At 46.1% G+C, this 57,671-nt stretch carries 45 protein-coding genes, 1 other RNA gene, 2 pseudogenes and 1 riboswitch; of the genes and pseudogenes, 29 read left to right on the top strand and 19 right to left on the bottom strand.

From position 1 onward, the window contains the following. Positions 1-539 precede the first annotated feature (539 nt). From QZZ36_RS06990 to QZZ36_RS06960, 7 genes are all read left to right on the top strand, one after another. Complete coding sequence (locus QZZ36_RS06990) at positions 540-1,298, top strand: EAL domain-containing protein (RefSeq protein WP_295078949.1); 759 nt, start codon at positions 540-542, stop codon at positions 1,296-1,298. A 65-nt stretch (positions 1,299-1,363) separates the two neighbouring features. After that, positions 1,364-2,077 (top strand): hypothetical protein, encoded by a 714-nt coding sequence (locus QZZ36_RS06985; RefSeq protein WP_295078946.1) that lies wholly within the window; start codon positions 1,364-1,366, stop codon positions 2,075-2,077. A gap of 25 nt (positions 2,078-2,102) precedes the next feature. Beyond that, positions 2,103-3,008 carry a signal peptidase I gene (locus tag QZZ36_RS06980; RefSeq protein WP_295078943.1) on the top strand — a complete coding sequence of 302 codons (906 nt, stop codon included), beginning with the start codon at positions 2,103-2,105 and terminating at the stop codon, positions 3,006-3,008. A 44-nt stretch (positions 3,009-3,052) separates the two neighbouring features. Continuing rightward, entirely contained in the window at positions 3,053-4,624 is a 1,572-nt protein-coding gene (locus QZZ36_RS06975) for a hypothetical protein (RefSeq protein WP_295078940.1), read from the top strand. A 24-nt stretch (positions 4,625-4,648) separates the two neighbouring features. Beyond that, a complete protein-coding gene (locus tag QZZ36_RS06970; protein ID WP_295078937.1) occupies positions 4,649-7,606 on the top strand; it encodes a signal peptidase I in 2,958 nt (985 codons plus the stop codon). Next, positions 7,587-8,021, top strand: coding sequence for a hypothetical protein (locus tag QZZ36_RS06965; protein WP_295078934.1), 435 nt, complete (start codon positions 7,587-7,589; stop codon positions 8,019-8,021). Before QZZ36_RS06970 ends, QZZ36_RS06965 begins: the two co-directional genes overlap by 20 nt. 18 nt (positions 8,022-8,039) lie before the next feature. Next, positions 8,040-8,267 carry a hypothetical protein gene (locus QZZ36_RS06960; protein WP_173458339.1) on the top strand — a complete coding sequence of 76 codons (228 nt, stop codon included), beginning with the start codon at positions 8,040-8,042 and terminating at the stop codon, positions 8,265-8,267. Positions 8,268-8,462: 195 nt separating this feature from the next. On the opposite strand, the gene ssrA is transcribed toward QZZ36_RS06960, so the two are convergent. The 3 genes from ssrA to smpB form a co-directional block, all read right to left on the bottom strand. Continuing rightward, positions 8,463-8,832: a transfer-messenger RNA gene (gene ssrA / locus QZZ36_RS06955) on the bottom strand. A gap of 104 nt (positions 8,833-8,936) precedes the next feature. Beyond that, positions 8,937-10,058: a S66 peptidase family protein gene (locus QZZ36_RS06950; protein ID WP_295078931.1), complete on the bottom strand. Its 1,122-nt coding sequence runs from the start codon at positions 10,056-10,058 to the stop codon at positions 8,937-8,939. A 16-nt stretch (positions 10,059-10,074) separates the two neighbouring features. Then, a complete protein-coding gene (gene smpB / locus QZZ36_RS06945; protein ID WP_295078929.1) occupies positions 10,075-10,539 on the bottom strand; it encodes an SsrA-binding protein SmpB in 465 nt (154 codons plus the stop codon). 208 nt (positions 10,540-10,747) lie between these two features. Here smpB and QZZ36_RS06940 point away from each other — a divergent pair, with 208 nt between their 5' ends. The 5 genes from QZZ36_RS06940 (at position 10,748) to QZZ36_RS06920 (ending at position 17,996) form a co-directional block, all read left to right on the top strand. Then, the gene (locus QZZ36_RS06940) at positions 10,748-11,251 is read left to right on the top strand and encodes a hypothetical protein (RefSeq protein ID WP_295078926.1); all 504 of its coding nucleotides are present in this window, start codon (positions 10,748-10,750) and stop codon (positions 11,249-11,251) included. After that, positions 11,235-11,930: an ABC transporter ATP-binding protein gene (locus tag QZZ36_RS06935; RefSeq protein WP_295078923.1), complete on the top strand. Its 696-nt coding sequence runs from the start codon at positions 11,235-11,237 to the stop codon at positions 11,928-11,930. The genes QZZ36_RS06940 and QZZ36_RS06935 overlap by 17 nt, the downstream gene beginning before the upstream one ends. Next, positions 11,914-13,044, top strand: coding sequence for an ABC transporter permease (locus QZZ36_RS06930; RefSeq protein WP_295078920.1), 1,131 nt, complete (start codon positions 11,914-11,916; stop codon positions 13,042-13,044). Before QZZ36_RS06935 ends, QZZ36_RS06930 begins: the two co-directional genes overlap by 17 nt. Positions 13,045-13,061: 17 nt before the next feature. Further along, positions 13,062-14,408, top strand: a complete 1,347-nt coding sequence (locus QZZ36_RS06925) for an ABC transporter permease (RefSeq protein WP_295078917.1) — start codon at positions 13,062-13,064, stop codon at positions 14,406-14,408. Positions 14,409-14,750: 342 nt separating this feature from the next. After that, positions 14,751-17,996, top strand: coding sequence for a family 43 glycosylhydrolase (locus QZZ36_RS06920; protein ID WP_295078913.1), 3,246 nt, complete (start codon positions 14,751-14,753; stop codon positions 17,994-17,996). A gap of 78 nt (positions 17,997-18,074) precedes the next feature. Here QZZ36_RS06920 and QZZ36_RS06915 read toward each other — a convergent pair whose 3' ends face one another. Continuing rightward, positions 18,075-19,472, bottom strand: a complete 1,398-nt coding sequence (locus QZZ36_RS06915) for an MATE family efflux transporter (protein WP_295078910.1) — start codon at positions 19,470-19,472, stop codon at positions 18,075-18,077. 252 nt (positions 19,473-19,724) lie between these two features. Between QZZ36_RS06915 and QZZ36_RS06910 the strand changes: the two genes are divergently transcribed. Then, positions 19,725-22,580 carry a carbohydrate-binding protein gene (locus QZZ36_RS06910; protein ID WP_295078907.1) on the top strand — a complete coding sequence of 952 codons (2,856 nt, stop codon included), beginning with the start codon at positions 19,725-19,727 and terminating at the stop codon, positions 22,578-22,580. 55 nt (positions 22,581-22,635) lie between these two features. Here QZZ36_RS06910 and QZZ36_RS06905 read toward each other — a convergent pair whose 3' ends face one another. Then, positions 22,636-23,223 (bottom strand): nitroreductase family protein, encoded by a 588-nt coding sequence (locus QZZ36_RS06905; protein WP_295078904.1) that lies wholly within the window; start codon positions 23,221-23,223, stop codon positions 22,636-22,638. 148 nt (positions 23,224-23,371) lie between these two features. Here QZZ36_RS06905 and QZZ36_RS06900 point away from each other — a divergent pair, with 148 nt between their 5' ends. Beyond that, positions 23,372-24,484 (top strand): SLC13 family permease, encoded by a 1,113-nt coding sequence (locus QZZ36_RS06900; RefSeq protein WP_295078901.1) that lies wholly within the window; start codon positions 23,372-23,374, stop codon positions 24,482-24,484. A gap of 47 nt (positions 24,485-24,531) precedes the next feature. On the opposite strand, the gene QZZ36_RS06895 is transcribed toward QZZ36_RS06900, so the two are convergent. Beyond that, the gene (locus QZZ36_RS06895) at positions 24,532-25,083 is read right to left on the bottom strand and encodes a TetR/AcrR family transcriptional regulator (RefSeq protein WP_295078971.1); all 552 of its coding nucleotides are present in this window, start codon (positions 25,081-25,083) and stop codon (positions 24,532-24,534) included. Positions 25,084-25,214: 131 nt separating this feature from the next. Here QZZ36_RS06895 and QZZ36_RS06890 point away from each other — a divergent pair, with 131 nt between their 5' ends. Beyond that, complete coding sequence (locus QZZ36_RS06890) at positions 25,215-25,415, top strand: DUF1858 domain-containing protein (protein WP_109725356.1); 201 nt, start codon at positions 25,215-25,217, stop codon at positions 25,413-25,415. Positions 25,416-25,477: 62 nt separating this feature from the next. On the opposite strand, the gene QZZ36_RS06885 is transcribed toward QZZ36_RS06890, so the two are convergent. From QZZ36_RS06885 to thiD, 6 genes are all read right to left on the bottom strand, one after another. Then, entirely contained in the window at positions 25,478-27,430 is a 1,953-nt protein-coding gene (locus QZZ36_RS06885; RefSeq protein WP_295078896.1) for a hypothetical protein, read from the bottom strand. Between the two features lie 56 nt (positions 27,431-27,486). Next, positions 27,487-27,966, bottom strand: a complete 480-nt coding sequence (locus QZZ36_RS06880; RefSeq protein ID WP_295078893.1) for a GtrA family protein — start codon at positions 27,964-27,966, stop codon at positions 27,487-27,489. After that, positions 27,966-29,522, bottom strand: a complete 1,557-nt coding sequence (locus tag QZZ36_RS06875; RefSeq protein WP_295078890.1) for an NAD(P)/FAD-dependent oxidoreductase — start codon at positions 29,520-29,522, stop codon at positions 27,966-27,968. The genes QZZ36_RS06880 and QZZ36_RS06875 overlap by 1 nt, the downstream gene beginning before the upstream one ends. 418 nt (positions 29,523-29,940) lie before the next feature. Beyond that, positions 29,941-31,254, bottom strand: coding sequence for a phosphomethylpyrimidine synthase ThiC (thiC, locus tag QZZ36_RS06870; RefSeq protein WP_295078887.1), 1,314 nt, complete (start codon positions 31,252-31,254; stop codon positions 29,941-29,943). An 80-nt stretch (positions 31,255-31,334) separates the two neighbouring features. Then, positions 31,335-32,528, bottom strand: a complete 1,194-nt coding sequence (gene cytX, locus QZZ36_RS06865; protein WP_295078884.1) for a putative hydroxymethylpyrimidine transporter CytX — start codon at positions 32,526-32,528, stop codon at positions 31,335-31,337. Next, a complete protein-coding gene (thiD, locus tag QZZ36_RS06860; RefSeq protein WP_295078881.1) occupies positions 32,528-33,334 on the bottom strand; it encodes a bifunctional hydroxymethylpyrimidine kinase/phosphomethylpyrimidine kinase in 807 nt (268 codons plus the stop codon). The genes cytX and thiD overlap by 1 nt, the downstream gene beginning before the upstream one ends. A 252-nt stretch (positions 33,335-33,586) precedes the next feature. Continuing rightward, a riboswitch (TPP riboswitch) is annotated at positions 33,587-33,690 on the bottom strand. 145 nt (positions 33,691-33,835) lie between these two features. On the opposite strand from thiD, the pseudogene QZZ36_RS06855 reads away from it, so the two are divergent. The 3 genes and pseudogenes from QZZ36_RS06855 to QZZ36_RS06845 all read left to right on the top strand — a co-directional run. After that, positions 33,836-34,615, top strand: a pseudogene (locus QZZ36_RS06855) (flavin reductase); the annotation flags it as partial. 47 nt (positions 34,616-34,662) lie between these two features. Further along, positions 34,663-35,415, top strand: a complete 753-nt coding sequence (locus QZZ36_RS06850; RefSeq protein WP_295078875.1) for an EFR1 family ferrodoxin — start codon at positions 34,663-34,665, stop codon at positions 35,413-35,415. 19 nt (positions 35,416-35,434) lie between these two features. Beyond that, complete coding sequence (locus tag QZZ36_RS06845; protein WP_295078872.1) at positions 35,435-36,211, top strand: TraX family protein; 777 nt, start codon at positions 35,435-35,437, stop codon at positions 36,209-36,211. Positions 36,212-36,245: 34 nt separating this feature from the next. On the opposite strand, the gene QZZ36_RS06840 is transcribed toward QZZ36_RS06845, so the two are convergent. Then, positions 36,246-38,843, bottom strand: a complete 2,598-nt coding sequence (locus QZZ36_RS06840; protein ID WP_295078869.1) for a discoidin domain-containing protein — start codon at positions 38,841-38,843, stop codon at positions 36,246-36,248. A gap of 326 nt (positions 38,844-39,169) precedes the next feature. Between QZZ36_RS06840 and QZZ36_RS06835 the strand changes: the two genes are divergently transcribed. The 3 genes from QZZ36_RS06835 (at position 39,170) to QZZ36_RS06825 (ending at position 43,259) form a co-directional block, all read left to right on the top strand. Further along, positions 39,170-39,874 carry an ABC transporter ATP-binding protein gene (locus QZZ36_RS06835; protein WP_295078967.1) on the top strand — a complete coding sequence of 235 codons (705 nt, stop codon included), beginning with the start codon at positions 39,170-39,172 and terminating at the stop codon, positions 39,872-39,874. Between the two features lie 4 nt (positions 39,875-39,878). Further along, a complete protein-coding gene (locus QZZ36_RS06830; protein ID WP_295078866.1) occupies positions 39,879-42,608 on the top strand; it encodes an FtsX-like permease family protein in 2,730 nt (909 codons plus the stop codon). 192 nt (positions 42,609-42,800) lie between these two features. Further along, positions 42,801-43,259 (top strand): leucine-rich repeat domain-containing protein, encoded by a 459-nt coding sequence (locus tag QZZ36_RS06825; protein WP_295078863.1) that lies wholly within the window; start codon positions 42,801-42,803, stop codon positions 43,257-43,259. 151 nt (positions 43,260-43,410) lie between these two features. Here QZZ36_RS06825 and nadE read toward each other — a convergent pair whose 3' ends face one another. The 3 genes from nadE to QZZ36_RS06810 form a co-directional block, all read right to left on the bottom strand. After that, the gene (gene nadE / locus QZZ36_RS06820) at positions 43,411-44,160 is read right to left on the bottom strand and encodes an NAD(+) synthase (RefSeq protein ID WP_295078860.1); all 750 of its coding nucleotides are present in this window, start codon (positions 44,158-44,160) and stop codon (positions 43,411-43,413) included. Between the two features lie 53 nt (positions 44,161-44,213). Next, positions 44,214-44,819, bottom strand: coding sequence for a bifunctional phosphoserine phosphatase/homoserine phosphotransferase ThrH (thrH, locus tag QZZ36_RS06815; RefSeq protein WP_295078857.1), 606 nt, complete (start codon positions 44,817-44,819; stop codon positions 44,214-44,216). Between the two features lie 100 nt (positions 44,820-44,919). Next, positions 44,920-46,371, bottom strand: a complete 1,452-nt coding sequence (locus QZZ36_RS06810) for a penicillin-binding transpeptidase domain-containing protein (RefSeq protein ID WP_295078854.1) — start codon at positions 46,369-46,371, stop codon at positions 44,920-44,922. Between the two features lie 229 nt (positions 46,372-46,600). On the opposite strand from QZZ36_RS06810, the gene QZZ36_RS06805 reads away from it, so the two are divergent. After that, the gene (locus tag QZZ36_RS06805; protein WP_295078851.1) at positions 46,601-46,918 is read left to right on the top strand and encodes a TfoX/Sxy family protein; all 318 of its coding nucleotides are present in this window, start codon (positions 46,601-46,603) and stop codon (positions 46,916-46,918) included. A gap of 49 nt (positions 46,919-46,967) precedes the next feature. Here QZZ36_RS06805 and QZZ36_RS06800 read toward each other — a convergent pair whose 3' ends face one another. Then, a complete protein-coding gene (locus QZZ36_RS06800) occupies positions 46,968-48,413 on the bottom strand; it encodes a penicillin-binding transpeptidase domain-containing protein (RefSeq protein WP_295078848.1) in 1,446 nt (481 codons plus the stop codon). A 161-nt stretch (positions 48,414-48,574) separates the two neighbouring features. Between QZZ36_RS06800 and QZZ36_RS06795 the strand changes: the two genes are divergently transcribed. From QZZ36_RS06795 to QZZ36_RS06785, 3 genes are all read left to right on the top strand, one after another. Further along, positions 48,575-49,051 carry a small multi-drug export protein gene (locus tag QZZ36_RS06795; protein ID WP_295078845.1) on the top strand — a complete coding sequence of 159 codons (477 nt, stop codon included), beginning with the start codon at positions 48,575-48,577 and terminating at the stop codon, positions 49,049-49,051. Next, complete coding sequence (locus QZZ36_RS06790) at positions 49,048-50,049, top strand: hypothetical protein (protein WP_295078842.1); 1,002 nt, start codon at positions 49,048-49,050, stop codon at positions 50,047-50,049. Before QZZ36_RS06795 ends, QZZ36_RS06790 begins: the two co-directional genes overlap by 4 nt. A 164-nt stretch (positions 50,050-50,213) precedes the next feature. Then, on the top strand, positions 50,214-51,935 hold the full coding sequence (locus QZZ36_RS06785) for a DNA mismatch repair protein (RefSeq protein ID WP_295078839.1): 1,722 nt from the start codon (positions 50,214-50,216) through the stop codon (positions 51,933-51,935). Positions 51,936-52,130: 195 nt separating this feature from the next. Here the strand turns inward: QZZ36_RS06785 and QZZ36_RS06780 are convergent, their stop codons facing one another. Then, positions 52,131-53,567 (bottom strand): BspA family leucine-rich repeat surface protein, encoded by a 1,437-nt coding sequence (locus QZZ36_RS06780; protein WP_295078836.1) that lies wholly within the window; start codon positions 53,565-53,567, stop codon positions 52,131-52,133. A gap of 760 nt (positions 53,568-54,327) precedes the next feature. Between QZZ36_RS06780 and mgtE the strand changes: the two genes are divergently transcribed. The 3 genes from mgtE to QZZ36_RS06765 all read left to right on the top strand — a co-directional run bounded on the left by mgtE (position 54,328) and on the right by QZZ36_RS06765 (position 56,409). Next, on the top strand, positions 54,328-55,752 hold the full coding sequence (gene mgtE / locus QZZ36_RS06775) for a magnesium transporter (protein ID WP_365685870.1): 1,425 nt from the start codon (positions 54,328-54,330) through the stop codon (positions 55,750-55,752). A 157-nt stretch (positions 55,753-55,909) separates the two neighbouring features. Next, positions 55,910-56,164 carry a spore coat associated protein CotJA gene (locus QZZ36_RS06770; RefSeq protein WP_295078829.1) on the top strand — a complete coding sequence of 85 codons (255 nt, stop codon included), beginning with the start codon at positions 55,910-55,912 and terminating at the stop codon, positions 56,162-56,164. Further along, positions 56,161-56,409 carry a spore coat protein CotJB gene (locus QZZ36_RS06765; RefSeq protein WP_295078826.1) on the top strand — a complete coding sequence of 83 codons (249 nt, stop codon included), beginning with the start codon at positions 56,161-56,163 and terminating at the stop codon, positions 56,407-56,409. Before QZZ36_RS06770 ends, QZZ36_RS06765 begins: the two co-directional genes overlap by 4 nt. A gap of 77 nt (positions 56,410-56,486) precedes the next feature. On the opposite strand, the gene QZZ36_RS06760 is transcribed toward QZZ36_RS06765, so the two are convergent. Next, positions 56,487-56,747 carry a hypothetical protein gene (locus QZZ36_RS06760; protein WP_295078823.1) on the bottom strand — a complete coding sequence of 87 codons (261 nt, stop codon included), beginning with the start codon at positions 56,745-56,747 and terminating at the stop codon, positions 56,487-56,489. 743 nt (positions 56,748-57,490) lie between these two features. Between QZZ36_RS06760 and QZZ36_RS06755 the strand changes: the two are divergent. After that, a pseudogene (locus QZZ36_RS06755) lies at positions 57,491-57,671 on the top strand (aminotransferase DegT); the annotation flags it as partial.

Below are 57,671 nucleotides of genomic sequence, written 5' to 3'. Positions count from 1 at the left end.
AGAGAAAATATTGACAAATCAGTGTGGGCGAGGTATAATATAATTGTAAACAAAAGGTATAAGTCGATCCCCCAGATCACTTAAAAAATGCCCTCTATTTATTGATCCGAACGGATCAGGTTTATGAAAAGCCTTGTAAAAATGGTCTGTGAGCTCTAAGCAGTTATGGCAGAGAGTTCCATAATAAAAGATTCATCATAGGCACATAAAACCTTCAGTTTTATGCACCGTCAGTTTGGTGCTGACGGTGCAGCGAAACAAACTTTATTAATCGACAGCTTGCTCATATTCTATACCTCAACCCGTCGGGCGATAGTCCGGCGGGTTATTTTTAATGTTTTAGCGGCGGCATCATGAAGAAATTGTATATTTCTGTGCCGGAAACGGCATACGGAAAGTAGTTTGTTATATGATATTTACTTTTTGTAAAAAAATACTGTTTTTTTGTTAGAATTAATAGTTATTTCATTGACATTGCACTGTAAATATGGTATAATAAAACAAATAAAAGAAGAATTTTAAGGAAGAGGGGGGAGGATATGGCAGAAAAGAATTTAAAGGCAACGGTTGACGGTCTCCGCGCCGTTGAGCTCAATTATCGGAATATCAGGGAGATATCAAGCGGTCAGACCGCTTTCATCCAGACGAAGACTATGCTGAATTCGCCTAATTTAGGCGTACTTTCACCCGACACGTACCGTGATGTAGCTGAAATGACAAATCAGGCGGATCAGCTGTTCCGGTTGGAGCTTATACAGGCTCTTGAAGCAAATTCATCGTTTTATGAGCGTGATATTGGATTCAACTGGCTGTCAGTCTATCTTCCTGTACGTCTTTTGCGTGAAAAGAGGACCACAAAGTTTGCAGCCGACTATGCCGCACGCTATCAGGTCGCCACGAGCCGTATCTGTTTTGAGCTTTCCTCGAAGCTACTTACGGAAACTGACGAACAGGTACCTTCAACGATACAGACGATGCGTAACCTCGGATTTCACTTTATGCTTACGGATTTCGGCGGAAGCTCATGTCCTCTTATGCGCCTCTCGGATTATCCTGTCGACTTCGTAATGCTCAGCCCGGAGGTGGCAAATTATATCGGCAGGGGAGAGCGTTCTGACAACGCGGTAAGGTCGATCATTTCCTTTGTGAATGATATCGGATCAGAGCCCATAGCCGACGGCGTTTTCAACAGCCATCAGGCGGAAATGCTCTATTCGTTTGAATGTGCGTACTGTGCAGGAAACCTTTCCGGCAAGTACATGACGGAAAGATATGTACGAAAGAAATCCGAAAACTGAACATACGGAAAAACAGTTTCTGCGCTTTTACGCAGAACTAATATATAAGGATTGGAGAGTTCACTGTGGATGATAAATTGATTGATGTCCTTGAACTCAGAAGAACTGCAAAAGAGGTCAAGCGTCATGTCGTCCTTATGAGGATACTCGGCCTGCTGGTGATAATTCTTGTGCTTATTGTGGCTGTTGCGTATGCGATATCCTATTTCTATGATAAGTTCGGAAGTTTTACGGTAAAGGTCAACAAGTACGACATGGTGCATCAGGGACTTACACTGTCGGAAACTCCCGAATATGACAGGTCTATAGCAGTGCTCAATGCTAACATCGTTTACGATATGACGAACATAAGCGGCAGAGACCTTCCCGAAAATATTGACAAGATAAACGGAAGTCATAACGGCGATAATTACATAGCCTATACCTTCTATCTTATAAATTCGGGAGATGATACCATCAGCTATACAGGCGAAATGGTCATTGAAAATGTCACGAAGAAGGTCGATGAAGCCGTCAGAATTGCGGTATACAAGAACGGCGAGAAGACTGTTTACGGAAAGACCAAGTCCAACGGCGGAGGCATGGAAAGCGATTGCGACAGCGAGTTTCTGACATCAGGTATAGTCATGAGGACCTCATCTGAGGGATTTAAGGCAAATGAAAAAGACAAATTTACCGTTGTTATATGGCTGGAGGGAAATGATCCCGACTGTATTGATGATATAATCGGCGGTACACTGAAGCTCGGAATGAACTTCAAGATAACCGAATCAACTTAATTTCAATAAAAGGAGTATAATCAATATGAAAAAGGTACTTAGAGTCGGAGCAAATGTGATCGCATGGATAGTGCTTATATTTGCGCTTCTGATAACAATAATAGTATTCTCATCCGGCAGGAACAACGGTGTGGCAAATCTTTTCGGTTACATTCCGATGACGGTAGAATCAGATTCAATGAAACCTACCTTCAGTAAGAATGATCTTATAATCTGTAAGGAGATCGATGATCTCAACAGTCTTAAAGAGGGTGATGTCATTACCTTCTGGACTGTCATAGACGGGGTAAGAGTAAAGAACACCCATAGGATCGTAAGCGTCAATGCCGATGAGGGCGCAAGGAGCTTTGTTACACGAGGCGATAACAATCCTATCGACGATACAGCTCCTGCATACGCAAGCGACATCATCGGTAAATGGACAAATACAAAGATAGTGGGCTTGGGAAAGTTTATGGCTTTCCTGCGTACAAAGAAGGGCTTCTTTATTTGTATACTCATTCCGATGGCGATATTCTTCCTTTTCGAGCTTTACAAGTTCATCGTTGCACTTATTGAGGTAAGGCGTCCGGCTGCTGCGGAGCAGCTTGACGAGGAAGAGATCAAGCGCCGCGCTATTGAGGAATACCTTGCAAGCAAGGGAGAAAAAGCCGACAATATCGCCGGAAAGGCTGAAGCGGTAAAGGAAAAGGTTTCCGATACCGCAGAGAAGCTTGAAGAAAAAGCGGAAGCAATTAAGGAAAAGGCAGAGGAAGCAGCTTCCGGTGCCGCAGAAAAGCTTGAAGAAAAAGCGGAAGCAATTAAGGAAAAGGCAGAGGAGATAACTTCCGGCGCTGCCGAAAAGATAGAAGAAAAAGCAGAAGATCTAAAAGAAGAGGCAGCAGAGGAACTTTCAGAGATAGCGGAAAAAACTGATGACAATGCCGGATGATCCGGCAAAGATCTGCGGTGATACCCGGATCTGCGGAGATTATTATGAATGAATTTCTAAAATGGTTTTTTGCATTTATTTCTGAGATGCTGAAGGGTTATGCAGAGATAATACGCGGCTTCGGTCACGGTATCAAGCAGATCTTCAACATAAAGAACTACATAGATATCTTCAAGGAACATTCTCAGAATTACGGTGCCTTAGGCTGGGTACTGTCCATATTTGCGATAGTGGTCGTAATAGCAATATACGTTCTCCTGGCAATGCTCATATTCTTCGGTATACGAAAATATATACGCTTCAGACATTCCCTCGTCAGCAATGAGGATCTCCTTGAGGAGATATCCGAGCTGCAGAGAAAGGTCATGAAGATGGCAAAGGAAAAGGACGAGATCATGGCTATGAAGGTCGCCCAGATGGGGCTTCCCGCAGGCTCTGGTGCATTGTCGTTTGCTGACGGAAATGCGGCAGGTGCGGAAGGAGAAGGCGGAGAAGCTCAGCCGGCAGTTGTGGAGAGCGGCGTTGTCCAGACGACAGAGCACAGATTTTCAAAGCTCATCGAAGTGGATACCTTCTACAAGACATATACTCCGCCTGAGTATGACAACGATATCGACCTTGTAGGTATTTGTGAGAATTTCAGAAATTTTGCGTGTTCAAGAATGCATCTGTACTATGAGCCCAAGGTAGTACGCTTGTTCATGGCCGGTATGGCTTCGACCAAGCTGATAATCCTTCAGGGTATTTCCGGTACAGGTAAGACCTCTCTCCCGTACTCCTTCGGTAAGTTCCTGCAGGTGGATACGACCATAGCTTCCGTACAGCCTTCATGGCGTGACAGAACGGAGCTTTTCGGATACTTCAACGAATTTACCAAGAACTTCAACGAGACAGAGGTGCTCAAACGAATCTATTCGTCAGGCTATAACAACGATGTAAACCTTATCCTTCTCGATGAGATGAACATCGCCCGTGTCGAGTATTACTTCGCGGAAATGCTCTCCATCCTCGAAATGCCGAACGCAGACGAGTGGGAACTTGATATTGTTCCCAATGTATGGAGCACTGACCCTGAGAATCTTGACAAGGGCAAGATACGCATCCCGCAGAATATATGGTATATCGGAACAGCGAACAACGATGACTCCACATTCGCTATTTCCGATAAGGTTTACGACCGTGCTCAGCCTATCAATCTTGACTCAAAGGGCGTAGCGTTTGATGCGCCCGATACGCCGCCTATGAACCTTGGCTTCGATCACCTTGATCAGCTGTTCAGGGATGCGTTCGACAAATATCCCATATCACAGGAAAATCTCAAGAAGATACAACAGCTTGACCTCTGGGTAATAGAGAAGCTGAGAGTTGCCTTCGGTAACCGTATCCTGAAGCAGATGAACCTCTTTGTGCCGGTATATGTAGCCTGCGGCGGCGACGAGCTTGACGGTATCGACTACATACTCGCTACAAAGATATTCCGTAAATTTGAATCTCTCAATCTCGCCATGCTGAGAGAAGAGCTTCGTGAACTTTGTGCCTACATGACCAAGACATTCGGCAAGAATAAAATGAACGAATCCATAGCTTACCTTGAAAGACTCCAGAAGCTGTTCTGATTCGGAAAAAGCAGGTGAGGACAAGTGAACGACTTATACAGCAAGTGGTACAGTGAGTTTTCGATACTTACTGAGGTATTCGGCAGTGATGAGTTATACAATGCACTTGATTCCCTGCTGAATGCGAGCCGTAACACATTTGCCTTCAACCGTAAACTTATGGAGAAGGCGATAGATGTATCGTGGGTAGAGGCTATAGAGAACGGCATTATCCATGTTGATAATTTCCTGAGAAGTCCGAGACGTACTATAGAAGACGTGGAGGAGATAGTACCTATAGCGCTGTCAAGAAAGACCACCATAGAATCGGTCAAGCACCTTGCGCAGCATACAGACCTTATCCAGAGCGTTGACAGGAAGACGGGAAAGATAACTCCGTCGAAGATACTGAACGTACATAAGGAAGAAAGTCTGCTGACCTACGAGAACAAATTCATAAACACCCTTATCGACAGACTTTACATCTTCATAAATACCCGCTATGAGAAGCTTGCACAGGTATCAAAGGACGAAGAGGTCTATACTCTCGGCTACGATACGGTGATAGATGACGGTTCGGGCGGAAAGATGAAGATAGATCTGAAGATAGAGACAATAGACAATCTCGATTCCTATGACGCCAACGGATATACCGTATGGCAGCGTGTCGAAAAGCTGAAAACAGCTATTGAGGGCTACAAGGGCTCGGAGCTTTGCAAAGCTCTTGGAAATACATATATACGACCGCCTGTAATGCGTACCAACGCGATCATGAAAAACGTGGATCTGAAAGCCTGCCTGACGCTCTGGCAGTATATAGAGAGCTACGACAAGGTTGGCTATGAGATAAACGTAGAAAATACTGCGATGCAGCCGCAGGAGGACTATGTAAACGATTTCTACAAGCTTGTAGTGCTGAATCTGCTGCTTTTCCGTTCGTACATGAACGTGGATACAGCTGATAAGCTGACTCATCTGAAGACTCAGACGGGCAAGCCGATAGCGCCTAAGTTCCTGAAGAAATTCGACAAGACCCTTGCAGCGGATTACAGTGTTTCCTCCGAGACTACAGCAGGATATATCGCTGCGGACGGCGATTTCAAAATGGAGAAGCATCTTCCCGAAAATCTGACGGAGATGTTTCAGGAGCTATCTTTAGTTATAAAGCTGGAGACAGAGTATCTCGCAAAGCTCGAGACCGAGCGTGCGGAGGAAGAAAAGCGCCGTCAGGAGGAAGAGGCAAGGCTCGCCGAGATGCAGCGTATCGAGGAAGCAAGACAGGCAGAACTGGAGCGTATCCGCATAGCCAAGGAAGAAGAGGAGCGCCGCGTTCAGGAAATGCTGGAGCAGAAGCGCGCCGAGCAGGAAGCGGAGGAACGCGAACGCCAGCGGCTTGAAGCAGAACGCCTTGCAAGACTTGAGGAGATACGCAAGCGCGAGGAGGAAGCACGTCTCAGACGCGAGGAGGAAGAAAGACTTGCCGCAGAGCGTGAGGAGATACGCCATAATAAGGAGATCGCCAGAAACGAGCTCGGTGAAGCTGAGGGTCTGGACGAGGAAGCGCTAAACAGGGAGCCTGACGAGGCTGAGCTTGAAAAGCAGGCTTATGACGAAGTCACAGAAGAAGAGATCGAGGAAGCAAAGGCTGAACTTGAATCAAACGAGGAAGGCGAGAGCTTCGAGGATCCGAGAGCTGTTGCGGCAAGAAAAAAGCTGGAGCAGCAGCGGCGTGAAAAGGAACGCGCCGAAACAGAACGCGCTCAGCGCCTGAAGGCGGACAGACAGCGTTTTGAAAACAAACCTTTCAGGGAGATATACCGCGAATATTCGTGGAATCCATTATATGTGCTTATCAGACTGATAAGACATCTGCTTGCGGTGGTATTCGGAATCATACCAAAGGATACCGACAACCCGCGCTATAAACAGCTCCTTGCTGAAAAGCAGGCAAAGCAGGAGGCAAATGAGCACGAAAAGCAGGAAAGAAAGGATATGGAGGTCTACTACAGGAAGTACGGGCAGGCTGCCCGGTACAGGATAATGCGTTTTATCAGCGATATGAAGTTCAAACGCAAGAAGCGCATTGCTGACAAGAACAAGCCGAGACCTGCATATACCCCGCCTGTAAGAACTCCTGAGGAGCAGCTGGCAATAGATAAGGAAATGAAGCGCCTGTACAGGGAATACCATGTTAATGCCCTTGAGAAGCTTCGCCGTGCTGTTGAGACCCGCAGAAAAGAGAAGAGAGAGCTTGAGGAGAGCATACGTGCAAGTGCCGAAAGTATCGAAAATCTTGAAATCAGCTCCGTGGAGACTGATGAGGAGGACAACTCATCAAGGATATCAAATATCATAGTTGCAGTCATCACACTGCTCGCACTTGCCTTTGTTGTATATGTAATGGTGTGCTCAGCACACGGCAGGGCAGTTAATGTTTTCGGAAAGAGCATACTCAGGGTAGTCACCGGAAGCATGGAGCCTTCAATATACACAGGTGAGTATATCATAGTTGAAAAGACAGATGTGAACGCTCTTTCGGAAGGGGATATAATCTCATTCTACTCTGAGCAGAGCGATATCCGCGGACTTCTCGTTACTCACAGGATAGTCGGGAAGAACAGCGACGGAAGCTACATAACAAGAGGCGACGCCAATCCGGTCGATGACAGCGTTTCGGTAAAGCCTGAAAACATAGTCGGCAAATACACCGGCAAGGCAAGGTTCTTCATATGGCTCAGTTCATTTGTAAATATGAGGAAACTGCTTCTGCTGCTTGTGGTTATACCGATGACGGTTATTGCGGTTTATGAGGCAAGGACTGTTGTGAAGATCGGCAGGGAAACCGCTGAGAAGGAAGCTCTTACTCCTGAGGAAAAACATGAAGCTGCAATGCGTGCGGCTATCGAAAAGGAAAAGAAACGCCTTGAGGAGATAGGCTACAGCACCGAAAACGAGGTGAATACGATTGAATCAAGAGAAACTGATGAAGAGGAGAATGATTAGTGCGATCATTCTGTTCATTATAACATTCATTGCACTGCTCGTATTCATTGCCCTGTACATGGATGAAGTCAGACGGGTGCAGGAGACCTACAGGAATCAGTACCGTACAAGTCTCGGAGATGTTATTGAAGACATCGGCTCCTACAGGAACGGCGAAGGAGATATGGAACTGAGATACAGACGTATTCTCAGTGATATGAGCGGTGCGACCTCATTTGTGTTCCTGATAGATGACCTCGGGGATGAAAAAAAGGTTATCAACGAGGTAAATACCTGCATTATGAAGTACCCGGAGCAGATGAGAAGTAAGCTTGACGAGCTTGAAACAGCTCTTCAGGATATACTTGACGGTCTTGATAAAGGGTATGATGAGGCAAAAGCCCTTGTCGATTCCATAGACAAGCAGGGCTATTGATGCAGAGGAGGATTTATTATGGGCGAAAAAAGACGTCTTAAAAAGGAAATAAAGCTCTGCATGAGCACTATCAAGGAGATCGAGAGAAAGCGTTCCCGTTCCCAGTCAGCACTTGTACAGGCAATTCTTTTGCAGGAGCAGCCTGATGAAACGGACGTAGAGTGGTTCAATAAATATACAGGCGAAATAACCGCCTGCCGTAACCACATGATAGAGCTTCAGAAGAAGCTCAGGTCTCTCGGCTGATAAAAAAGAATAAGGACGTCTCCGGAAGAGACGTCCTTTCTGCATATATAGCGGCTTATCTTTTCGTGTGACACTGTCGCTGAAAAAGTGCTGCTCATCGTTTTGAAAGTGAAACATACATAATCAGATCCGATACTTGGAATAAATGAAAAAAGACGCTATAAACCGGGAAAAAACGATGCACAGCACCTTGCTTGGTGGAGGCGAGGAGAATTGAACTCCTGTCCGAAAGCCCATTCATGCAACTTTCTACGAGCGTATTTTACCTATTATGATTCCCTGCAATTACCGCCGATAAACGGGCTGTTATCACAGGTAGTCCGTATACAACTGACGGACACGGACACTTCCGACAGTCGTTCACCGCTCATTGATGCCCAAGCGGGAGCCGCGGTACTCTCCCGGTGGACAGAAGCTGACTTATGCAGCTACCAGTTCGCTATTTCTAGAAACTGTAATGTTATTTCTTGCGTTTATATTTAAACGTGGCACAGGTTATGGAGATCATGCCATTCTCCGCTCGCTTATCACACTTCAAGACCCCCGTCGAAACCTTTACGCCCCCATAGTCAATGAGGGTACAGGTAGTGGGAGCTGAAATGCTCCGAATAATATTATACAATATTTACAGCCGTTTGTCAACTGCAAACATTGTCGTTATATGTAATATCACAAAAGGGTTATTTCCTGTCTGTCAGCGTCAACACGGGCAGCAGCCCCATAGGGAAGTACAGCTCTCGGAGCGGAATGACCGAAGTTGACATTATAGAGTATGGGAAGCTTACTGTTATTGACGATATCGCGCCATACTGACTTGTATTCCTCGAAGTATTTTTCGTTCATGGGCTTGCCGATGATGATACCGTTTATATTATCGAAAACGCCCTTTTGTTTCAGAGTGCTGAGGTATTCCGCAAGCATTTCCGGAGCCGGCATGACCTCGCTCGTTTCGGCAAAGAGTATCTTTCCACGCCACTCTTCGGCGTTGGGGAAAATGTTATATCTGCGCGTTATTTCGCTCTGATTTGCAAAGTCATCTCTGAGCTGCGGACATTTCTCGAATTCGTCTGCAAGCAACTCGCCGTACCTGTCGATACTGCCTGAAATGAGCATTTCTCCCATACTGTCGATACAGCCGCCGAGAAGCTCTCCTTCAAAAAAGTGACTGCCCTGCAAAAGCTCATAGCCGTGCTCTTCCCTGTGAGAAACGGGCATAGTGCCGACAGCAGCTGCGGAGAAGTCTGTCCTTTCCTCATACCATACGTCGGAGGGAGTTATCTTTCTTCCGTGATACGGTGCAAAGCAGCTCCCGAAATGAGCCTTTGAGTAGGGAAGCATATCTCCTGAAAGCTCTGCAAGGTCGCACATGAAAGCCTGACCGTAGAAGGTCTGCAAGCCGAGCCTGTGAAACATCAGATGGTTACTGGTAGTGTCGGAAAAACCGAGGAAGAACTTAGGGTGCTGCTGAACCGCCTTTTTGAATTCTTCATCTTCCATGAGATAAGGAAAAGTGCGGAATGTATCTATACCGCCGATAGCGCAGATGATACCCTTTACGGAGTCATCAAGGAAGGCTTCCTTCAGATCGGCAGCCCGTGCCTCAGGGTGTTTCATTATATAATCTGTACCAATAAGAGCGTGTTTTGTGAAAACGGGTTCAAGACCGAATCCACGGAGCATTTTTATACCGAGCTCTTTTTCGTGAGAGCAGTACGGCTCGCCGAGTATACCGCTTGAAAGACATATTACAACGACCTTGTCGCCTTTTTTAAGAGGCTTGGGATATATCATAACGCAAGTCCTTTCGTTACTGGTTGCGTGCTTTTATATTGCGGTCAATTTCGCGGTTCGCGTCACGTTTAGCGATGTCGGCGCGTTTGTCGTAGAGCTTTTTGCCCTTGCAGAGACCGAGCTGCATTTTTACCCTTGAATCCTTGAAATAAAGACTCAGCGGTATCAGTGACAGTCCCTCCTGTTTTAGAGTGCCATAGAGTTTATTTATCTCGCGCTTATGCATGAGGAGCTTTCTTACTCTCAGCGGGTCGCGGTTGAAGATATTGCCTTTCTCATAAGGAGAGATGTGCATACCGCGGACGAAAAGCTCGCCCTTGTCGATAGAGCACCATGAGTCCTTGAGGTTCACGCCGCCCTGGCGAATGGATTTTACTTCTGTTCCCACGAGCTCAATGCCTGCCTCGTAGGATTCGAGTACGAAATAGTCATGTCTGGCTTTGCGGTTTTCTGCAATGGTTTTAGTACCTTTTGAGCGCATTTTATCATCTCCTGTCTGAAAAAAATTATACACTATTGCGGCTTAAATGTCAACCGCAGAAAAAACGGAAGGGATATGAAAAATGTCGTTTGGATAATTGTGCCGTGATATGCCGGTATACGGCGGCTTTGCGGATATATTGACATAAATTGATTTTTATGATATATTGATAATATTGTATTTAATTTTCAGAAACAGAGGCATTATCATGAATAAAAAAATAATTATTTCAGCCATATCCGCAATCGTTCTTGCTGCCGGAGGGATCACAGGCTATGTCTGGTACAAAAACAGTCTGCATCCGGCTTACGGGAAATATTCCGCATATGATTACAATGGCATGGAATCATATATAACACTCGATGAAAAGAATATCACGTTTACAAATGTTGATTTTTCATCATATGAAAAGTCAGCAGCTGTTTATAAGGCATATAATGAAATAAATAACAGCGGAGATACTGAGAGTGAAGATTTTGAGACAAAGCATAAGAGAATGAACGAAAGGGCAAAGGAAATTCAGAAGACTCTTGATTATGATTCTGCCTTCAATGGTTATACATTTGATGCGACTGATTATGAAAAAGGGGATATGGGCGAGTTGTACCTGATCGTGTATGATGAAAAGAATGACTATGAGATATGGCTTGATGTTTATAAAGATGAAAGGGTAATACGCTGCGGAAGTGTAAGTTTTGAATACGAGGGCTGATACGATGATAACCTGCAGGAATGTTACAAAGAGATTCAGAAACGGCAATACAGAGACCACAGTAATAAATGATGTTTCACTGCACATTGAAAAGGGAGAATTCGTCGCGCTGACAGGTAAATCCGGAAGCGGCAAATCGACTCTTTTGAACATGATCGGACTGATCGAGGTCCCTGACAGCGGGACTATTGACATTGCAGGCTCTGATACGGGCAGAATGACGGACATACAGCGTGCAGAAATAAGGAACCATAAGCTGGGATATATTTTTCAGTCGTTTTATCTTGAAGAGAGGTACAATGTTTTCAGGAACATAGAGATGCCGCTGCTTATTTCTGACGTTCCTAAGGCTGAAAGGAAAAAGCGCATATCAGAATGTATGGAATATGTTGATATAAGCGAAAAATCCGGACAGCCCGCGGAGACTCTTTCAGGCGGTGAGAAGCAGAGAGTATGCATAGCGAGGGCGCTTGCGAACGATCCTGATATAATACTTGCTGATGAACCCTGCGGAAACCTTGATTCGGTAAATACTGAAAGGGTAATGGAACTGCTCAGAAAGCTGAGCGATGCCGGAAAGACCATACTTATGGTAACTCACAGCATGGAGGACGCACAGTACGCTGACAGGATAATAACGCTCAGGGACGGGGTCATAACAGATGAAGACAGGAAGTAGTTTTTATGTTGCCGGTGAAGAGATAGGAAACGAAAAATACCTTTTTCTTATATTTGGCATCATTGTCACATTGCTTTTTTCTGTTTCCGTAGCGGTAATGGACGCGGCAGTATATCTGCCTGAGCATATTTCGGGTGTAGTACATGAAAATATGCTCGACCGATTTTTCGTAACGGGATATACTTATCCGGATGATATAAAGGCTGTCCTTGAAGAGAAGAATATCGGGTTCAGGGTGGAAAGCTGTGATGCTCCTTTCCCTGTTGAAACAGTTTCAGGCAATGTATACGGCGGAGTAATGTTCCGTGACTATCTTAACGACAATGACCGTTCATTTATAAAAGAGCAGTTTAATGACGACGCTGCAGAGCGGGATTTTTTTGAAAACAGCTATGTTATGATCTCTGATGAGATGGCAGAAAAGAACGGACTCAGCACAGGTGAAAGCATAGATATGATATATCGCAGCAGAAATATTAAAAAGGCTGTAAGAGCGGAGATAAGCTGTATTTACAGGTCTGAGCCGTCAAGAGAGGAGTGCTATATCTCTGAGGGCGCTTTGAGGGCATTTTTTGAGGAGTTCCCGGATTATAGCTGCAATTATGAGATAAGTCCGGAGTCGCTCAGGGAAATTTTCGGTATGAGAAGCTGTCTTGAAAAAAACGGATATGTCATTTATTCGAAAGAGACGCTCCGTACCGTAAGAATGCTGTATATTACGCTGTATTCCGTAAATATGATACTGCTGATCGCGCTCGCTGGTTCGGTATACAGCTTTATGGACATATACCTGCAAAGAAGGAAGAAGTTTTATGCGGTCCAGTCGGCGATAGGAATGTCAGGCAAAGATATACTGAAGATACTGCTGAGCATATCAGAAATCATAGTCTTGATAATGCTTGTGGTCTCGGCTGTACTGTCGTCTGTCATACTCCGTATGATAAACGGATATGCCGATGGTATCTTCTCAGGTCCGGACCGCGTGACGGGTATCGCGTTTCTGCCTATTTCAGCGGACTTTATCATTGTGCAGTTCTGTCTTGCGGTAATAATGCTCAGGTTCAGAAAAAGGCTCAGAAACAATAATATCATTGAGCTGCTGCATGAGAAATAAGTATTCGGAGAACTGATATGAAAATATTGAACAGACTTAAAGCCGCGTCATATGATCTCGGTGCCAAAAGCTCCTGTTTTTCATCACTGGTGCGTTATCTTTCATTCATCATCTCAGTCATGCTGATAACCGCATTGATATCAGCGGGGATAACAAATTATTATAATAAGCTGATATACGGCGATATGTATGACTGCCGGTTCACGTACACACTGGAAAAGGCGGAGGAAGCGGAAAGTGATACGGTCATAAAAAAGATATACGGGATACCGGAGCTTTCAAAGCCCATTATAAGCGCGGTCGCTGATGTTACAGCCGGAAGCGGAAATAATATGGTCGAATATATTAATCTTGAACGTGTTACTCTCAAAACAGAGGAGAGTGAATTCAAGGGAAGCGATGACCGCACCTTCAGCTTCAAGGGGAATATCAGAAAGCACGCAATGCTTGGAGTGAACTGTTTCCTTGCAGGTCACAGCATCTTCAGTGACATACAGAAGCAGGTATTCGGATTTTATAATAAGGGCAGGGAGCTTGTAAAAGCCGGCAGAGAGATGACAGCTGTAAACGAGATGATGATGTCGGACTATATCATAAGTCATTTCGGGATAACTGATTACTCGCAGGTGCTCGGACACAGGATATCTCTGTGCATTGACGGTGTGCCATACATAACCGGCTATACGCTCACCGGGATAGTTGATTCTGATTTTTACAGGATACTGCCTGAGGGTTTGAATTATGATCTTGGAGCGTATACTGCTCAGGTACTGCTCTGCTGCAGCGCGGAGACTATCTCGGAAATGGGGGGAGCTCCCGTGAAAGCGGCATTTTATCCTGAAAATTACAGCGATCTGCCGGCGGTGATAAAGAGTATAGATGAACGTCAGCTCAGCAGTGAGCTGGATTACGAAGAAAGTGCCGGAAGTCAGTATCTCCTGACCTTCAATGTAAAAAGGCTTTCGGGATTCATCATTTTTCTGCTGGTATTATTCATATCGCTGGCAATGTGTATGCAGATAATAAGCGTATCCTCAAACGGTATGAAGGAGCAGGAACAGTATTTCGCAATGCTGAGGGCAATAGGCATAAAAAAGAAGGAGCTGTTCAGCATAGTGCTTATAGAGCATTTTATCACAGCTGTAGCGGCTTCTGTTATCGCGCTGGGATTGTCTGCCATTTTCCTTCTGGTGTCTGATATATGCTTTACGAAGATGCTCGGAGACGGCATAAATGTATCAGCTTTCCGTTTTGCCGTGATAAGTCTCAGGCTCGTGCCTGCGGCGGTGCTGGGATATATTCTGATAATATCCGTTATTTTTGCCTTTGAACAGCGCAGGACCATAAATGATATGCTCAGATAGCAATTTTGATTTTAACTCCCCGGAGCGGTATATGATACTGCTTCGGGGAGTTTTATATTACAAGCACAAAAGTATACAAATATGTCGGTATTTTGATAATTATAAAAAAATTATGCACTAATTTATTCAAAAAGTGGTATGACATTCATTTTATCCACCTATTCCTCAAAAAATCGGTTGAACAAATTAAGAACAAATGTTAAAATAGACAAGGAGAAGTGTTGAAAGCAGCACCAATATGTAAAAATGCTCAATACAGTATAAATTGAGCATGATAATTCATTTGCGTTAACGGGGATATGTTAGGCAAAAATAACGAAATTGAATTCAGGAGGTATTAAAATGAATTTAGGCAAAAAATGGAAGGCAGCGGCTGCTTTATTGTTGTCAGCAGCTGTCGTGATGCCGTCCGTGACAGGCGGTATCAGAGCACCGAAGGCAGAGGCGGCCGCGTCGGTGTCAAATCCTATAATATGGGCGGATGTACCTGACGACGATGTTATAAGAGTCGGGGACACATATTATATGGTAAGCACAACAATGTTCTTCAGTCCGGGCGCACCGATAATGAAGTCCAAGGACCTCGTTTCGTGGGAGATATGCAACTATGTTTTTGATACATATGCAAACGGCGACGTCCAGAACCTGAAAAACGGCAAGCACGATTATGCTCACGGACAGTGGGCGACAAGTCTTCGCTATAATGAAAAGAATAACAAATACTATGCTTTCTTCGGAAGCTATGGTTCAAATAAATCCTATATCTGCTCCACTGATGATATAGAGAACGGCGAGTGGTCGCGCGTTGAACTCAACGGTATGTACCACGACGCTTCTATCCTTTTCGATGACGACGGAAGGAACTATCTCGTTTACGGAGCCGGCGGAACCTGTAGCATCAAGGAGTTCAATTCTGATATGACAGGCTGGAAGTCCGGCGGACTCGAAAAGCAGCTCTTCAAGACCAACTTTGATAACCTTGCAGGTGAGGGCTGGCATATCCATAAGATAAACGGTTACTATTATATACTCGGTATCGCATGGCCGTCAGGTCACGGCAGACTTGAATTCTGCTACCGTTCAAAGAGCCTCACAGGCAGCTGGGAGAGCAAGACTCTTCTCGATTCGTCACTCGGCTCATACGGTGCAGGTGTGGCACAGGGAGGTATCGTTGATACTCCCGACGGAAAGTGGTACGGTCTTCTCTTTCAGGATCACGGCTCTGTAGGAAGAATACCCGTACTCGTTCCCGTTACATGGCAGAATGACTGGCCTATGATGGGAGTCAACGGCAAGGCTCCGCTTACTCTTGATATCGCTTCCGGTACAGGTACAGACCTTGCAGGCGACGACAGCTTTGACTATTCGTCCAACGATCTCGCTCTTGAATGGCAGTGGAACCACAATCCTGACAACAGTGCGTGGTCGGTAACAGAGCGTGAAGGCTGGCTGAGACTCAAGAACAAGAATATCGCTACAAATTTGCTTAACGCAAGGAACACCCTTACTATGCGTACTGAAGGTCCTGCCTGCAGCAGCTATATAAAGCTTGACGCTTCAAATATGAAGCCCGGAGACTATGCAGGTCTTTCGGCATTTCAGCTTATGTATGGCTGTATCGGCGTCCGTGTTGATGACAGCGGCTCAAAGAAGGTATATATGTCCGTCAACGGCGGAAACGATATTGGAAACAGCTCCGACAAGATAGTTGCGGAGCAGAATATGAGCGGCGACGAGGTATACCTCAAGGTGGACTTTAAATTCGCCAATGTTGGCTCGGACGGAAGTTCTTCCAATAACATAGACAAGGCTAATTTCTATTATTCATACGACGGTATGAACTGGAACAAGCTCGGTCAGGAGCTCTCGATGTCATACGATCTGAAGCTCTTCACCGGATACCGCAGCGGTATCTACAGCTATCCTACAAAGACCACAGGCGGTTATGCCGATATCGACTTCTTCGAGTATGAGCGTCAGACGTGGAACGGCTGCAACGGCAGCAAGGTTCTCAGCGGTACACCCGTTGTAATAGAGCCCGATGAGAATGGATATTACTTCCATAATACATTTGAGAGCGGCACAGAAGCATGGGCGGGAAGAGGTTCCGCAAAGGTCGCCGCTGACAAGTCCGAGGCTTATGACGGCAGCGGTTCGCTTTACTGCTCGGGCAGAGAGGCAAGCTGGAACGGCGCTTCAAAGACCCTTTCGTCAAGCGTTTTCAAGGCAGGACAGGAGTACAGCTTCAGTACAGTAGTAAAGTATACGGAAGGACCTGCTTCACAAAAGTTCTACCTTACTCTTCAGTATGAGGCTGACGGAGAGGTGCAGTACGATAAGATAGCTGTCGCTGAAGATGTTCCCAAGGGCGAGTGGGTACAGCTTGCAAATACGAATTACAGGATACCCGAAGGCGCTTCTGGTTTACAGATGTACGTTGAGACAGATTCCGAAAATTACAGCTTCTTTGTTGACGAGGCGGTCGGCGGTGTTGCAGGAACAGTCGTGAACGGACCAAAGGCATCAAAGGTGATCCCCGGCGATATAAACGGCGATGAAAGAGTTGACAGCTTTGATATGATAGCTGCGAGAAAGGCTCTGATAAGCCGTAAGTTCGCGGACAGCAGTGCCGAGAAGGCAGCTGATGTTGACAAGAACGGTGCATTTGAGACTGCAGACCTTGTTCAGCTTCAGAAGTTCGTTCTCGGTGTGACAAAGGAGTTCTCAAAGGCGGAAACTTCTCAGACCGATGACAACAACGGAAATGACACGACCGGCTATTCAATGGCTGATTATACAAAGCTTGTCGAAACTAAGCTTCTCAATAAGGAGCCTGATTCCTCACATCAGGAAAAGGCAGGAGTACAGTACGGCACTGTAAAGAGCGGTACATATTATTCCACGACCTGTAATCGCAACAAGCCTTACAATATCCTGCTGCCGGCAAACTACAGCGAGAACAGGAAGTATCCCGTTCTCTACGTTATGCACGGTTACTGGGAGAATCAGGACAGAATGATAACAACGGGAAACGGTACTATGTATACCCGTCAGATAATCGGTAACGCTATTGCCGAAGGTGAGGCTGAGGAAATGATAGTTGTGTTCCCGTATATATACTCCAGTGCAACACAGGCTGACTGTTCTGCGATGGATGACGCCAACAATGCAGCATATGACAATTTCATAAACGATCTTACAAAGGATCTCATGCCTTATATCGAAAAAACATACAGCGTTAAGACCGGAAGAGAGAATACTGCCATTACCGGATTCTCAATGGGCGGACGCGAATCACTGCTCATCGGTATGCAGCGTCCCGACCTGTTCAGTTACATAGGCGCTATATGCCCGGCTCCCGGAGTTACCGGAGACTTTAAGTGGAAGAGCGGGGAGGAGCCTCATCTTGTTCTGCTGACGGCAGGAAGCAATGACGAGGTAGTATACTCCACTCCCAACGGTTACCATGAGAGTTTCACCAAGAACGGCGTTCCACACGTATGGCATTACGTAAACGGCGGATATCACGGTGACAACTCGATTCATGCACATATCTACAATTTTGTGCGTGCGGTTTTCAAGGCATAGTTTACTGTCCGACAATGTGTTGATTTCCTCAAAGAGAACACCGCAGCTCAAATGTGCCGCGGTGTTTCTCTTTAATGACTATATATCGTTTACGATATTCTTTACCCATACATTGCTGCGTACCATGAAATAGCCTATCGTAACCTTTACTACTTCGGAGAAGGTAACTACTGCGAATATGATACGTATATCAAGGTCAGTGCAGTAGGCAAGCACTGCTGCAAGCGGTATCATGAGCAGCCACGTGAAGCCGAAGTCGAACAGGAAGGTTATTCCGGTTTTTCCGCCGCTCCTGAGAGTGAAGTAGCAGGCGTTGGTGTAGCTCCACAGAGGCATTGCAAGAGCCTGTATCATTATCATGTATGCGGCGAGGGAGCGGACGGAGTCTTCGGTATTGTACAGCTTCGGGAAAACGGGGGCGAGCGGCAGAGTTGCCAGGCCAACGATGGAAGCAGCGGCTACCGCGAAGAAAAGCAGCTTGTTGTCAAGGTCACGTGCTTCCGCAAGTTTGCTGGCGCCAAGTCTTGCGCCGACGATTATAGCGATGCAGGCTCCCATCTGAATGTATACTGATGAGAAGAGATTGGTCATGGTACTGGAGATGTTGCGAGCAGCCACAACGTCAGTGCTTCTTACGGAATAGCACTGCATTACTACAGACATACCAAGCGACCAGAGAAACTCATTCACAAGCATGGGTATGCCCTTTTTTGTGATGTCTGACATAAGCTTTGCAGGTATATGGAATCCGCGGAAAAGACCGGTGATGTATCTGTTCTTCTGAGGGTGGGTATGAGCCCATACTATAACTACCAGAGCTTCAAAGGTCTTTGCTATGACAGTTGCCCATGCAGCACCCTTTACTCCGAGTTCCGGCATACCGAATTTTCCGAAGATAAGGCAGTAGTCAAGGAGCACGTTTATACCAACTGCGGACATTGCTGCCGCCATGGGAGCCTTGGTGTATCCGCATTCACGTATCACACTGGAGTAAGCCTGACCGATACCAAAGGGGATAAAACCGATTACTATTATTTTTAGGTAGTCGAGACCGCTTTTTAGTATCATTGATGCCTGAGCCGCCTCGCTCTCCCTGCTTATGAAAAGCGAGATAAGCGGAGCTCCTAAGCACAGGCATATGACCGAGGCTGCGACGATTATGAACCCGCATACCAGCAGTCGGAAGCGGAAGGTATATTTCTGACCTTCATGGTCACCCTTTCCGAAAAACTGAGCGCCGAATATGCTTGGGCCCGCAACGGCTCCGAAAACAGTTACATTGAAAACGAAAACAAACTGGTTGATTATGGAAACGCCGCTCATAGGCTCAGTGCCGAGCCTGCCGACCATTATATTGTCTATAAGGCTTACCAGATTGGTAACAGCCATCTGCAGTATCATAGGAACTGCCATGGAGAGCACCATTTTATAGAAGCCTTTGCTGCCGATGAATTTTTTTCTGAATCCTGAAAACATATATATCCTCCTGTTGAATAGTGCTTATTATAACACAGGTCCGGAGAAAAATCAAGGCGGTGAAGTTTAAATTTTGCTAAAAAAGTCATGCAAGTTGTATTATTGTCTGTTTTGAAATGATATAATCAACTTACAGAATATAAATATGTTCATCGTGCACAAATGGAATGATGACGTAGAAGGGGAATTAAAATTTAAAATATCATGTCCATAATAAAAAAACAAGGCATGGTATAAAAGGAGGAATTACTTATGAGCATCCCACAGAGAGGAACAGCCCTTGTCATAAGTATTGCCGCAGCGCTTTCAGCGACGGGCACGGGCGTTCCCACAGGATCAGTCTGCGCTGATGACGGCTTACAGGCGGTATTTTATGTAAGTCCTGACGGCAGCGACAGCGGAGACGGTACACTTGGTTCGCCGTTTGCCACACTTGAAAGGGCGCGTGACGAGGTAAGGAAGATAAACGGCAGTATGACAGGCGACATAATTGTTTATCTTCGGGGCGGAGATTACCGCGTCACGCAGCCCGTGGAGTTTGACACGCGAGACTCCGGCAGAAACGGCTGCAGGATAAGATATGAGGCGTATAAGGGAGAAACGCCCGTTATCAACGGTGCGCAGAAGGTCACCGGCTGGAAGAAGTACAACGATAAGCTGTGGTCTGCTCCGCTTGAACGTGATACAAAGCTCCGCAACCTTTATGTCAATGACAGGCGGGCGGATATGGGCAGCGTACAGGTGCAGGCAAAGGGCGGCTACGGAGATTACTATGTTCAGGCAGGACAGGCTGACTGGGCGTGGGATTCGGGCAGAAAGAGCGACGGAATAGTATATGACGCCGGTTCAATGCCTCGTATAACTTCAAACTTTGATGACCTTGAGGTAGTAAACGGCACTACTTGGAATGAGAATATCGTCTGCTCACGTGATATAAAGTATGACGGCGGCAGTATGATTCTCCTCATGCAGCAGCCTTACGGCGCTATCGCTCAGACTCCAGGCTGGGGAGCAGGCTTCACCACAGGAGGGACTCATACTATTTACAATGCATTTTCATTCGTTGACAGCGAGGGAGAGTTCTTCTTCGACAAGACGGAGAAGGTATTGTACTATTATCCAAGAAGCGGCGAGGATATGACGACGGCTGATGTTGAAGCTCCGATAGCTGACGGACTTGTAAAAATAGCGGGTAAGTCAACGAGCGACCGTGTTGAGGATATCACGTTCAGCGGTATAACCTTTGCGAATACGGATTATCAGCTGACTGACGTTGCAGGCTCCCACGGAAAAACCACCTGTCAGGCAGCTCAGTGCTATACAGCCTTTGCTGATTCAGACTGGCACAGCAAGAAATACGAAATGGTGGATACTCTGCCAGCCGCTGTACATATTACGAACAGCTCCGGTATCAGACTCACGGGTAATATTGTAAAGCATACCGGCGCTGACGGTATCTCCATGACAAATGACGTAATAGACTCTGAAGTCAGCGGAAACTTCGTCACCGATATCACATCGAGCGGTATCACTATCGGTCATCCTCAGCATATCTACATAGGCGACGGTGACGGCAGTAACCGTGAGAAGTTCCCGTGGGGCGTTGAGGGAATATGCAAAAACGATCTGATAACACAGAATTTTCTCTACGATATCAGTGTAGTACATGGCTTCGGAGGCTGTGCGGCAATTACCGCGTATTTTGTGGATTCAGTCAGGATACTGAGCAATACAGTCGAAAAGACCGCTTACAACGGTATCCACCTCGGCTGGGGCTGGTGCAACTTCAAGGACAGCACTACCTGCCGTGACAATCAGATATGCTATAACAGAGTTATCAATTCTCTGAACCGTCTCCACGACAGCGGCGGTATCTATACTATCGGTCAGATGCCGGGTACTGTAATAAATGAGAACTATATCCAGGGTATCCCGGCAGGCGGCTTCGGGGCTCCTACATACGGGCTTCACAACGATGAGGGAACCACTTATATCGAGGAGAACGACAATGTTCTTGAAATAAGTCCAAACGTGACCTATACCATAAACTGCGAGGAGTACGGCGACAAGCACCACCTCACCATAAAGCGCACATACGCAACAGTGAACAAAATGGGCAAGAACCCGCCTTACAGCGATATAGATACTCCGATAGTAGTATCTGATAACGTATGGCCATTCAGGCAGTATAAGATATGTCTGAATTCGGGTATCTCGGACGAATACCGCGGACTTATGCCTGCATGGCTCAGATCAGCTGCGGACTATGTATTCCCCGCAAGCTGTGAGACGACCTGCGGCAGCAAACTCCCTGTAAGAAAAACGGACGGTACTGTATGGATAGCTCCAGACGGTACTGACAGCTTCAAGGCGGGAACTGACATGACAAAGGCAAACGGAAACACCGGTTCTGTAAAGACACCTTCAAAAGAGGGGGAGTACAGGATATACATACTTGACGCAAACGGAAAGATACTGAGCAAGTCTGAACATATTCTCAGACTGAGCGGAACAGGAAGTGCCGGCGAAGAGAATGTGATACAGGCTGAGGACTGTGATTACAATTCAGGTACAGAGACAGAGAACTGCGCGGAGGGCGGACTGAATGTTGGTTTTATTGAGAACGGTGATTACATCGGTTTCAGGGATATAGACCTCACAAACGCAAAAACAGCTGATTTCCGGCTTGCTTCAAACGGTGCGGAGGCTGCTATAGAAGTACGTCTTGACGCTCCCGACGGAAAGCTAATAAGCAGAATGGACGTAAAGGGCACAGGCGACTGGCAGAAATGGTCAACTCAGACCTGCAATATCGAGGAGACCGCAGGCAGGCATGATGTTTATCTGGTATTCACTGGAGAAGAGGGATATCTCTTCAATATAAACTGGTGGAAGCCCAACAAGCCTGATGAGGAGTATATCCCCGGCGATCTCAACGGCGACGGAGTTGTTGATATATTTGACCTTACACAAATGCGCAGAGCGGTTCTGAACGGCGACTCAGAGCGCTTCGGAGCAGCCGATATAAACGGAGATGAGGTCATTGACGGTGATGATCTCACGCTGCTCAGAAAATTCATCATGGGCGAGATAAAGTCTTTTGAATGATGATAGTATAAAAAACAGTCCGGAAGCGGTCGAAATGACTGCTTCCGGACTTTTCTTATCTGTATTCCACAGCATCGTCAATGCTTTTACGCGGTCTTGGGTTAGGAGCCTCGTCTGCATAGCCAAGGGCGACTGCGCCTGTGAGCTGAGCGGTCGTGCCGATGTAATTTACAAGCTCATTGTACGCATAGCTGGTATTTGCTATCCACAGAGTTCCGATACCGAGTTCTGTGGCTTTCAGCAGCATATTCTCAACGGCGGCTCCTATTGACAGGCTGTCGCATATTTCAGTAATACGCGAAAATGTATCTGCAGGCGCAAAAGGTGAACCGCCGTTGGTGTTCAGTACCATTATTATTACCGGAGCTTCCCTCATTATTCTCAGTGTGTTGAAAGCGTCTGAAAACATATTCTCTGAGTCCGGCAAACCTGAGAGCTTCTCTTTTGTTTTTATAAGCCCTTTTTCCATTTCTGCCAGAAGTTCGTCCTTGTGTCTGTCAGTGTATACGATGAATTTCCAGGGTTGTCTGTTTTTTGCTGAAGGAGCAAGGAGCCCTGCGCTTATTATTTCATTTATGATTTTTTTATCTACTGGCTGCGGTTTGTATTTTCTTATACTTCTTCTTTTGTTAATAGAGTCCATAGTATTCTCCTGAATAATTTATATATTAAAAATTATACATTGATATATTTTATTTGTCAATACCTTACGGATAAGAATATTTTTTTGTTGACGATGTGAGAAAAAAGTGGTATAATCATTAGGCATGAATGATTGGAAGGACGGTTTTATGGAAAAGGTCTGGAAATTTATAAAGGCTCAGCCTGTACTGACAATAGCATTTATTCTTGCGGTGGCAACGATGTTCATTGTTCCGCCTGACAGAGAATATGCAGGATATTGCAACAGGACTGTGCTTATCGAACTTTTTGCTCTTATGGCAGCTGTAGCAGGACTGCGCAGCATAGGAATATTCGATACTGCAACACGCCTGATATTGCAGAAAACAGGCACTGTACGCAGACTTGGAGCAGTAATGATACTTATATGCTTTTTCAGCGCCATGCTTGTTACCAATGATGTTGCGCTGATAACATTTGTACCGCTGACGATGCTTATATACAAGAATATAAATGACGGGAAGAGCCTGATACTGACAATTGTGCTTGAATCGGCGGCTGCGAATCTCGGAAGCATGATGACGCCTGTCGGTAATCCGCAGAATCTTTTCCTGTACGATAAATTCAGACTGACGGCGATGACATTTGTGAAAACGATGCTCCCTGTGGGAGCTCTCGGACTCGCCGCTGTACTGGGAATATCATTTCTTCTGCCTGCGAAACAGTGCAAGGCTCCCGAACGCGGGAACGAAAGGATACCTGTGATAAAAGCTGCAGTATATACAGGTTTGTTCCTGTTATGTATAGCGGCGGTATTCAGAATAGTGCCGGACTGGGTCTGCCTGCTGGCTGCTGTGCTTGCGATGGCAGTATGCGACGCAAAGCTGCTGCTGAAGATAGATTATATTCTGCTCGGCACATTTGTGTGCTTTTTTGTATTCGTAGGAAACATCGCGCGTATAGAGGCTGTAAGCGGTTTCTTTTCGCATATCCTTACCGGTAGGGAGATCGTAATAGCTGCTCTGCTGTCACAGCTGATAAGCAATGTGCCTGCGGCAGTAATGCTTGCGGAGTTCACAGACAAGGGAACGTCCCTGCTGCTCGGAGTTGATATCGGAGGCTTCGGAACTATCATAGCGTCAATGGCGAGCCTTATCGCATTTCAGATATATAAGGGCTCGGAGGACGCACGTGCAGGACGGTATATGACGATCTTTACTGCTGTGAATGTGTTTATGTTCCTTCTGCTTCTCGGCTTTCAGCTTATAATAATGAGAGTATGACCGGAGTGTCCTCAGTAACCGCCGTAAGACGGTTCATTGAGGACATATTATTTATAGTTCTTGAAGTACAGACCGCCGAACAGACTGAACATAAGCTTTTTGAGGAAGTTCACATCAGCCTTTGCGCCTGTAAGTATATAGTTTTTAGCAATGCTGTTCATACCGCTGGCAATGAAATCAACAATAAAGACGCGGCTTTCATCAGAAACATCGCTGATGAAGTATTTGCAGTCCATGAGAGAACGGTACTGTACATCGTAAAGGAAATGTATCATATCGTTCCGTACCAGCAGGGAAATGATATGCTTCTTGTCGATTATATATCGGCTGTACTCTTCACAGAATCCGCGGAATACTGCGGAATGGCAGGTAGCTGAACTCTCCTCAGGCATAAAGCAGCAGTTATGGCTGAGTTCGTAAAGTATCACGTTTTCCTTTGTACTGAAGAGTGAATAGAAGGTCTGCCTTGAGACCTGAGCTTCACGGCAGAGGTCGCTGATGCTGATCTCGCTGAATGACTTTTCCTCAAGCAGTCTGAGGAGGGCGTCTGATATGAGCTTCTGTGACAGAAGCGCAGATTTGTTGCTGCCTTGATACATGGACAAAATACCTCTCTTTGTAAAAGTTACGGGAACAGCATTGACAAATGTCAATGACTATGATAATATTATAACAATGGAGCTGACATTTGTCAAGACCATTTCAAAGAGTATATAACGGAGGTCAAAAAATGGCACAGGTAACAAAGGAAACAAAGATCGGAGAGCTTCTCCAGCTTGATAAGGACGTATCACCAATTCTTTTCAGCATAGGGATGCATTGTCTCGGATGTCCCGCTTCACAGGGCGAGACGATTGAGGAAGCTGCAATGGTACACGGTGTTAACGCAGACGAGCTTGTAAACGCTATCAACCAGAAGCTTGCTGAATGATCACTGAAAAAATATCACAAGATAAGCAGCCGCAGTTCATATTGAACTGCGGCTGCTTTGCTTTATACTATATTATGATCGTAGACAAGAAGAGTATAGTTTATTCCGTTTGCAACTGTTTCGGCAGTGCGGACAGGCTGCACTGTCTTGAAGAATTCAGACTTTTCAAGAAGATCATATTCGTAGCTTGATACGAGCAGGAAGTATTCACTCTGAAGAGGATCGTCAACATACCATCTCTTTGATGACTGATAGTGACGGCTTCTTACTCCGTTCTCATCTACTTCAACGTCGCGCACCTTTATAGTCTCTCCGCTTATAACGGTTATTGAGTTAGCGTTCCAGAATGTGGAGTAGCCCTTGGTCACGCCTTCTTCTTTCAGGAAGTCTGAGAGGATATACTGTGTGTTCTTCTTGTAATTGTCCTTTGGCATCTTGTTTACTGTCTGACAGCTCATAAATCCTGCGGAAATAACGGGTACTAAAAGCAGGAAACATATTCTCGCCTGATCTGCCTGTGTAGAGACAGCCCAGCAGACAAAGAGTATGCTGAGTATCATAGCAGTACCGATCATGGGGATTATACGCCAGTCAGCAGCCGAAAGAACACCGAATACATAGCCCATGAGGTTAACGGCAGTAACTGCCCAGTGTATCCATACCCATATACGCATCATTCTGCCCCTGCGGTCGTTGCTGTACAGCTTGTAGCAGCAGGTGGCGATTATGGGCATTACCGCAATTATTATGGAAGCCATTATGAAAATGATATTTGGTATGCCGCCGTCCTTGGTAAACATGGTGTTCGGCATATTTTCAACGCCAAGGAGCTTCATCCATGCCAATGGAAGGTTATGGATATGATCTATCCATGTGTTCATATCAGAGAAGGTGGAATTGGCGTCCTGATAGCCTGCGGTGAGATCACCGAGGCAGCTGTCGTTGATCTTTACACCTATGAAAGCCATGATAAACAGTATCGCCGCTCTTGAAGCGACTATGCCTGTTTTTGCACCGATGAGCTTCTGTTTGTTGTTTACGAACTGCTCTGCGATTATCGCGCATACGAGCGGTATAGTGAAGAGAGTAATGCCTGTGATGCCGTCCATGCCTGTCAGCAGCATGAATATGCAAAGTATACCGAATACGATAAGCTCATGTATCGTTCTTACCTTTGAGCTCTTTCCGTTTTTCCGGAGGTTCTTTGCCTTGACGTTATGGGCGAGCACCCTTGAATAAAGGTAGGAGCCTATAACGAGGAAGAGTATTCCGAGAGTATAGTATATCGTATGTCCCCAGAAGATCTCACGCATTTTCGCAGTTGACAGGGTAAGTGCCAGGAACAGAGCCGTGCCTGCAAGAGATATGGGCAGATTTCCTGTTACCTCCCTCATCAGGAGCACCATGAAAAGGGTCAGCAGGATAAAGAAGCAGGTCATGCCTATGATATGAGTTTTCATGCTGAGACCGTAGAAATGGAGCAGGGGTCTCATGATAGTATTTGTACCGAAGGGAAGGAAGCAGGCGTAGCTGAAATCCTTGTCGTAGAGATGACCGCTTTCAGCAGAAGCGTTCGCCCACATTATCGTATCTGTACAGTCTGCGTGGAATTCTCCCCTTGAGGTGGTAGTAACATAATAGCCTGTGGTAAACACAGCTCCTAAGAACAGGAAAACTGTGACCACCCATATTATCAGCTTGCTGAGTATGTCGAAGCGGTACTTGTCTTTGCTCTTTTCGGCGGCAGCCGTTTCAGCCTTACCCTCCGTGCTCTCAGCCGTACTTTCCTGAGTAACTGCCGCAGCTTCCGCAGCGTTTTCAGCGGCAGTCTCAGCTACTGTTCCGGCAGCAGTCTCCGCAGCCTCCGTGGTATCAACAGCGAATTCGGTAAGGTCAAGTGCCTCCTCCGCACCTTCGGTGCTGATCTCTGTAAGGTCTGTTAACTCTGCGATGGCTTCGGCAGCGTCGTTTTCTGTATCGTTGTTATGTCCGGTTTTATTGAGTTCATTATCCATGATAATATACCTCCGATAGAATTAGAGGCGCAATAGCTGCGCCTCATGTTATTGAATCATTTTTTGCTTTCCTTCTTGGTATAGAGAAGAATCTTTCTTGCGAAGAAGTTCCACAGGAAGGCTACGGCAGTAGACACTACTTTCGCTATCATCTGATAAGCGCTCGTTCTGTCTGCCAGCCAGAGCTTGAAGCCCCATGTTATCAATACAGTGATAAGGAGTCCTACAACGCCTATCGCCGCAAAGCCGATGAATTCCACAAGCTTGTTGCTTACCTTGGAGGTCCTGAAGACCCAAAGGGTACTGATAAGGTAGTTGACTACAAGACCGGCAATGAAGGAAAGGGAATTGGCAGCGACTGCGAATCTCTCCCCGAAAACGAACTTGAAGAGTATGAAGGAAAGTCCCCAGTCCACGACTGTAGCCAGTCCTCCCACGAAAAGATAGCGGAAAAACTGTATCAGAGTATTGTCCGTATCGCCCACAAACAGCTTCTTGAACTGTCTGTCGCGGAATATCTGCTTTATCTCGTCCATTACTTCTTCTCCTCATGGTATTCCTTTTCTGTATTGACGTTCCAGATAGCGGACTTGTCAGTGCTGCCGCTCTTTATAGCCTTTACAGCTTCAAAGGAAGTGACCATTGAGTGGTCTATATTGTTGTATCTGTGCTGACCGTTACGTCCTACACAGTAGAGATTCGGGATAGTATCGAGGTACTTTATGAGCTTGTCCATTTCCTCGTAGGTATCGAAGTAAGCGGGATAAGCCTTCTTGACCTTTTCCATGTGGGTATCTATTACCTCGTCTGCGCTGTCGATAAGACCGAGCTTTACCATTTCCTTAACGCAGAAGTCGGAGAACTGCTCCTCGGTCATGTTCCAGAACTTGTCGCCCTCTGTAACGAAGTATTCAAGACCTACCCAGACTGTATGTCCGAGGTCCTTTACCATGTAGGGAGACCAGTTGTTGTAGATCTGGAAGCGTCCCATTTTTACACGTCTGTCCTGAACATATACCCAGCAGTCGGGAACGATATTTCCAACTGTCTTCATAGTGGTCTTGTTCTTGAGCTTGAGCTTTGGAACGAGAACGCCGAGGGTCATATAGTCTCTGTAGGGGAGACCTGCTGCGATACGCGCAGCCTCCTCAGGAACGTCGTTCATGCCTGCAACAAGATCCTTGACAGGCATTGAGGAGATAACACAGTCTCCGCTGAGCTCAACCTCCTGACCGTCCTTTACATAAGTTACGCCTGTGATCTGATTATCTGAATTCTTATGGAGCTTCTTAACGGCAGCCTCCATGATGATATTGCCGCCCAGCTTCTTTATCTCGTCAGCTGTTACTTCCCAGAGCTGTCCGGGACCGAGCTTAGGGTACTTGAATTCCTCGATAAGAGAGGTATTCACCTTACGGTTCTTGACCTTGAAGAGCTTTCCGAAGAAGTCCTTGATGATACCTACCACAGACAGACCCTTTGTACGCTGAGCACCCCATGAGGCGTCTATCTCGCTGGGGTGTCTGCCCCACAGGTTCTCGGTGTAGTATTCAAAGAACATGGAGTAGAGCTTCTTTCCAAAGCAGTTGATATAGAAGTTTTCAAGGTTGTTTTCTGGGCGCTTGTGAAGAACGGCGCCGATATAGCTGAATCCTACCTTTACAGTTGTGAGCAGACCGAAATTCTTTAATGTTTCGGGCTTGAGCGAGATAGGATAATCATAGAACTTGTCATTGAAGAGGATACGTGATACTCTGCGTCTTTTGAGCATTACGCGGTTTTCTTTCTGAGGGTCGGGACCGCCTTCCTCTACATTCACGTGCCTTTTCAGGTACTTATCGTCGGAAGAGGGAAAGCCCTGCATAGGAAGCATATTGCTCCACCACTGATTGACCTCCGGTATCTTTGAGAAGAAACGGTGACCGCCCATATCCATACGGTTGCCCTTGTAGTTTACGGTTTTGGAGATACCGCCTATAGCTGATGTTTCTTCAAGAACAGTCACATCGAATTCGCCGGAGCCGTCTTTAAGAAGCTCATAGGCGGCGGTCAGACCTGCCGGTCCGGCACCGATTATTATGACTTTTTTCATGATGTATGATCCTTTCTTTACAGTGTCGTGATATTTATATCACGTCTGTTATCCTTCCCCATGATACTGACGCCGACACCTATAATAATAGACGAAATAAAAACCCGGATATTTCATATTGTGTGAAAAAACAGGTCCCAGCCGAAAAAGGCATGGTAATACGTCGTTTTTATAAAATATATTATATCATATTTTAAAATGGTAATCAAGAAAAAACTAACAATTTTTTTTTTTAGTGCATATCCAACAATTGTGAACAGCACAAATTGTATGAGTATACGAAGTTGAAAAATATTTTTTCAATATTCAATGGTTTTACGTTGAATAAGGGTTCATTTTGCCCCCCTTATGAGAGGGTGCTTCAAAACGGTGAGTGCCGGAAATGAAAAAGGCGCATATATATGTGCGCCTTGAAATATTATTTTTTCGTGCAGAATTCGACTTTTTCGCCGTTTAGTATCATATTTGTAGTCCTTACCGCGCACATTTTTCCGCACATAGAGCAGGTATGCCTGTCCGCAGGGGGAGTGCTCTCGAAGTAAGCCCTTGCTTTTTCGCCGTCAACGGCTATCTCGAACATCTTCTCCCAGTCCACCTCATGACGTGCCTCAGCCATAGCGTTGTCGCGGTCTGTAGCGTGTGGGACGCCCTTTGCGATATCGGCAGCGTGAGCGGCGATACGGCTTGCAATAATGCCTTCCTTTACGTCATTCGCGTCGGGAAGACGGAGATGCTCGGCGGGAGTAACGTAGCACAGGAAGTCCGCACCGCTGGCAGCAGCGATAGCGCCGCCTATAGCCGAGGTTATATGGTCGTATCCGGGGAATATATCCGTAACGAGAGGTCCGAGAACGTAGAACGGAGCATTGTGGCAGATACGCTTCTGCAGCTTCATATTTGCCGCTATCTCGTTCATAGCCATATGTCCGGGACCCTCTACCATTACCTGAACGTCCTTAGCCCATGCTCTTTCTGTAAGAGCTCCCAGCTCTATGAGCTCTGCTATCTGACCGCCGTCTGTGGAGTCATCTATACAGCCGGGGCGGAGAGCGTCGCCGAGAGATATGGTACAGTCGTATTCGCGGAGTATATCGAGGACCTCGTCATAGTACTCATAAAACGGGTTTTCATTGCCTGTCATCATCATCCATGCAAAGAGGAGTGAGCCGCCTCTTGAAACTATGTTCATCTTTCTCTTGTCTCTGCGGAAGGCTTCAACAGCGCGGCGGTTTATGCCGGCGTGTATGGTCATGAAGTCCACGCCCTCCTCAGCATGAGCGCGTACTACCCGAAGAAAGTCCTCGGCGGTTATCTCAAGGAGATCTTTTTCAAGGTAGCCGATAGCGTCATACATGGGAACTGTGCCTATCATGGCAGGTGACTTTTCAACGAGAGCCTTGCGGAAAGTGTTTGTCTTGCCGTAGTTGGAGAGGTCCATTATAGCCTCTGCTCCGAATTTCAAAGCCATATCCACCTTTTCCATCTCAACGTCATAGTTTTTTGCGTCACCTGAGATACCGAGGTTCACGTTTATCTTTGTACGCATTTTAGTGCCGATACCCTCAGGGGATATTGATCTGTGGTTGATATTGCAGGGAATGCAGACCTCGCCCTTTGCCACCAGTGCACGTAGCTCCTCTGCGTCTATGTATTCCTTTTCAGCGACTGTCTTCATTTCGGGAGTTATTATGCCCTTTTTAGCCGCTTCCATCTGTGTATGATAATTTCTCATTTTATTTCCTCCGGTTCTGCCGGAGCCGGAATGCCGAGAACGTGAGCCTTACGCTTTTTTCAGCTTCCGGCTCTCAGCATTTATTCAGTTTTGGGTTCTGCTTTGTTGCCTGCGCCTGCGAAGAGCTTCTTTGCTGCGATGCACAGGATAATAGTTGCTGCCATATCGGGCAGGGTGTTTCCAACAGGTATATCCTTTGTCATAAGTAACCTGTAGAGTGCAAAACCAAGCACCCATACGATACAGCTTATGATATCGAAGCTCTTGTCGGAGCTGTCCTTTTTGAGTATGAAATAGTCTGCTATCTGAACGGCTATCATAGGAGCGAATACCGAGCCGATAAGGTACAGGAAATTTGTTATATCGTCCATGGGGAAGAGGACGGCTCCCACAGTACCTATAACGGCGGCAGCAACGGCGATCCATTTGCCTTTTAGCTTTGAGAGTATGGACTCTCCGGAGATACCAGCCGAATAAGCGTCAAGGAAGGTAGTGGTAACGGTTGAGAATACCACTATAAGAAGTCCTGCGATGCCAAGACCAGCCTTCACCATAATCTGAGCGATATCGGATTCTGCTGTGAAAATAGCCGCACCCATGCCGATAGCGTACATCCAGCAGCTGATTATGCCGTAAACTATTGCGCTTACCGCTGTGGCAGCAAAGGGCTTTTCCGCTTCTCTTGTGTAGTCGCTTATGAGTGGAAGCCATGAAAGGGGCATTGCCACTGAAAGCTCAACAGCCGCGCCGAAGCTCATGCTCTCCTCGGATATGGGAAGCTCGCTGCCATCAAAGAATATGACCTTACAGAGTATAAGGGTGAGTATGAAAAGGGCAGCCATAGCTACAGTGTTTATCCTGCCGAGATTTTTGATGCCTATGAGTATCCAGAGTATGATTAGTCCGCCGATTACAAGGCACCATATCCATTTTCCTGCGCCGAATATGCCGTTTGCGGCAAGTGCGCCGTCGTATATCATTATTGCCGTCCAGCCTACGAGCTGTAGAACATTGAGCAGCGAGAAGAATATACCGCCCTTGCTGCCGAAACTCATTTTTACGGTCTCCATAGCGCTTTTTCTTGTTCTTCCACCGATAAGTCCTGCGAGGAAAAGCATGAAGCAGCCTATGATATGACCCGTGATCACTGCAAGGAGTCCTTTTCCGAAGCCCAGAGGAGCAAAATATGTTCCCGTGATAATTTCAGCTATGGAAACTCCTGCGCCGAACCATATCAGTCCGTTTTCGTATACAGAGGTGCGTTTCTGTCCCATTATTCCGCCTCCTCTGCAAATTCGCCCGTAAGCGCGAAGGCGTGAGCCATGGGTCCGCTGCCTTTCCCGAGGTCGAGCATAGCGGCAAGTGCGCCGGATATGTAGTCCTTTGCGCGTTCCACCGCTTTTTCAAGGGTGAAGCCCTTTGCCAGATTTGAGGCTATAGCGCTTGAAAGAGTGCAGCCTGTACCGTGGGTATTGGGATTGTCTATACGTTTTCCGTTGAACCATGTGCAGCTGCCATTGTTCCAGAGAAGGTCATTTGCGTCATTGAGACTGTGACCGCCCTTGCAGAGTACAGCGCAGCCATATTTCTCGCCGATGACCTGAGCAGCCTTTACCATATCGTCCTGTGAAGCTATCTTCATATCCGCAAGTATCTCAGCTTCCGGGATATTTGGGGTAACAACTGCTGCAAGGGGCAGGAGCTCTGATTTCAGAGTCTCCACAGCTTCCTCGGCAATTAGTCTTGCGCCGCTTGTAGCTACCATAACGGGATCTACGACGATATTCTCAGCCCTGTACTCTTTCAGCTTAGCTGCGATAGTACGGATAAGCTTTTCGGAGGAGACCATGCCCGTCTTGACTGCGTCGGGACGAATGTCCGTAAACACAGCGTCAAGCTGCATAGCCAGAAATTCAGGCGATACCTCCATTATACCTGTTACGCCGGTCGTGTTCTGTGCAGTGAGAGCGGTTACTGCGCTCATTGCGTAAACACCATTCATGGTCATAGTTTTAATATCAGCCTGAATGCCGGCGCCTCCGCAGGAATCGCTTCCTGCGATCGTTAATGCTGTTTTCATTTTCATTTCTCCTTTGTTGCGATTTCGGGCTTATGCCCCAGCATTAATTTTGTATAGCGGGACAAGGTGGTGCCCCCGGTGTCCCACTTTGCAAAGTTGAGAGTTTAGAGTTGAGAATGGAGAGTTGAATATAATACTCTGGAAGTATTTGTCCATAAGGGCACATATTAACTCTTAACTCTAAACTTTCAACTCTCAACTTTTCAAGCGGAGCTTGAAAATAAAAAGGTGTGCCCGCAGAGAGACACACCTATTCTTACATAAGTATTTCCCTACGTTGGCATTATCCAAATCAGGTAAGGTCGGAGTTTGAAACTCCCTCTCAGCCTGTTACACAAGCTCCCTTTTTCATATCTATTATACCACTTTTACGCTAAATGTCAAGGAGTGGAATTGTTTACAAAATATACTTGAATGTAAGAAGCAGTTTTGGTAAAATTATTATAAGATGAAGCGCTTCCGGGCGCCGAATAAATATCCGTAAAGCAGGAGGTATGAAGCATGGACAAGAAAGCAATGTATAAAATAAGCTACGGACTTTTCGTTGTGACAGCAAACAGTGACGGCAGAGACAACGGCTGTATCACAAACACTCTCGCACAGGTGACGTCTTCACCGAACAAGGTGAGTCTGACAGTTGCAAAGACCAACTATACCCACGATCTTATAATGACGACAGGAAAATTTACAGCTTCCGTTATAAGCACAGACGCTGATTTTGAGCTTTTCAGGCATTTTGGTTTCCAGTCCGGCAGGGATGTGGACAAATTTGCTGACTTTAAGGGATGCAGACGTGCAGAAAACGGCTGCCTGATAGTCACAAAGGGTACGAATGCATATATATCCGGTTCTGTGTGGCACAGCATCGACCTCGGCACACATACCATGTTCATTGCCGAGGTAACCGGTATGGAGGTGCTGAGCGATATTCCTTCCGCAACCTATGAATACTATCAGAGTAATATAAAGCCGAAGCCTGAAGCTGTAGGGACCACCTCAGACGGCCAGACTATCTGGAGATGTGTTATATGCGGCTACGAATATGTGGGTGAGGAGCTTCCAGATGACTTTATCTGCCCCATATGCAAGCACGGAAAGGCTGACTTCGAGAAGGTCACACAGGGTGCTCATGAGGACGCTGTGCCTGTGGGAAAGACAGAGAGCGGCGAAACTGTCTGGAGATGTACGGTATGCGGCTATGAGTACGTCGGCGAGGAAATGCCTGCGGACTTTGTCTGTCCTATCTGCGGAGTTGGTACGGAGCTCTTTGAAAAAATGAGCTGATGAGGGCAGTATACAGTACAGCTTTTGCGTAAGGGGGATATATTATGATCGTATATTTTTCAGCTACAGGAAACAGTAAATACGCGGCAGAAAGGATAGCCGCAGCTCTGAACGACAGGGCTGTGTCCATAGAGGACAAATGCTACGATATTTCTCTTGAAGACGGGGAGTGCTTCGGCATAGTAACTCCTACCCACTGGTGGGCTCTCCCGATACTTATGAGGGAATACCTACAGAAGCTGAGGCTCCACAGACAGGGAAAGCATTATGTGTTCATAGCTTCCACCTACGGTACTACAGTGGGCTGCAGCGGCGAGGAAGCAAGGCATATCCTTAAAGAGAATGGCATACGACTCAGTGCGGTGTACAGTATAAAAATGCCTGATAACTGGACAGTTACCTTCAATCTAAGCAACAAGGAAAAGGTCGCGCGGCAGAATGAGGCTGCCGAAAAAAATATAAACAGCGTCATATCGAAGATACTTGACAGGAAAAAGGGCTGCTTCCTTACCATGAGGACTCCTTACGCCTTTCACAAGTACACGGACAAGGTATTCGCAAAGGTGAGAATGACAAAGAATCTGTACGTTGAGGACAGCTGCAGCGGCTGCGGTCTCTGTGCCGAGAAATGTCCCGTAAAGGCTATAGAGATAAGGGACGGCAAGCCTGTCTGGGTGAAGGAGCGCTGCGCTCTGTGCTTCCGCTGCCTGCACCATTGTCCGCAGTTCGCTATACAGTTCTGGAACGGAGCTACAAAGAAGCACGGGCAGTATACCAATCCCAATGTAAAGGTATAAGGAGCTGGAAAAACTTGCTATGGGCAACACTGACTGCAATTACAAAATATTTAACCGCGACATGATGAAATATCTTGCGGTATTCATTATGTTCTGGGGACATCTTATCGGCTGGGCGGTGCAGTATAAGTACGGCGGTATCGAAGCATACTATACTCTTCCTTTGTGGGAATACATCATAATATATACATCGCTTTTCTGTCCGCCTGTAATGTTTTTCTTTATCGCAGACGGCTACAAATATACCCGCGACAGGAAAAAGTACGCGCAGAGGCTTCTTCTGTTTGCCTGCATAACTCAGCCCTTTGACTGGCTGTGCTGTCACAGGTCCAGCGGATGGTGGCACACGAATGTTATATTCACGCTGTTTTTCGGTCTGCTTGCCATAATGGCATGGGAAAGTAAGTACAAGCTGTGGCAGAGGATAGCGCTTGTAATACTGTGTGACGGAATGACGCTGCTTATATATTCAGACTGGATCATATTCGGAGTTCTGTTCATACTGTTCCTGCATATCTTCCGTGAAAAGCCAAAGGCGAGGTTTATAGCCTATATGAGCCTTACAGCTCTGCATTTCCTGCCGAACCTGTTCAGTCTCGGCAAGATACCCACGGACAGACTTATCATACAGATAGCGGTCATGATGCTGATGTTTGTGCTTGCATACCTGTGCATGACTGTTTTTTACAACGGCAGGAAGGGAAAACACCCAACGCTGGCAAAGTGGTTCTTTTACGGCTTCTACCCGCTGCATTATCTGATAATATGGATAGTCTGCGTTATTATCAGTACATAAGAAAAAGGCACTCTGATGAGTGCCTTTTTAATGTTTATTGACTTATGAGAAGCTTACGCAACGCAATGAGGTCAAATACATCTAAAACTGAATCATTGTTGATATCTGTATTTTCTGCATTGACTTCTTTTTCAGAGCCGAGAAGGTATTTCTGCAGCTTTACAAGATCGGCAACATTTACCTGACTGTCGCTGTTGACATCACCTCTGAGCACCGAGCTGTAAAGACCGTAAACCGCTATTTCTGCCACATTGCAGAGATATACGCTGTCCCTGTTCAGCGGACTTGCCGGAGCTCCCGTGGGTACCTCGTATCGGACGTACCGTGCGGTAACATTGTCAAATTCCGGTGTGAAGTTCATACGGAAGGCAGGCTTGCTTTCAACAGTATATATCTTCTTCCAGTTCATACCGTCTGTGGATACGCTGAAATATCCGCCGATCATACGGGCTTCGTAGTCCTCGCGTGGACAGTAGGCGATATTTTTTATCTGACAGTTCTTTCCGAGATCCATAGTGACGTATCCGCCCTCAAGCCCGTCAAAATAGGTGTTCATGTTTCCGTCGTAAGCCTTTTCAAAGGTAACTGAGGCAGTGTCCTTCCATGAGGAGCTTCCGCTGCCGGAAACAGGAGCGAGCCTGTCGTATTTCGCAGCTGAGGACTGACCGTGAGGAGTTCCGTACAGGGATATCTCGGCGATATTCGCACAGTAGGCGCTGTCATTGTTGTAGTCGTTCTTCGGCGCTCCGGAAGGTACCTCATACCTTATATAACGTGCTGTGGTATCTCCGGAAAGAGCTGTGACGTAGTGCATACCGGAGGTTGGCTTGCTTTTTACGGTATATAGTGTCGTCCAGTTCTGACCGTCCTGCGATGCAAGGAAGCGTCCGTCTCCCATACGGTATTCATATCCGGCTCTCGGAGCATAGCCCAGTGCGGACAGGTCATAGAGCTGACCGAGGTCTGCCTGTACCCAGCCGTCGGAAACTCCGTCAAAAAATGTGGAGATATTTCCATCGAAAGCCTTTGTGCAGTCTGTGGAGGAGTCGCTGTTCCATGAGTCGGAACCGCTTACCATGCCTGAGGTGACAGTTATCCTGTCCGTTAGGGCACCGCCGCCCTTTACTCCGTTGATGATGAAGGTGGTAACGGACTGCTTGGCAAGTGAAACTTCAAGCGCTCCGCCGGATACGCTGATATTTCCTATATCCTTCCAGTTCTCGGAATTGCTGGTGCGTATGGCTGAGGCAGAGGTCCCGGCGGAATCAAAGCCGGAAAGGTCGAATACAAGGTCCTTATCGGAAGAGCCGTCGTTTGTGGCAACTATGACCAGTTTATTGTTCTCGGTGTCGAGAGCGGCCACGCAGTTCCCGCCGCATTTCAGCATTGTCATTCCGGGGCGGATATACCGTGAGAACTGACCCATTGCGTAATACTTCTTTGTGAGTATGATATTGTTATTATCATGGTCGGCAACGGCAAGTCCCCAGTAGCCGCCCTGAGTGTTTATCATGCCCTTGTCCTTGTTTCCGTTCATTCCCACGGAGGATATATGATTGTCGATCACCTGCCAGAGTATCCACGCGGAGCAGTTGAGCTCGTTGCAGTCGAGGGTTATGCGGTCGGCAAGCCACAGTGCAGCTCCCATTTCGCCGGCATTGCTTCCTGCGGTGGAGCCGCCGTCCACCTCGCTCATCCACAGGTTGCGGCCTGCCTTTATAGCAGTATTTTTCAGCTCTGCACGCTGGCTGCCGCCGTAGGTGTGGGTGTCGATACGGCCTATAAGAGCCTTTGTGGTGTCGGACAACTTGTTCCATGAGCTTATTTGAGTATCTATTACAGATTCGTCGCAGGCGCTTATGATGATATCGTTGATACCCCGCTTTTTCAGCGAGGCTGAAAGCGCCTGATATATCTTGTCCATAGAGGAGCCCTGATCGAAGTGACAGCCCTCCTGCTTGTTGCTGTAGGCTCCCCAGTAGTCGGTGTAGGGCTCGTTCATGGGTGTTATGCTCTGTACGTGTATGCCCCAGTCCTTTTCGTAGTGGGCTGTTACCTCGGCTAAGTATTCGGCAAAATCGTTGTATTTGTCGTCACGGAGATTGTTCTCGCCGGAGTTCACTGCTCCGGAGCTGCAGCCGCTGTTGGTCATATAATACGGGGGAGAGTTTGAGAACATCTCCACTATCATATCGTCGCCTGCGGCGTCAATACATCGTCTGAGCACATTGCGCTGATTGGCGTCAGCGCTCCAGTCGTAGGTTACGGAGCCGTTATTGTACTTCGTATAGCCGGGCATATTTGAGTCGGTACGGGTTATATGAGTGTGGGAAGGGTCGTCGCCGCCTCCGATATTGAAGCGGGCGATGTTCAGTCCCAGTCCGTCGGTGCTGAAAAAGATCCCGGCTGCCTTCTGAGAAAGGCTGTCAGAATAGCCTATGCGGTTCGCCCACCAGCAAAGCGATGTGCCCCAGCCCTCAAATTTTCCGCCGTTGATGTCGTATACGTCATAGGGGGATATGCTCACTATTGTTGCTGCCGCTGCGGTATCTGCTGCCGGGAAGGCGTTTGTCAGAGCTGTAAGCATACACAGCGAAGCGGCTGCGGAGATGATCCGCTTTATCATTTTCATGTTTTTCGCTCCTTTCAGGGGTGAATATATATTACTAACATTATAACGCATTTTTTGTGTGCTGTAAACATAAAAAATGATGTTTTTGATGAAATTATGACCCGTTTTGGGGAGCGGATATAATTCGGCTTTACATATCACTTTAAATATGCTATAATTTTGAAAATGAGATACGGTTTTATGCGGAGCCGCCGTGTACAGGCGGAGCTTTGCTCCGCCTGACGGTTTCACGCTTGATAATGAAGGAGCACATATTTTGATGCAGTGAAACCGTCGGACGCGAGCGTCCGTACACGGCGGCATATATAACGATGAAAGGAAAAAATATGAGCGCTTACGTTGAGTTTAAAAATGTTAAAAAGACATATAAGACGGGCGAAGTCGAGATACACGCTCTGAATGATGTGAATTTTGAGATAAACAAGGGGGAGTTCTGCGTTATCGTGGGAGCTTCCGGCGCAGGAAAAACGACTATACTCAATATCCTCGGCGGTATGGATACCCTTACGAGCGGAAGCGTCTTTCTTGACGGTACGGAAATATCTGCTCTCAGCAAAAGGAAGCTGACCGCATACAGGCGCTATGATGTGGGATTTGTTTTTCAGTTCTATAACCTTGTGCAGAATCTGACTGCGCTTGAAAATGTCGAGCTTGCCGCGCAGATATGCCGGGATCCTCTTGACGCAAGGAAGGTGCTTGAGCAGGTTGGGCTTTCAGAGCGCACCAAGAATTTCCCTGCACAGCTCTCCGGCGGCGAGCAGCAGCGTGTGGCAATTGCACGTGCTCTTGCCAAGAACCCTAAGTTGCTCCTGTGCGACGAGCCTACGGGCGCTCTTGATTATACTACCGGAAAAGCGGTCCTGCAGCTGCTGCAGGATACCTGCCGCCGGAACGGTATGACAGTTGTGGTCATAACCCACAATCAGGCGATAACTCCTATGGCTGACCGTATCATAACAGTAAAAAGCGGTACTGTATCGGGAGTGCGGATCAATGATAATGTCGTTGATATCGCGGATATAGAGTGGTGACGCTATGGGAAGAGCAGTAAGAAAGACCGCGCTTCGGGAGATACGCGGCACATTCGGACGTTTTTTTGCAATAATGGCTATTATCGCTCTCGGCGTCGGATTTTTTTCAGGTGTCAGGATCACTACTCCGGCTATGGTCGACACGGTCAACAGGTTCCTTAATGAGAATCAGTTCTACGATTACAGGCTTCTCTCGGCTCTGGGCTGGCAGGAAGAGGATATCGCAGATTTCCGCAGCCGCGATGATGTCAGGTATGCTGAGGGAGCCTACAGTCTTGATATAATGACGGCAGGAACGAACGAATATGTTATGAGGCTCCATTCCATAACGGAGAATATCAACGGCATAAAGCTGGTTGAGGGCAGAATGCCGCAGGGTGATGACGAATGCCTTATAGAATCAGGGAAAGGCACTGTGGGCAACAAGCTTTATCTTTCGGATGATAATACTGATACGGTGAAAAATGCCCTGAAGCACGATATATTTAATGTAGTCGGAGCTGTTGATTCTCCGGTGTATATCAATTTTGAGAGAGGAAACTCTTCTGTCGGAAACGGTGAGATAAGAGGTTTCGTTTACCTTCCGGCAGAAGCCTTCGACCTTGACGTCTATACAGAAGCTTATGTAAGATTTGATCAGGATCTTGACATTTATTCTGACGAGTATGACGACTATATGGACGGCAGGGAAGAGCAGTGGAAGGAAATATCCCAGACACGTGCTGACCTGCGTTTTGATGAGATATACAGTGAAGCTGAGAAAAAGCTCGGCGACGGCAGGGAAGAGCTTGAAAAGAATCGCAGCGACGGTCAGGAAAAGCTTGATGAAGCCAAAAGAAGTCTTGACGACGGAAAGGCGCAGCTTGATGAACAGCTTTCTCAGCTGGAGCAGATAAAGGATATCATGCCGGAGCAGTATGCTTCGGGTATGGAGCAGTATAATGCGGCTCTTGCTGATTACGAAAGCGGGCTCGCGGACTATGAGAGCTCTCTTGCGGACTTTGAAAAGCAGATAAGCGATGCGGAGGAGGAACTCCGCAAGGGCGAAAATGAACTTGAAAAGCTTAAAAAGCCTGATACCTATGTGCTTGGAAGAAATACCAATATCGGATATGCCTGCTTTGAAAGCGATTCGGATATCGTGGCGCAGGTCGCAAGAGTTTTCCCTGTGTTTTTTATCCTTGTGGCTGCTCTGGTCTGTATGACCACAATGAGCCGTATGGTTGAGGAACAGCGAACTCAGATAGGAGTTCTCAAAGCGCTTGGCTATTCCGAAAGAACGGTAATGGGCAAATATATGTTTTACTCTGGGACAGCCGCCATTACTGGCTGTATCCTCGGATACGGAGCGGGTACATACGTGTTCCCGAAAATAATATGGAAATCCTATGAGCTGATGTACCTGAAACTGCCGATACGTTATCTTTTCAGTGTAAAGCTTGCGGTCATCGCACTTGTGGTGTCGCTTATATGTTCAGTCGGAGTTACATGGTTCAGCTGCAGGATAGAGCTTTCCGAGACAGCTGCCGCTCTTATGCGTCCCAAGGCTCCTAAGGCGGGAAAGCGAGTGCTTCTGGAGCGTGTTGGCTTTATCTGGAAGAGGCTGAAGTTTCTTAAAAAGGTATCTATCAGAAATATATTCCGTTATAAAAAGCGCCTCTTTATGATGATACTCGGTATCGGCGGCTGCATGGCGCTGCTGCTCACAGGCTTCGGTATAAAGGACTCTATCGCAGGCTTTGCGGATACTCAGTATGACGAGATAGAGGTGGCTGATGCTTCTGCTGCCCTGAGAAATATGGATGAGGGCGTGCCTGATGATCTGATGACAGTGTTCAGCGAGAATACCGAGGATCATACCCTGCTTTACACCGGTGCGTGGGACCTGCTTTACGGAAAAAGAGTAAAGAGCGTGACTCTCAACGCGGCAGAGAGCTTTGAGAATATGGATAAATACTTTGTCCTGAAGGATATCAACGGCGCCTCCATTGCTCCGCCTGCCGAGGGAGAAGCAGTTGTAAGCCACAGTATCGCTGAACGCTATGGTATCAAAAAGGGTGGTACCATGAGACTCAGAGATGAAAATATGCGTGAACTCAATGTCAAGGTAACCGGAGTATTTGAAAATCATGTTTACAACGTGGTATTCATCAGCAAGGATACAATGGATAAGCAGCTCGGCGAAAAAACTCCGCTGAACTACGCCTTTATCAACTTCAAAGAGGGAGCGGACGAGGATCAGGCTTATGCGGCGATCTCAAAAAACAGCCATGTTATGCAGCTGCTGAGATTTGACGTCCTGAAGGTGAGACTGAGCAAAATGATGGGAAGCCTTGATTATATAGTGCTGATAGTAATTATCTGTGCTGCGGGACTTGCTTTCATTGTTCTCTATAACCTTACAAATATAAATATAACAGAACGTGTCCGCGAGATCGCTACGATCAAGGTGCTTGGCTTCTTCCGGCGGGAGACCTCGGCTTATGTGCTCCGTGAGAACATTGCGCTTACGGCTATGGGAATTGCGGCGGGAAGCGTTGCCGGCGTATTTCTGCACCGTTTTGTAATGGCGCAGATAAAGGTGGATCTTGTGGATTTCAGTGTAAAGATACTGCCTGTGAGCTTCGTTTACAGTATAATTCTCACTTTCCTTTTCAACTTTGCTGTTGATCTCTTCATGGAGCTGAAACTGGAGCGTATAAATATGGCGGAATCACTTAAATCTATAGAGTAACTTAAATAATGTCTTTATTATGTCCTCCCTTCAATCAGGGGAGGATATTTTTGTGCAAGTTACTAAATATAGGGAAAAAGTCCTTGTCAACATTGACTTTTATAATTACTTATGTTATAATAAAAATGAACCAATAAAAGAAAAAGAGGGTTCGGGGATATGTATCGATCAATTCGATAAGGAGAATAGAAAATGAATTACAAGATCAGAAGAGGCGTACTTAAAAGGTACAAAGACGAGAAGAACGTCACCGAGATCTTCATTCCCGATAGTGTCGACATTATCGGAGAAGGCGCTTTCAATGGCTGTACTAATCTTGTAAGGATACTGATACCCGATTCGGTAAAGGTGATTTCGGATACAGCATTCAATGACTGTGAGAACCTTAAATGCATTTCTCTTCCTGAAAGTACTGTCAGGGTAGGCTGGTATGCGTTCAAGGGCTGTCATAATCTGCGGGAACTGACAGTTTCTTCAACACTGAAGGAAATAGGCAGACACGCTTTCGCAGGCTGTGATAATCTTACAACTGTTCATGTCAGACATGACAGCAAGGTTTACAAGTTTGTACTCAATGCCGAGCTCGATGACGAAAGATGGCAGCAGATAAGGCACTCGCTGCATCAGCTTGACAAAGCAATAGCGGTTTGATAATTCCACACCCCCGTCCGTAGTAATGGACGGGGTGTTTTTTGATCTGAGACAGCTCGAACGCTTCCGCGTTGCCGCTCGTAAACTCGTTTATTAAAAAAGCCATAGTATCTCCGAAACGGAAATACTATGGCTTATATTTGTATATCACTCATGCTTTGAATTCAAATTTGGGCATAAGCTGGAGCTTGTGCAGATTTGCTCTGTGAAGACGGTCTATCTTCTCCTTTATCTCCGGTACAGCGCTGAGATCGTCCTCGCCGCGGATATATCTGTCCAGCATCGCATAGGTGAAGCCGAGATTCTCCTCGTCTGTCTTGCCGCAGAGTCCGTCTATCGGTACCTTGTGTACCAGTTCACGGGGAAGTCCGAGGACCTCGCCTACCTGCAATACCTCAGTTACCGTGAGGTCCGAAAGCGGTGAGAAATCTCCGGCAGCGTCGCCGAATTTTGTGGAGTAGCCTACCCAGTCCTCGGAGAGATTGCAGGTATTTACAACCCTGCCGTTATGGCAGGCTGCAACCGCGTAGAGTGTAGTCATGCGTATACGTGCAGGAGTATTGATAACAGCCTGATTAGTTGGTTCGACGTGCTTTTTAAGCTCGTTCATGAAAGTGCTTACAGTGTCGCCGATGTTGATTGTATAGCTCTTTATACCGAGTGTATCAACAAGCAGATGGCTGTAGGAGATGTCAGCCTGCTCGCCCTGAGGCATAAGCACTCCGATAACTCTGTCTTTTCCAAGAGCCTTTGCGCATACCGCTGCGGCTACGGAGCTGTCCTTGCCGCCTGATATGCCGATAACGGCGTTGGTTGTGGGAGAAGCGGTCCTTTCAAACAGGTCGCGTACCCATTCAACTACTTCCTTTGTCACTTTTTCTGCATTGAAACTGTAGCTCATAAATATACCTCCGCTGTTCATGTACCTTGACCGCAGCGCGCAGCCCGGTCATGTTATTCTGCCATTGCCTTCTTTATAGCAGCAAGAAGCTCGTCGTATGTCTCGAATGCCGGGAGCTCAGGGTGGTCCTTCTTGATCTGCTCTGTGCTGCGGAAAAGGAAGCCTGCCTTGCTTGCCTCTATCATGGCAAGGTCGTTGTAGCTGTCGCCGCTTGCGATAGTATCATATCCGATGGACTGGAGAGCCTTTACCGTTGTGAGCTTGGACTTCTCACAGCGCATCTTGAATCCGGTTATCTCGCCGTTTTCTGCGACTTCAAGGCTGTTGCAGAAGATAGTCGGCCAGCCGAGCTTCTTCATAAGAGGTGCAGCGAACTGTGTGAAGGTATCACTGATGATGATGACCTGTCCCAGCTCGCGGAGAGAGTCAAGGAACTCCCTTGCGCCTTCCATTGGTTCGATCTTTGCGATAGTGTCCTGTATCTCTTTAAGTCCGAGACCGTGCTCCTTGAGAATACCAAGGCGCCATTTCATGAGCTTGTCATAGTCGGGCTCGTCACGGGTTGTCTTTTTGAGTTCGGGAATGCCGCTTGCCTCCGAAAAAGCTATCCATATTTCGGGAACAAGAACTCCTTCAAGGTCAAGACAAGTTATATACATAATGAATTCCTCCGTTAAAAAAATCTTACCTTAATATTATACAACTTTTTACCGTATTTGTAAAGTATAAAATAAGAGCGGCATTAAGCCGCTCCTTGTGTCAGTATGAAAGAACTGTATTTACTATGCCCTGATAGAGATATCCTGTCTGACTTGCGAAGTCAAATCCGAAATCAGCCGGATTCTGAAGCTGCATAACTATTATGTATGAGCCGTCCGAACCATAATTGCTGTAGTCAGTATATTTTATTTTTTCGCCTGTGCGGTCCGCCGCATTTTTCAGGCAGCCTGTGATATAAAGAAAATCGCCGCGTCCTGTTTCGGCAGTTCCGGTCTTTGCGTAGAATTCATAATTCTCCGGAACGTATATGCCAAGATTACCGGCAACTGCTCCCATACAGTCAAGAAGATTCTGACGGTATTCCGCAGGTATGCTCGCTATTGTCTCATAGGGTGAGGAGCCCTTTGCACATTCCTTTGAAGGATCTGTGGTATCAACTATCTGCTGAACGACGAAGGGCTTTACCATGTCTCCGAATACAGCTTCTCTGCCAAGAGCGGCAAGATATATGGGACAGGTCTTTACGTGAGACTGTCCGAACGCGCTCCTGCGCAGATCATCGAGACATTCTATCTTTATCTGGTTTTCGATAGTACCGAAATCACAGCTTACAGGATCGCAGAAATGGAAAAGTCCGTTCAGTTCGTCAAGTACCTTTTCCGTACCGAGTTTGTCATATACCTTTGCGAAGAAGATATTGCTTGAATTCACGAAGGCTGAATAAAGCGTTCTTTCGGGTATGGGATATCCGCCTGTTTCATGATCCCAGTTGACTATTGTAGCTCCGCTGTCGGTCCATTCGCCGTCGTCATATAGACAGGTGATACCGTTCTTGTCGGCGATGACTTCTGACATTATCTTGAAGCAGGAGCCGGGGGAAGCGTTCATGAATGCCTTGTTTTCAAGAGCTCCCGACCAAAGCGAGTTCCTGTACTCCTCATCAGAGAAATACAGCTCCGGGTCGTAATTGGGATAGGAGACCTCAGCGAGTATCGAACCGTCTGTCCTGAGTACAACGATTGAGCCTGACATACCCATATTTGCCATATATGAGCATAGCGCGGTCTGTATGTCGGAATCTATGGTGAGACGGACCGATCTGCCGACTTCATGATCTGCGGTTATACTCGTGGGATTTACAGTTTTAAGCAGATCCTTCAGCGATTCATCCAGGCCGTCTGAAGCCTCGCTGATTATATTGCTGAAGGAGTAGGCGCAGTTTTCACCGTAAATACGCTCATCGTCCTCTCCCTTGGCGTAGGTGCCGTATGTAATTAGATTTAAATTGGTATCGTAAATATTTCCCCTGTATACCAGTGCTGTCGTCGTGGTAGTAGTTGTCGTTTCTGCAGCAGTTGTTGTGTTCTGCTGTACTGCTCCGGTGCCGTTAAGGACTTCAAATTGTCCGACCTTTGCCGAACAGGACGGAAACGACATTGCCGCGGCGCCTGCAGCCAGCAGCGGCAGAAGCCTTGTTCCCCTGAAAATCATTTTGATTACCGTCCTCAGAAAGATTTGCATTTTCGCACCTTTGAAGATGCGGGAAAGTCATACCTTAATTATACATTCTTTTCCACGATACGTCAATATATTTCAAATAATAAAACAAGAAAATTTACATTTGTTTATTATATTATGTATTGACACAGCTTCTCATGCAGAATATAATTAATGTGAACTCAATATAACGCTAATATCAAAAGATAACGGAGGTAATCATATGGCTTCAAGCAGGGAATATCTTGAATTCATACTTGAACAGCTGTCAGATATCGGGGATATATCATACAGGACCATGATGGGAGAGTATATTTTTTATTACCGCGGCAGGGTCGCAGGGGGGATATATGATGACCGCTTCCTTGTAAAACCGACAGCTTCCGCGAAAAGGCTTATGCCGGACGCACCTTATGAACTTCCCTATGAAGGCGGCAGCAAAATGCTGCTGGTGGAGGATATTGACAACAGGTCCTTCCTTAAAGAGCTTTTTGAGGCGATCGCTGACGAGCTGCCGGAACCTAAGAAAAAGAAACGATAGTATGCTGTAAAAAAAGCTCCCGTGGGCGGATGCCCGTGGGAGCTTTATGTTATTTGCCAATCACCCTGTTGAGTATCTCTCGGTAAACGCCTGCTGACTGTGAGGCGAACTCAAAGCCGTGCTCGGCAGGATTCTGTATCTCCATTACAACTACATACGAGCCTGTTTCACCATAGCTGTCGTAGTTGTCCCAGCTCTGAGAACCGTTGTCGTTATAATTTTTAGCGCAGCCTGTTATGTACAGGAAGTCGCCGAGCCATCCCTCTGCTGTGCCGGTCTTGGCGTAGAAGCTGTAGCCCGTTGGGGGATATACTCCTATATCAGAAGCTACCGAGCCCATGACACTGAGGAGGTTGTCCCTGCATTCCGGAGGTATCGACGCAATAACGTCATTTGCCTTTGAGCCGCTGCCTGTTTTCCTGTCCGGATCTGAGCTGTCCACTATATCCTTCATTACGAAGGGAGTGACCATATCTCCGAATGCAGCCTCTCTGCCGAGCGCCGCAAGGAATATGGGGCAGGTGAGTACCTTTGCCTGTCCGAAAGCGCTTCTGCGGAGGTCGTCTATATCTTCGATCTCTATATTATTGCTGAGGTCACCGAAGTCGCAGTGGATATCATCGGAATCCTCAGCTCCGAAATGGAATATCGTCCTGAGATCGCTGATAACATTTTCTTCTCCGATATTCTCGAAAGCTTTTGCGAAGAAGATGTTGCTGGAGTTGATAAATGCGGAATTAAGTGAACGGTTAGGTATGGGGTAGCTGCTCTTGTTGGTCTTGTGATCCCAGTTGACAATGGGATGATCGTTGCCGAAATCCCATGTACCGTCGTCATAGAGGGAGTATATACCGTATTTATCAGCCAGTACCTCGGACATTATCTTGAAGCAGGAACCGGGCTCATAGTTGCTGAAAGCCTTGTTGCCTGTTTCTCCCCACGCGAGATCCTCATTGTATTTCTGATCTTCAACAGCGTTGGGCTCGTATGACGGGTAGCTTACCTGTGCCATTATGGAGCCGTCTGTCCTGAGGACTACTACTGCGCCTCTGAGGTTTATGCTTTCCATGTAGCTGTATATGTCGTTCTGAACGTCACCGTCGATAGTGAGCTTTATGGACTGACAGCCGTTTTCGCCGGCAGGGGCGGTGAGGATCTTGTCAAAGGCTGTGTCATAGCCGTCGGACATTGAAGTGATTATATTCGCAAAGGAAACGGCATAGTCATTGGTATAGACTCTTTTTTTGCCGTCTTCAGAATCGGAAACAAGAAGGTGTCCCTTTGAATCGAAGATATTTCCCTTTGCGCCGGCGGCAGTGGTCTTTTCTTCTGTGACTGCTTCCGTTGCGGTTTCTGTGGTAACTGAGGAAGTCGCTGTGGTAGCTTTCGGTTTTTCGCCAAGGTCTGCCTTGCCGACAGGTGAGGAGCCGCATGAAGCAAATGAGCCAAGCAGAGCAGCCGAAGCTGCAAGTGCTGTGAATCTGTTCGTTTTCATATTATCATTTTCCTTGATATGTATTTTTCGTAAGACGAATTAATAATATTATAGTTCATATTTTCATGTTCGTCAACTGTTTGCGAAAAAAATACTTGACTATTTCACTGAGATATGAGATAATAAATTGTATATGATTTTTAATGAAAGCGAGTTTTGTTATGTTAAAGTATATTCTTACGTTTCTTATTTCCATGGTACCCCTTGTAGAGCTGAGGCTCGGAATACCCATCGGCGTCGGCATGGGCGTAAAATGGTCTTATGCCGTAGCTATCTGTATGATAGGAAATATGCTGCCCGTTCCGATAATATTCTTCTTTGCGAGAAAGGTGCTTGAATGGGGCAAGGATAAGAAGTATATCGGCAAGTTCTTTACGTGGTGCCTTGAAAAAGGACATCACGGCGGCGAAAAGCTGAAGGAAAAGGCAGGCAAGGGTATGTTCTGGGCTCTGCTTCTTTTCGTGGGTATACCGCTTCCCGGCACAGGCGCATGGACAGGTACTCTTGCGGCAAGTCTTCTTGATCTTGATTTCAAGAAGAGCATACTTGCTGTAACTCTCGGAGTTGTCCTTGCAGCTGTTATCATAACCGCCGCGACTCTTCTCGGATTTGGCGCGTTCACTGCTGCAAGATCATGATACGTCCGGAAAACAGCGGCGACGCTGCCGCAATTGACAGGATAGTGAGCGGCTTCGGCGGAGATGATACATATACCGCAAGGCTGCGCAGCTCAGGCGGTATCATTTCAGAGCTTTCACTGGTTTCGGAGGACGGCAGCGGCGGTATTAACGGCTTTATCGGCTGTGCTCCAGCAAGGACAGGGGGGACGGATACTCCGCTTATCACCGGTGTACACGCTGAAAGCGATGAAATAAAAAAAGCGCTTGTTACAGAGCTTATACGCAGGGCAAAGGAGCAAGGAAGAGATTATCTGCTTGCCTGTTATGATGAGTCTGTACCATATGAGGAGCTTTCGTTCTTCAGCTCTGTGTGTTTCGGTATAATTCCTCCCGGCAGCTTTGAGAATATCGGAGCTTTGCTTTGCATATGCCTTTCGGGAAAGAAGCTTGCGGAAGCGGTCAGGGCAGAACTGCCGGCAGAGCTGGGCCAGAGCTATACTGAGCCTGTTTTTGATATCCACACACGTCTTTCGGCGGAAGAGGCGGAGTTCGCTGCATTTGACACAAGGCGGCGCAGCCGTATAACGAGCTACTTCCTGGACGCTGCACTTATATTGTTTTCAGTGGCAATGTTTGCATGGAAGAAGGAGTTTTTTTATCTGTCGCCTGCCATTATCGCTGTGGTGTTCAGGATAAGAGCGATAATGGACATGAAGAAGTTCAGGGAGACAAAAGAGCAGGAAAAAGAGAACTCAAAAGCAGGCCCGATAGATTCACAGCTGCTTTTTTATGAGGAAGGACTTATTGCTTTTTATCCCGACAGAAGCAATGCCCAGTTCTTTTTGTATAAGCACTTCCATTATATGTTTCTGAAAAAGGATTATATGTTTATCGGATATCCCACCAGGGACAGACACGTGGGCGGAATACATATAATGTACCGTGATATTCCCGATAAGGAAGCTCTGATTAGCTTCATAAAGAAGAAAACGGGCGGAATAAGAATAATGAAGTAAGGCAGAGCCGCAGCTTAGTTGCTGCGGCTTATTGCTGATGTTTATTTACTGAAAATTCATTGACTAATTTATTAGCATAGTTTATAATGTATTATATACTCAGTAAATGCCCTGCAGCGGTTATTGGGGGCATATTGATCAAGTAAAAGGAGGGGGGCTCTTCAATGAACGGAAATAAGCGGTTCAGTATACTTTTCCCTTGTTTTGAAAATGTGGCTTACAGGCAGCTTTCTGAAATAACCTGCCATGATCTCGGACTCGACGCTTTATTTCATGAACTGTCAAACGACAAAAGAGAACAGAATATCATAATGAATGTAATTTCAAATATGACATCAGATAAGAGAGTTGCATATTACCGTCAGAAAGTGTTTGCCGATATACTCAGATTACCGGAACTAAGAAAGCGGCTGTCTGAGCTTTTTGACAGGATCGAGTATATAAGGAAATTCAACTCCGGCACTATGGACACAGGCGAAAAGCTGGGATTCTGGCTGCTTATGCACAGGCTTGACGAACTCAGCGACTATATAAAATGTGTGGAGGAAATGAGAGCCTGTCTTTCGGAGGCGGATATCAGCTCAGAGGGACTTGTGAGCTTCAGGAACTATCTTGACGCTCTCTATGATGAAGCCCGTTTCAGTGAAATGAAAAAAGATATAGCAGAACTGAAAAACAAGGCTGGTAACATTCAGAGCGTCACACTCGGAATAAATGTTAATTCAAGGTTTGAAGCGGTCAGCATGGGACTCGTCTCAGTCAACAGCAAGCCGTTTAAAAAGTCGAATGTGATAAGCAATTTTGCCGACGCAATTGCCGAAAAGGACAAAATACAGGACAGCTCTGATTGGGACGGGGATATGCACTATCATCAGGTCGCTGCCGAACATCAGCGTAATTTTGCTAAGTTCATTGAAAATACAGGCGGAATGATAGCTACAACACGAACTCCCTTTGTTGACGGCAGGATAAGATCGACTTTGGTAAAGAATATTGAGGGAGAGGATTCGGCTGGCTCTACATTCTATCTTGACAGGACCCTCAGTAAAATGCTTTCATCTCTTATAAAAAAGCTAAGGGACGTTCTCAGTGAATATTCCGATATAGCTATCGTTGATATTTCAAATGTTATACCGGAATTTATGTATTACATAAGATTTGCTGAGTTTATTGAAAGGTATACGGAAAAGGGCTTTAAGTTCTGCGAGGCTGGTCTCTCTGAGAATGAGGGCGTTTCAATGGTCGCGAAAGAGTTTTATAACCTTAAACTGGCAGTCAGTCTGAAAAGTGAAGATGAACTTGTGTACAACGATCTGGTTTTTGACAGGGAACACAGTATATATATCCTGACAGGCGCCAACCGCGGCGGAAAAACTACTGTTACTCAGGCTGTCGGTATCATGTTCGTACTGGCTCAGGGCGGTATCTTTGTACCTGCCGGTTCGTTTGAGTATAAGCCTGTGGACGGTATATACACTCATTTTCCGGCAGATGAGGAAAAAACTCTTGACCTTGGAAGACTTGGCGAGGAATGTGTCAGGTTCAGGTCAATATATTCCGAGTGTACAGGAGAGAGCCTTATACTTCTAAATGAGACTTTTGCGACGACGTCGTTTGAAGAAGGATTCTATATCGCGCGGGATTCGGTGAGAGCTCTGCTGAAAAAAGGTGCCAGGGTCATATATAATACTCATATGCATAAGCTGGCAGCTGAGATGGACGAATTCAACAAGGAAAGCGAAAGCTGCAAAGTGGCGTCGCTGATCGTGAAAAATGAAAACGGAAAGCGTTCCTTCAAGGTCGAGGTCGCTATGCCTGAGGGCTTGTCATATGCGAGGGATATTGCTGAAAAATACGGAGTTACCTATGAAATGCTGACCAGCTGATAAATACCTGGGTTAGTTCATATAAAAAGATAAAGGAGCAGCTTTTTATGCTGCTCCTTTATCTTGTAAATCTTATTTTACTGGTGCTCAAGCTCAGGTTCGCTTACTGTAATAATATCTTCACTTTCAAATGTAATGATCTCCATTTCAGGAGCAGTATATTTTTCTTTCATGTCGGTTATTCCTTTCGTATAATTAGTTTTTATAAGCCTTAGCGGCATTTGCATAAACGTAAGTTGCCTTTGCCATGCTGGTAAGTGCAGGACTTGCGTCATTGTTGTTAAGAACGCGATAAACGTATGACATAGGACCAAAATCATATTTGGTGCCGTTTATTGAAGCAGTATACATATTGCAGAGTGAATGAGCGGGGATATCTGAAAGCTCATAATACTGCAGTCCGTTTTTGGTTTTTGCTGTGGCTTTGTCACTGTTGATCTCTACATCGCTGCTGTCTGTATATAATCTTACAGCCACCATTGAATTGAGAACGAGTGAAAGCGAAATGTCCGTACCGAATCCGGGGGCGTATTTGTTGACGTCGTTCATATCGATATTGTCAATGCCCTCAATAACATTATCGGTTTTGTTGAAGTAATTTTCAGCTGCCTTGCAGTAGTTGTCAAGACCGTTTACAAGGTCTGCAATCTTCTGGACGCTCATTATTGATCCGGTATTCTTTACATCGGATATATATTTGCTTACGCTGTATTCAACCTGTGAGCGGCTGCTGAGCAGATTGGCGGACTTGCATACGATAAGCTGTCTTCCGTCCTTATCGTAAGCCTTTACAGTGATATTCTCATTTGCCTGAGTTGCGTTTACAAGATATGTGAATTTGTATCTTCCGTCATCCTGGGTCAAGCCGTCGAACTGTGAACCTGAATATGTGATGTCACCGTTCGGTCCGCTGAAAACTACCTTTGCAAGATTGGCGCAGGGCTCTATATAGATGTTTGCGCCGAGATAGCTGTCAAGGGTTACGCTCTGTCCTTTAAGGAAGATCATATTGGGTTTAAGAGCATCACAGCCATAGAATATATACTTCATGTCTGTGACTGATGATGTGTCAAATCCACTGAAGTCAACATACTCGAGGGAAGAGCAGGTGTGGAACATATCAGTCATTTTTTTGACTTTGGAAGTATCAAAGCTGCTGAGGTCAAGCGATACAAGCGAAGAACAGCCTGTGAACATATAACCCATATTGACTACAGAGCTTGTGTTGAAGCTGCTGAGGTCAAGAGAACGGAGGTTGACGCATCTGTAGAACATATCTGCCATGGTTGTTACTTCAGATGTATCAGCGTTGGACAGGTCAATCTCCTCTGCACGGAAATTAGAGAAAAGTGAAGATGAGTCAGCAGGAAGCTTGGTTCCTTCCGCGCAGACTACCTTTTTTACATTATCATTTCCTTTCCACTTCTTGACATCATTGCTCAGAACATTTCCGCTGAGGGTCAGTATGCCGGTTTCTTCGTCAAAGCTTGCGGTTGATGCTGCTTCTTCGGCGTATGCAGTCAGAGAACTGCCTGAAATTGCCTTGTTTACAACGGGGGCATACATTCCGCTGCCTGTCAGTGCAACAGCCATGATCGCTGCCGCGGTTTTCTTCATCAGATTCTTTTCCATTACTACATCTCCTTGTTATATAATTTAACAGTTTCAGAACAAACAGTGCATTATTCTGAGCTGTTTATTTACGAAACAATCTCAGGTAAATTAAAAAACAAGTAAAATGTGTTAATGGTAGTATAATATATGCGGCTTTAAACAATTTGTATTCCGTAAACAAGTAAATTTTATAAAATGTACACTAAAAAGTCAAGCCGAATATTGCTATTTACATAAGCACTGACCACTTTTTGCTTTGGGAAGAAAAATAATCCACATATAAGGGACTGAAATGTCCATTTCCTGCAGATATGTTTTTTTGAGAGAGAAATGGAAACTGCTGTATCATCTGTTGTCTGTATGCTGATATGTCTGTTTTCACATATGCATTGACAGATAATTGTCAGTGCATATGTGAGCCTGATCTGAGTGGAAAGATGTGAACAATCTTTGTTTTCTATTGCATTATTGTGAAAAAAATGATATAATAATATCAGGTAAAATAGTTATCCGGCATTGCTTAACAGGAACTCTGTTTCAGGCTTTGCTGCTGGTATTTCAATAAAAGTGAGGTGAGGAAAAGTGGCAAACGGAGATAGTTTCGGGTCAAACGGGCGAAAAAAGCGCTTATCTTATGATCGCGGCGGTCTCTTCTTCGTCTGCCGCCTTTTCTGAAGCGCTGTCATTTGCCCTGTCTGACCGCCGGACAGGGGATTTTTATGCCCATTTGACTTTACTACAATTATTCAAATCAATAATATAGTAAAGGATGATGAAAATGGAGAAAAAGCTGCTTGCAGGCTCTTCTGCCGAAACTGCTGTAAAGCCTGATTATGAGAGCGAGATAATCGGTATCATAAAGGGAAATACTTCGCCTAAGGCTATGCTCAGTATGCTTAGTGACTACCACGGGAGCGACATAGCCGACGTTATCGAAAAGCTGAATGAAACTGAGAGGAAAAAGCTTTTCCGTGTGTGTACTGTCTCTATGCTTGCGGAGATATTTGAATACATTGATGACGATAAAGCAGGAGCTTACCTCAATGAGCTGCCGAATAAAAAAGCTTCTGATGTTGTGGCTGAGCTTGAAACCGATACAGCTGCTGATATTCTTCGTTCGATCGGCAGGAATAAACGCGAACTCATCATTGAGCTCCTTGACGATGATGTGAAAAAGGAGATAAATCTTATATCATCATTCGATGATGACGAGATCGGAAGCCGCATGACCACCAACTGCATAATAATACGTGAGAATCTGACTATCAAAGCGGCAATGAACGAGCTTGTAAGACAGGCTGAGGAGAACGATAATATCGCTACTCTGTTCGTTGTTGATGAAGCAGGCTGCTTCTGCGGAGCAATTGAGTTGAAGGATCTTATCACCGCAAGAAGCAGCGTCTCTCTCGAAAGCCTTACAGCTACTTCCTTCCCGTATGTGTATGCAAATGAATCCATCGACGATTGTATCGAAAGGCTGAAGGATTATTCGGAATACTCTGTACCCGTTCTTGACAACAGCAATAAGCTGCTCGGTGTTATTACCGCACAGAGTCTTATTGAGGTCGTTGACGACGAGATGGGCGAGGACTATGCGCGATTCGCAGGTCTTACCGCAGAGGAGGATCTTAACGAACCGTTAAAACAGAGTATGGTGAAGAGACTTCCGTGGCTGCTTGCTCTGCTTGTGCTGGGACTGTTTGTATCGGGAGTAGTCGGTGTTTTTGAGAAGGTGGTGGCGCAGCTGACGCTGATAATGGCTTTTCAGTCTCTCATTCTCGATATGTCAGGAAACGTCGGGACCCAGTCACTTGCTGTGACTATACGTGTTCTCATGGATGAAAACCTCACCGTAAAGCAGAAAATGAAGCTTGTTATAAAGGAAATGAGAGTGGGCTTTTTCAACGGCTTGCTGCTCGGTATCCTCTCATTCTTCATGGTTGGGATGTATATTATGGTTTTCAAAGGTAAAGACAGAGCGTTTTCATTCGCGGTTTCCGGCTGTATCGGCATATCAATGGTCATAGCCATGCTGATATCGAGCGCTGTCGGAACTCTTATACCACTGTTTTTCAAGAAAATAAGGATAGATCCGGCGGTAGCGTCCGGACCGCTCATCACTACGGTAAACGATCTTGTTGCTGTTGTGACATATTACGGAATGAGCTGGATACTGCTTATTATTGTACTTCATCTGGCATGAGCGGTGCGGAACGCAGAACTCAGGAAATGTTAAAGCCATAAGGGAGGATACATCTCCTTTATGGCTTTTTTTGTAACCTGTTTGCGGCTGAGCTCATATTATAAACTGTGCGGAGGACTTCTGCACAGGTTCTCCGTGCGGAAAGGAGGACTCGGTCATGAATCTTGATCTTTTTGATAATATAGAAGGTATGTTCTTCCGCGAACGGGAGAATATTTCAGGACCTGCTGTGAATGACAGGGATAACGTGACGGGCAGTGATAAGCTTTTTGCTGAAAATACTCCCCTTGCCATGGCATATGTGCCATTTCAGCAGTGGGGAGAGACTTACAGCGATGATGAGGCGATAAACAGAGGAACACTTTTCCCTCAGCTTGATCTGCCGTTTACCGGAGGAGGTGACGGCAGATGAATGAGAGAAGAACTCTTTTGAACAAGATCAAAAAATATGATTTTACGCTGAAAGAGCTTGATCTGTACCTTGATACTCATCCCAACTGCCGCCGTGCTCTTGCGATGTTCCAGAAATACAGGGAGCTGCGCAGAAAAGCTGCAGATGAGTTTGCGAGACTGTACGGACCGATAACGCCCGAACAGGTCGCCAGTACGGAAAAATGGACATGGATCGGCGACCCCTGGCCATGGGAAAGGAGCTAATATATGTGGCAGTATGAGAAAAAAGTATCATATCCATGTTGTACATATCCCCAAGCCGGATATTTCGCCGTATCGCTTCATTCCCTGAGTATCTCGATACTTTTTAAATGACTTATGTCCTCTCCCGGACGGGCTGTCTGCATGAGCGCATAGGCGATATCTGCCGAAAGCTTCATTTCTTCGGATTTGCTGTGCTTTGGTATGCGGCATATCACCTTTGTTCCGCTGTGCCGGACCATGATAATGCCTGTAAACTCCGTTTCGTTTTCGGTTTCGCTTATAATGTCATATTCCGACATTTCCAGCATTGAGAGCTTTTTTTTACCGTTTTTTGACATTGAAACATCTCCTTTCAGGAGATTCTATGCGGTACTGCCTGTACCAATGTACTATTTCAGGTATGTATGAGGTGCTTAAAGCAGGAGTCCGTGACCGGCATATATAAATTATATGAACTGCAAAAGAATTAACATATGTATTATTTACTTTAATTAAGTTATACAAATTTTAAACGAAATGCTAAAAAATCCGAATTGTATAATCTTTTGTGACACATTGACAACGAGTAAAATAATATTTTTGTGAAAAATGACAAAAATGTTTATGGTCTCAGAATTCCCCGATTTTTCCGCTTGCTTTTTTTTCTGTCAAAGGGTATAATTAAAAAGTACAGGTTTTGGATACTTTACAATGTGTTTATTTTGATTGCGTTTATGAGCATCGGCAAAATACGGGGAAGTATTTGTCTTTGAAAAATAATCAGAAATCTCAGGCATCAAAAATATACATAGAATCGCATTTACTAAAAGAGCAGTTGGAAAGAAGTAAACTGCTGCCGTATTAACAGGCAGGATAAGGTTTAATATGACATATTATTATCATGGCTTTGTTGAAAATATCAAATAGCCGGTCGTCTGTATATTTGGTGGTAAAATGGCTGGATATGCGGGCGGCAGAGTTCTGTCTGCAGGAAAAATAACATTACCTGCTGGTGAAAATGCTCCTGTGATCAGCAGACGCTCAGACGTCGCCGGAACCGGTAGCACTTACAGCAGCGGGTGGATAGGAGAAGAGGCAGTAAATGTTTGTAAATAAAGGCAATATAAAACCATTCGGGAACAAAATTTGGCTATCATCTCCTACTATGCACGGTGACGAGCAGAAGTGGGTGAATGATGCGTTTGAAAAGAACTGGATCACAACAGCAGGAGAGAATATCAACGAGGTCGAAAGGCTCGTTGCGGAATACGCCGGAGTAAAGT

This window comes from Ruminococcus sp., from assembly GCF_016287535.1.
Taxonomy (GTDB): domain Bacteria; phylum Bacillota; class Clostridia; order Oscillospirales; family Ruminococcaceae; genus Ruminococcus.
Note: the sequence above shows the minus strand (reverse complement) of the source record. Positions and strands in the feature narration are given on the sequence as shown.

Excerpts from the sequence above, each read along its gene's own strand:
- QZZ36_RS06990 (WP_295078949.1), top strand. The coding sequence starts at position 540 with ATGGCAGAAAAGAATTTAAAGGCAACGGTTGACGGTCTCCGCGCCGTT.
- QZZ36_RS06980 (WP_295078943.1), top strand. The coding sequence starts at position 2,103 with ATGAAAAAGGTACTTAGAGTCGGAGCAAATGTGATCGCATGGATAGTG.
- QZZ36_RS06975 (WP_295078940.1), top strand. The coding sequence starts at position 3,053 with ATGAATGAATTTCTAAAATGGTTTTTTGCATTTATTTCTGAGATGCTG.
- QZZ36_RS06965 (WP_295078934.1), top strand. The coding sequence starts at position 7,587 with ATGAAGAGGAGAATGATTAGTGCGATCATTCTGTTCATTATAACATTC.
- QZZ36_RS06960 (WP_173458339.1), top strand. The coding sequence starts at position 8,040 with ATGGGCGAAAAAAGACGTCTTAAAAAGGAAATAAAGCTCTGCATGAGC.
- QZZ36_RS06950 (WP_295078931.1), bottom strand. The coding sequence starts at position 10,058 with ATGATATATCCCAAGCCTCTTAAAAAAGGCGACAAGGTCGTTGTAATA.
- smpB (WP_295078929.1), bottom strand. The coding sequence starts at position 10,539 with ATGCGCTCAAAAGGTACTAAAACCATTGCAGAAAACCGCAAAGCCAGA.
- QZZ36_RS06940 (WP_295078926.1), top strand. The coding sequence starts at position 10,748 with ATGAATAAAAAAATAATTATTTCAGCCATATCCGCAATCGTTCTTGCT.
- QZZ36_RS06930 (WP_295078920.1), top strand. The coding sequence starts at position 11,914 with ATGAAGACAGGAAGTAGTTTTTATGTTGCCGGTGAAGAGATAGGAAAC.
- QZZ36_RS06925 (WP_295078917.1), top strand. The coding sequence starts at position 13,062 with ATGAAAATATTGAACAGACTTAAAGCCGCGTCATATGATCTCGGTGCC.
- QZZ36_RS06920 (WP_295078913.1), top strand. The coding sequence starts at position 14,751 with ATGAATTTAGGCAAAAAATGGAAGGCAGCGGCTGCTTTATTGTTGTCA.
- QZZ36_RS06915 (WP_295078910.1), bottom strand. The coding sequence starts at position 19,472 with ATGTTTTCAGGATTCAGAAAAAAATTCATCGGCAGCAAAGGCTTCTAT.
- QZZ36_RS06910 (WP_295078907.1), top strand. The coding sequence starts at position 19,725 with ATGAGCATCCCACAGAGAGGAACAGCCCTTGTCATAAGTATTGCCGCA.
- QZZ36_RS06905 (WP_295078904.1), bottom strand. The coding sequence starts at position 23,223 with ATGGACTCTATTAACAAAAGAAGAAGTATAAGAAAATACAAACCGCAG.
- QZZ36_RS06900 (WP_295078901.1), top strand. The coding sequence starts at position 23,372 with ATGGAAAAGGTCTGGAAATTTATAAAGGCTCAGCCTGTACTGACAATA.
- QZZ36_RS06895 (WP_295078971.1), bottom strand. The coding sequence starts at position 25,083 with ATGTATCAAGGCAGCAACAAATCTGCGCTTCTGTCACAGAAGCTCATA.
- QZZ36_RS06890 (WP_109725356.1), top strand. The coding sequence starts at position 25,215 with ATGGCACAGGTAACAAAGGAAACAAAGATCGGAGAGCTTCTCCAGCTT.
- QZZ36_RS06885 (WP_295078896.1), bottom strand. The coding sequence starts at position 27,430 with ATGGATAATGAACTCAATAAAACCGGACATAACAACGATACAGAAAAC.
- QZZ36_RS06880 (WP_295078893.1), bottom strand. The coding sequence starts at position 27,966 with ATGGACGAGATAAAGCAGATATTCCGCGACAGACAGTTCAAGAAGCTG.
- QZZ36_RS06875 (WP_295078890.1), bottom strand. The coding sequence starts at position 29,522 with ATGAAAAAAGTCATAATAATCGGTGCCGGACCGGCAGGTCTGACCGCC.
- thiC (WP_295078887.1), bottom strand. The coding sequence starts at position 31,254 with ATGAGAAATTATCATACACAGATGGAAGCGGCTAAAAAGGGCATAATA.
- cytX (WP_295078884.1), bottom strand. The coding sequence starts at position 32,528 with ATGGGACAGAAACGCACCTCTGTATACGAAAACGGACTGATATGGTTC.
- thiD (WP_295078881.1), bottom strand. The coding sequence starts at position 33,334 with ATGAAAACAGCATTAACGATCGCAGGAAGCGATTCCTGCGGAGGCGCC.
- QZZ36_RS06850 (WP_295078875.1), top strand. The coding sequence starts at position 34,663 with ATGATCGTATATTTTTCAGCTACAGGAAACAGTAAATACGCGGCAGAA.
- QZZ36_RS06845 (WP_295078872.1), top strand. The coding sequence starts at position 35,435 with ATGGGCAACACTGACTGCAATTACAAAATATTTAACCGCGACATGATG.
- QZZ36_RS06840 (WP_295078869.1), bottom strand. The coding sequence starts at position 38,843 with ATGAAAATGATAAAGCGGATCATCTCCGCAGCCGCTTCGCTGTGTATG.
- QZZ36_RS06835 (WP_295078967.1), top strand. The coding sequence starts at position 39,170 with ATGAGCGCTTACGTTGAGTTTAAAAATGTTAAAAAGACATATAAGACG.
- QZZ36_RS06830 (WP_295078866.1), top strand. The coding sequence starts at position 39,879 with ATGGGAAGAGCAGTAAGAAAGACCGCGCTTCGGGAGATACGCGGCACA.
- QZZ36_RS06825 (WP_295078863.1), top strand. The coding sequence starts at position 42,801 with ATGAATTACAAGATCAGAAGAGGCGTACTTAAAAGGTACAAAGACGAG.
- nadE (WP_295078860.1), bottom strand. The coding sequence starts at position 44,160 with ATGAGCTACAGTTTCAATGCAGAAAAAGTGACAAAGGAAGTAGTTGAA.
- thrH (WP_295078857.1), bottom strand. The coding sequence starts at position 44,819 with ATGTATATAACTTGTCTTGACCTTGAAGGAGTTCTTGTTCCCGAAATA.
- QZZ36_RS06810 (WP_295078854.1), bottom strand. The coding sequence starts at position 46,371 with ATGATTTTCAGGGGAACAAGGCTTCTGCCGCTGCTGGCTGCAGGCGCC.
- QZZ36_RS06805 (WP_295078851.1), top strand. The coding sequence starts at position 46,601 with ATGGCTTCAAGCAGGGAATATCTTGAATTCATACTTGAACAGCTGTCA.
- QZZ36_RS06800 (WP_295078848.1), bottom strand. The coding sequence starts at position 48,413 with ATGAAAACGAACAGATTCACAGCACTTGCAGCTTCGGCTGCTCTGCTT.
- QZZ36_RS06795 (WP_295078845.1), top strand. The coding sequence starts at position 48,575 with ATGTTAAAGTATATTCTTACGTTTCTTATTTCCATGGTACCCCTTGTA.
- QZZ36_RS06790 (WP_295078842.1), top strand. The coding sequence starts at position 49,048 with ATGATACGTCCGGAAAACAGCGGCGACGCTGCCGCAATTGACAGGATA.
- QZZ36_RS06785 (WP_295078839.1), top strand. The coding sequence starts at position 50,214 with ATGAACGGAAATAAGCGGTTCAGTATACTTTTCCCTTGTTTTGAAAAT.
- QZZ36_RS06780 (WP_295078836.1), bottom strand. The coding sequence starts at position 53,567 with ATGGAAAAGAATCTGATGAAGAAAACCGCGGCAGCGATCATGGCTGTT.
- mgtE (WP_365685870.1), top strand. The coding sequence starts at position 54,328 with ATGGAGAAAAAGCTGCTTGCAGGCTCTTCTGCCGAAACTGCTGTAAAG.
- QZZ36_RS06770 (WP_295078829.1), top strand. The coding sequence starts at position 55,910 with ATGAATCTTGATCTTTTTGATAATATAGAAGGTATGTTCTTCCGCGAA.
- QZZ36_RS06765 (WP_295078826.1), top strand. The coding sequence starts at position 56,161 with ATGAATGAGAGAAGAACTCTTTTGAACAAGATCAAAAAATATGATTTT.
- QZZ36_RS06760 (WP_295078823.1), bottom strand. The coding sequence starts at position 56,747 with ATGTCAAAAAACGGTAAAAAAAAGCTCTCAATGCTGGAAATGTCGGAA.